The following is a 56,106-nucleotide window of genomic DNA, read 5'->3' on the forward strand; positions in this document are numbered from 1 at the left end:
CTGGTACCGTGGTCTGAAAACCACTTACTACCTCCGTGCCCTGGCCGCCACCAGCACCGAGAAGTCGACCATCAACACCGGCAAGCTGAACGCGGTTTCCAGCGGCGGCAACCACGGTGACGATTCGGTCCTGGCTGCTCCAGCCGGACCTGCGCCAGTGCCAAAGGCCTGCGCCATCGACGAGCCGGATTGCGAAGCTTGCCAATAAGCTGAGCGGGTAGGCGCTGCAAGGCGCCTGCTGAAGAAGCCTCCGATAGACCGCTGGTTTATCGGGGGTTTTCTTTTGCCTGGAGAAAGCCAGAGCCTGGACTTGATCGTTCCTACGCTCTGCGTGGGAATGCATCCCGTGACGCTCTGCGTCCCCCTTCAGAGACGGAACGCGGAGCGTCCGTGGCGGCATTCCCACGCAGAGCATGGGAACGATCGAATAGCCGCTCACAAAAAAGCCCCTCTTGCGAGGGGCTCTTCATGCAGCCTTCAAGCAACCAGCGTTATCAAGCCATCTGAATGATGGTCTGCATGATGGTGCTCTGGGTGGAGATGGTCTTGGCGTTCGCCTGGTAGTTGCTTTGTGCCTTGATCAGCTCGACCAGTTCGTTGGTCAGGTTGACGTTGGACTCTTCCAGGGAGTTGGAGACGATCGAGCCCAAGGTGCCGGTTTGCGGAGCATCGTAGCCCGGGATACCCGAAGCGAATGTTTCCTTCCAGCTGGTGCCGCCTACCGGCTGCAGGCCTTGCTCGTTGGTGAAGCTGGCGAGCGCGAGCTGGCCGATCGGCTTGGTCTGGTTGTTGCTGAAGTTGGCCAGCAATACACCGCTGCCGTCGATGGTCAGGTTGGTGATCTGGCCAGTGGCGTAGCCGTTCTGGGCCGGGATCGAACGAGCGGTGTCGGCGTTGAACTGGGTGGTGTTGGCCATTGAGATCGTAATGGTCGAGGAGCCCGCGCCGTTGGCGGTCCATGTACCATTGGTCACGGTGCCTGGGACCCAACCAACCAGGTTCAGATCATTGCTGATAACTGGCGGGGGGGCCGGAACAGTCGGCGGAACGGTCGGCGGGACCGGGGTACTGACCTGGGTCAATCGGCCATTCGTGTCGAACGTCATCGTCGAAGGAACAGGCGCGTTCGGAGCAACCGGCGCGGTGCCATTGAGGTTACGACCATCGATCAGCGTGTAGACGTCCCAGGTATTGGCGCCCGTCTTGACCATGTACTGGTCCATCGAGTGCTGGTTGCCTTGGGTATCGTAGACCGGGGTAGTGAATTGTTTGGTGAACGTCGCGGTGTCGGTCGGATTGAACGCTACAGCGATCGGGGTCGCCGTCGAGTTCAGGTTGATCGTCGACGAAACCAGGCTGGTGGCGCTCGGCGGCAGGTTCGAGGTGTCGATGCGCAGGTCGGTCAGGATACCGTTCTGGATCTTGCCGTTGGCATCCACGCCATAACCCTGCAAGCGTGCAGTGCCATCGCTGTTGGTGACGTAGCCTTCCTTGTCGGTCTTGAAGGTACCGGCACGGGTGTAGCTCAGCGAGCCGTCGTTGCTCAGGACAAAAAAGCCCTGGCCCTGGATACCCATGTCCAGCACGTTGCCGGTGTTGTTCACGTCACCCTGGCCGAACTGTTGTGAAACGTTGGCCAGGCGCACGCCGTTGCCGACGGTCTTGGAGCCCGAACCCAGCTTGGTGGCCGAGTAGACGTCTTCGAATTCCGCACGGGACGATTTGAAACCGGTGGTCGCCACGTTGGCGATGTTGTTGCCGGTCACGTCCAGCTGTTTGTTGGCAGCATAGAGACCGCTAAGGCCGATGTTAAAAGACATGTTGACTCCTTTTGCCGGTTAGTCGGCTCTACATACCAATAGTTTGTACTTTGGACAGGGCAATGCTGCCCAGCCCGGCCAGGTTGAGCATCAGCTCACCGCCCGTCTGGCTGATCGTTACGCTGCTGACCGTGGCCGGCAGGTTGGTGATCAGCGACGTGGCCTTGCCATCGATGGTGGTCGATGCCGCGAAGGTGTACGTGCCCGACTCGACGGTCGCGCCCGCATCGTTCTTCCCATCCCAGATGAACGCCGAGTTGCCGGCGTTCTGGCTGCCCAGGTCGATTGTGCGGACGGTCTTGCCGTCCTTGTCCACGATCTTGACGGCGACGGAGGACACCGATGCCGGTACCACCACCGTGCCGTTGAGGCTCTTGGAGGTATCGACCACGGCCTTGTCACCGGGCGCGATGACCGAGCGACCGACCAGCGACGAAGCCTGCAAGGCCTGGGACGAGTTGTAGTTGCCGGCGATGCCGCTCACGGTTTGGTTGAGGGTGGTGATGCCTTCCAGGCTGCTGAATTGAGCCAGCTGGGCAACGAACTCACCGTTGTCCTGAGGCTCCAGCGGGTTCTGGTTTTTCAGCTGGGTCACGAGCAGTTGCAGGAACGCATCCTTGCCCAGCTCTTTCTTGCCGGCGGCAGCGGTGGTCGCCGCACCCAGGCCATCGGTCGTGGTGTTGGTCTTGACCGAGGAGTTGGCCAGAATCTCGTTGAGGCTCAAACCGCTGGTGGTGTTGGTGACGCTCATGTGAATCGCCCCTTATCACTGACCGAGGGTCAGGACCTTCTGCATCATGGTTTTGGCGGTGTTCATCATTTCGACGTTGGTCTGGAACGAACGACTGGCGGAAATCATGTCGGCCATTTCTTCGACAACGTTGACGTTCGGGTAATAGACATAACCCTTGGCGTCCGCGGCCGGATGGTTTGGTTCATAACGAGCGTCGAGGTTGCTCTGGTCTTCGACCACGCCAAGCACCTGTACGCCCTGCCCGGCTGCGTCCTGGTCCTGGAACAGCGAGTCGCTGCCGCCAGACTGGCCGCCCTGGAACATGGTGGCGAAGACCGGGTGACGGGCGCGGTAGGTCTGGTCGATGCTCGACGAAACAGTCTCGGCGTTGGCGATGTTACTGGCGACGGTGTTCAGGCGAGTGGTCTGGGCACTCATGGCACTGCCGGCGATATGGAATACGCTCGCGATCGACATGACTTACTCTCCACGCAGGGCTGATACCAGCCCTTTGAATTTACTGTTGAGCAGGGTGAAGCTGGCCTGGAAGTTCACGGAGTTTTCCGCGTAGTTGGACTGTTCCAGTTGAGCGTCCACGGTGTTCTGGTCGATCGACGGCTGCATCGGCGTGCGGTACATCAGCGATTCGTCGCCACTGCCCAGGCCTTCGGCTTCGATATGACGGTTGTTGGTCATGTTCAAGGCGAAGTGGCCGTTCTTGGTCTTTTCGTTCTGCTCGGCGAGCACCTTGGAGAAGTCCAAGTCACGCGCCTTGTAGTTCGGGGTGTCGGCGTTGGCGATGTTGTTGGCCAGGACTTCGGCACGCTGGGCGCGGAAGCTCAGGGCCTGTTCGTGGATACCGAGCGCTTTATCGAAGCTGATGCTCATGTCGGAAACCTTTGGGTGACCAGAAATGTACTTACGATGGCTTTAGCAAGCGCCGTGCCACTTGCGAAAAGCCCCGTAAACCGGGGCTTTGCGGGATATCGGCACGACGGCAATGCCAGAAAAGCGGCAATCGGCTTCCGCTGGCTGCCGCTTTTCTGCCGCTTTTAGCCAGTAGTCTTCGAACAAACGGGCGAGCGGCAAAAGAGGGAGTGGTTCCTGGGTACGTATAAAAAGCCCACGTATAAAAAAAGCGGCGCTCAATGCGCCGCTTTATGCTGCCACTCTGTCAGCGATGGCCGCCCCGCCCATCATGACCGCCGCGTCCCCGGTGATCGCGTCCGCGATCACGACCGCCTCGACCACCGCGATCGTCGTTCCAGCCGCCCCGATCACGGCCATCCCAGCCGCCCCGGTGTGGATAAGGCCGGTACGCTGCTCGCGGGGGCGAGTAATAACGGGGCCCATGCTGGTAATAACGCGGTGCCGAGTAATAACGTGGTGCCGGCTGATAGTACCGTGGCGCGTAGTAGCCACGTGGGGCCGAATAATAACTCCCGCCACCGTAATAGACCGGCGCTGGCGAGGTGTAGACCTCGGAACGGTAATAGTTCGAACCTCCTCCCTCGTAAGGCACGCAGGCCGAAAGAGATAAACCGAGAAACGCAATGAACAGCAGTCGTCGATACATGGCGGCCTCCTGGACCGCGAATGGGCCACGTCAGCGACGCTGACGGGCGGCAGTCATCTATTGAGGTGACTGACGATTAATCTGACAGTGAAATCGGAATCTGGTGCGACGCGGCAATAACTCGAAACATGTAGCCTTTTGCTTTATTCCGGTGCGCGAATGGCACCACAACAACGCATGAACCAACCCTCTGGCCCGCACCAAAAATAGCCAAACCGCTCTAGCTCGGCCATTGCACGGACTTGGCACGGCTCTCGCTTTAACGAATCTCGTGCAGGAGTCATCACAGGTTCGCGGCACCACAATTTGCAATGGCTGACTAGGGTTCCGGCTCGCCTCTGGCGAGTGGCTGGTCCGAGAGTTGGCGACCTCCAGTTGAGGTTACACGGCGGGACAAAAGCCCGGGAGACAAGCCACCGTTCGCGGTGCCGCGTTGCTCCTGTCCGCCCTTGATCAACTGGAGAACCACCATGTTCAAGCTTCGTCTGTCCGCCCTGCTCCTCGCCGCGCTCTCGGCCCTCATGAGCTTCTCGTCCGTCGCAGCCCAGAAAGACCACTTCAGCGTCTGCTGGACCATTTACGCCGGCTGGATGCCCTGGGAATACGCCGGTAGCCAAGGCATCGTCGATAAATGGGCGAAAAAATACGGCATCAAGATCGATGTCGTGCAGCTCAACGACTACGTTGAATCCATCAACCAATACACCGCCGGTCAGTTCGACGGCTGCACCATGACCAACATGGACGCCCTGACCATTCCCGCCGCTGGCGGAGTGGACAGCACCGCGCTGATCATCAGTGATTTCTCCAATGGCAACGACGGCGTCGTCCTCAAGGGCGAAAGCAAGAAAGTCGCCGACCTCAAGGGCATGGACGTCAATCTGGTGGAACTGTCGGTGTCCCATTACCTGCTGGCCCGCGCCCTGGATTCGGTGGGCCTCACCGAGAAAGACCTGAAAGTCGTCAACACCTCCGATGCCGATATCTCCGCAGCCTTCAACACCGATGAGGTCAAGGCTGTCACCACCTGGAACCCCATGCTGTCGGACATCAAGGCCCAGCCCGGCGTCAGCGAGGTGTTCAACTCCAGTCAGATCCCCGGCGAGATCATGGACATGATGGTGGTCAACACCCAGACCCTTCAGGACAACCCGGCCTTGGGCAAGGCACTGACCGGTGCCTGGTTTGAAGTGGTCGCGCTGATGAACGCCAAGAACGCAGCCGCCAAGGCCGCACTGGAACACATGGCCAAGGCATCGGGCACTGACCTCAAAGGTTTCCAGGCGCAACTGGACACCACCAAGTTGTTCGCCACGCCCAAGGAAGCGCTCACCTTCGCCACCAGCGAACAACTGCCCGCCACCATGGGCAAGGTGGCCGAATTTTCGTTCCAGCACGGTTTGCTGGGTGAAGGCGCCAAGGATGCGGACGCGGTCGGCATGGCGTTCGCCAATGGCGTGACCCGTGGCGACAAGGCCAACCTGAAGCTGCGCTTCGATCCCACCTATGTACAGCTGGCCACCGACGGCAAGCTGTAGAACGGAGGACCTGGCATGCGCCTGATCAACCGCCACCCGGATCGTCCCAGCCGCTTGCTGTTGGTGATCCTGCCATTCGCGCTGGTGTTGTTCGCCTACTTCATGGGCTCGGCCGAACGGTTGATGGACAACCCCAACGACAAGCTGCTGCCCAGCGCCGTGCAAATGAGCGATGCGGTCAAACGACTGGCTTTCACCGCCGATGCCCGCAGCGGTGATTACCTGCTTTGGCAGGACACCGCTTCCAGCCTGCGCCGATTGGCGATTGGCCTGGGCATCAGTGCCGCCGCCGGGCTGTGCCTGGGCATCGCCGCCGGTACCCTGCCACTGTTCGGCGCACCGCTGTCGCCTTTGCTCACCGTGCTTTCGATGGTGCCGCCACTGGCCATCCTGCCGATTCTCTTCATCGTCTTCGGCTTGGGGGAGTTGTCGAAAGTGATGCTGATCGTGATCGGCATCACGCCGTGCCTGGCGCGCGACCTGGAACAGCGCGCCCGGGAGATTCCGCTGGAACTGCTGATCAAGGCGCAGACCCTCGGGGCTTCAACCTGGACCCTGATGCTGCGCGTGGTGCTGCCGCAATTGCTGCCGCGCCTGTTGATCTCCCTGCGGCTGATGCTGGGTTCGGCCTGGCTGTTTCTGATCGCCGCCGAAGCCATCGCCTCCACCGATGGGCTGGGCTATCGGATTTTCCTCGTGCGTCGGTACTTGGCGATGGATGTGATCTTGCCTTACGTGGCCTGGATCACTCTGCTCGCCTGGCTGATGGACTGGGGCCTCAAGCGTCTCACCCGCCAAGCGTTCCCCTGGTACGAGGGGGCGAAGGCATGAGTTTCATCCAAGTCAACAACGTCTGGCAGCAGTATGCCGACCAAGTGGTGCTCGAACGATTGAACCTGAGCGTCTCCGAGGGCGAGTTCTGCACGCTGGTGGGCGCGTCGGGTTGCGGCAAGTCGACTTTCCTGCGGCTACTGCTAGGCCAGGAACGCGCCAGTCGCGGACAGATCCTGCTGGATGGCAACCCCTTGGCCGGCGAACCGGATGCCAGCCGGGGCGTGGTGTTCCAGCGCTACTCGGTGTTCCCGCACCTGACGGTGCTGGACAACGTCGCCCTGGGCCTGGAGCTGCCGCGCTCGCCGCTGCTGGGGCGTCTGTTCGGCAGCGCCAAACGCCAGGCTCGCGAAGAGGCCGCACAACTGCTGGACAAAGTCGGCCTGGGCCATGCGTCGGAAAAATACCCCGCGCAGCTTTCCGGCGGCATGCAACAGCGCCTGGCGATTGCCCAGGCACTGATCATGAAGCCCCGCGTCCTGTTGCTCGATGAACCCTTCGGCGCCCTCGACCCCGGCATCCGCAAAGACATGCATGAGCTGCTGCTGGCGCTGTGGCGCGAAACCCGGCTGACGGTGTTCATGGTCACTCACGACCTGTCCGAAGGTTTCAGCCTTGGCACGCGCCTGCTGGTGTTCGACAAGGTTCGCGTCGATCCACACGCCCCTGGCGCCTATGGCGCACGCATCACCTACGACATCCCATTGAACAGCGACCGCCGCACCGCCCGTGCCGCCGTCGACGCCCTGCCCGCCGAACTGGCTGGCACGTTGCGTATCGCTTGAAAGGAGTTTTTCCATGACCGATTCGATCCAGCTGTTTGCGCCCTTCGCCGAAGAATTGCTGCCCGGTGGCGGTCACCGTTCGTTCGTGCTCAAGCGCGGCCAGTTGCTGCGCCTGACCGATCTGCGCGGCGGCGCCAATGTGAGCCTGACGATGCTCAATGCCAACGAGAAAACCGAACGCCTGAACCTGCCGGACAGCCTGAAATGCCAACACACCGCCAAGCTCACCGCCGGCCATTGCCTGTATTCGGACATGGGCCGGGTGCTGGCGGCGATCACCGCTGACACCTGCGGCTGGAGCGACAGCCTCGGCGGCGTGCTCTGCGCTGAGGAGGTCGCTGAAAAATACGGTCAGGGCCGCTATCAGGAACTGCGCAACGGCTTCTTTCGCAACGGCACCGACAACTTGCTGGTGGAACTGGGCAAATGGGGGCTGGGCCTGTCCGACCTGCTGATGACCCTCAACCTGTTCAGCCGGGTGAATGTCGACGAGGCTGGACATTTTCACTTCGTCGAAGGCAATTCCAAGGCCGGCGACTACATCGAGCTGTACGCACCGATGGACACGCTGGTGGTACTGACGGCGCTGCAACACCCGATGGACCCGAACCCGCAATACGCGCCGCAGCCGCTCAAGCTCAGCTGGATGAACGCCAACCCCAGCGTCGCCGAACACTGCCGTCATTCGCGCCCGGAAAACCAGCGCGGCTTCATCAATACCGATCGCCTGTTCGCCTGAGGATCGTCCCATGTCACTTGCCATCGCCACCGCCCACAAGCAACCCGACACCGCCGTCTACCGCGCCACGATCCCCGCCGGGGAACCTTGGCTGACGGAGGTCAAGGCGGGCCAGACCCTGCGCATCCTCGACCTGGAGGGCAACCAGGCAGTCGATACGCTGTTCTACAGCCTGGCCAATCCCAAGGAACGCTATGACGTGCAGCGCACCCTGCGTCGGCAGAACAGCGTTTACCTGAGCACCGGCAGCGTACTGTATTCCAACCTCGGTCGGCCGATGCTGACCATCGTCGAAGACACCTGCGGTCGCCACGACACCCTAGGCGGCGCCTGCGCCCAGGAAAGCAACACCGTGCGCTACGCCCTGGAAAAACGCCACATGCACAGCTGCCGCGACAACTACCTGCGGGCCTGCGCCCATGATGGCCGGCTGGGCAAAGGCGACATCGGGCCGAACATCAATTTCTTCATGAACGTGCCGGTCACCGTCGACGGTGGCCTGACGTTCGAAGACGGGATCTCGGCCCCGGGCAAATACGTCGACCTGCGGGCCGAAATGGACGTGATCGTGTTGATCTCCAATTGCCCGCAACTGAATAACCCGTGCAACGCCTACAACCCCACCCCTGCGGAGCTGCTGATATGGAACTGAAACTCATCCGCCTGCGACGCTGGCTGTACGCGCTGTGCCAGAGCCGATCGGGGCAGTGCATCAAGTAACACTTGATCCCTATCGGGCAGGTGTTTGAAAGCTTCGCCGCCGGGGACGACCTCGACGGCCATCGAAAACTGCGGGACGGCCCGCCTCCCAGTTCAGGCAGCACGCATGCCTGAGGGGTCATGCCATGTTCGAAAAAATCCTCATTGCCAACCGTGGCGCCATCGCCTGCCGCATCCTGCGGACTTTGCGCGAGCTGAAGGTCGAAGGTGTCGCGGTGTATTCCCAGGCCGATGCCGCCAGCCTGCACATTCTGCAAGCCGATCAAGCGCACTGCCTGGGCGAAGGCGCGGCGGCTGGCACCTACTTGGCGGTGGACAAGCTCTTGGCGATTGCCAAAAGCAGCGGCGCGACGGCGATTCATCCCGGCTATGGTTTTCTCTCGGAAAACGCCGCCTTCGCCGAGGCCTGCGAGGCCGCCGACATTGCCTTCATCGGCCCAACGCCAGAGCAGCTGCGGGTGTTCGGTCTCAAGCACACCGCACGTGACCTGGCCCGGCAACACGGCGTGCCGCTGCTCGAAGGCACCGAACTACTCGACAGCCTCGACGATGCGTTGCTGGCCGGCACTCGGGTCGGCTACCCGGTGATGCTCAAGAGCACGGCGGGCGGTGGCGGCATCGGCATGCGCGTGTGTCGCAGCGCCGCCGAATTGAGTGAGTCGTTTGAGGCGGTCAAGCGCCTCGGGCAGAACAACTTCAGCGATGCCGGCGTGTTCATCGAGAAATACATCGAACGCGCGCGGCACCTGGAGGTGCAGGTGTTCGGCGACGGCCAGGGCCAAGTGATCGCGCTCGGCGTGCGCGATTGCTCGGTGCAACGGCGCAACCAGAAAGTCATTGAAGAGACCCCGGCACCGAACCTGCCCGAGGGCATGGCCGATGCGCTCTGCGCGGCGGCGATCAAACTGGCCCAGGCTGTGAACTACCGCAGCGCCGGCACCGTGGAATTCGTGTTCGACAGCGACGCCGGGCGCTTTTATTTCCTGGAGGTGAACACTCGCCTGCAAGTGGAGCACGGCGTCACCGAACAAGTATGGGGCATCGACCTGGTGCGCTGGATGGTGCAACTGGCCGCCGGTGACCTGCCGCCGCTGAATGAGCTGAGCCAGGGTTTGAAAGCCGAGGGCCATGCGATTCAAGCGCGCGTATACGCCGAGGATCCGGGCCGGGATTTCCAGCCGAGCCCAGGCTTGCTGACCGCCGTGCAATTTCCCGAAGCCGACGGCAAGCATCTGCGCATCGACACTTGGGTCGAGGCCGGATGCCAGATCCCACCGTACTTTGATCCGATGATCGCCAAGGTCATCCGTTGGGCGCCGACCCGCGAGCAAGCCCGCCTGGGCTTGCACCAGGCGCTGGCTCAAAGCTTGTTGTATGGCGTGGAAACCAACCGCGTCTATTTGCAACAGATCCTGCTCGATGCGCCCTTCGCCAGCGGCCAGCCATGGACGCGGTGCCTGGAAGAGCTGGTCTATCGCGCCAACACCGTCGAGGTGCTCAGCCCCGGCACCCAGACCAGTGTGCAGGACTACCCCGGCCGCCTCGGTTATTGGGCGGTGGGCGTTCCCCCGTCGGGGCCGATGGACAGCCGCTCGCTGCGCCAAGGCAATCGCCTGCTGGGCAACGATGAAGGCGCCGCGGCGCTGGAAATCACCATGAGCGGGCCGCTGCTGCGCTTCAACTGCGACGCTCGAGTGGCCGTGACCGGCGCGCCGATTGCGCTGAGCCTCGATGGCGATACCGTTCCAATGAACACGCCGCTGTCGATCAAGGCCGGTGCCACCCTCTCCATCGGCACGATATCCGGCGCCGGCGCGCGCAGTTACCTGTGCCTGCAGGGCGGCGTGCAAGTGCCGGATTACCTGGGCAGCAAAAGCACCTTCACCCTCGGCCAGTTCGGCGGCCACGGCGGGCGGGCGCTGTGCACCGGTGACGTGTTGCACCTGGCAGCGCTGGATCCGCACGCGGTACTGCCGGACCAGCACCAACCGACCCTGGCGCTGCCTGACGTGCGGCAGATTCGGGTGATTTATGGCCCCCATGGCGCGCCGGAATATTTCACCGAGCGCTACATGCAGACCTTTTTCGACACGCACTGGGAAGTGCATTTCAACTCCAGCCGCACCGGCGTGCGACTGATCGGCCCCAAGCCTGAATGGGTGCGTGCCGACGGCGGCGAAGCGGGGTTGCATCCTTCCAACATCCATGACAATCCCTACGCCATCGGCGCGGTGGATTTTACCGGCGACATGCCCGTCATCCTTGGCCCCGACGGCCCGAGCCTGGGCGGATTCGTCTGCCCGGTGACGGTGATCGAAGCAGATCTCTGGCAACTGGGGCAACTCAAGGCCGGGGACAAGGTGCGCTTTGTGCCGGTGGATTTATCGACCGCACGATCACTGGCCACGCGACCCACAGGTTCTGTGGATACCCAAACACTGATCTCGCCTGTCGTGCTGAACATCGGCCAGGACGACACCCGACTGGTCGCTCGCCTCTCGGGCGACACCCACCTGCTGCTGGAAATCGGCGCCCCCGAGCTGGACCTGGTGCTGCGCTTTCGAGCCCACGCCCTGATGCAGGCGCTGGAGCAAAAACAGCTGCACGGCGTGATCGACCTGACGCCGGGCATTCGCTCGCTGCAAGTGCACTACCAACCCGAGCAATTGCCCCTGGCCGAGTTGCTGGCGATCGTCGCTGGCGAATGGGATGCGGTGTGTGCCGCGCAAGACCTGCAAGTGCCGTCACGCATCGTCCATCTGCCGCTGTCCTGGGACGATCCGGCCTGCCAGCTGGCCATCGAAAAATACATGACCACGGTGCGCAAGGACGCCCCCTGGTGCCCCAGCAACCTGGAGTTCATCCGTCGCATCAACGACCTGCCCAACCTCGACGAAGTGCAGCGCACGGTGTTCGACGCCAGTTACCTGGTGATGGGCCTGGGTGATGTCTACCTCGGCGCGCCAGTTGCCACGCCGCTGGACCCTCGGCATCGGCTGGTGACCACCAAATACAACCCGGCCCGCACCTGGACCGCCGAGAACTCGGTGGGCATCGGCGGTGCCTATATGTGCGTGTACGGCATGGAAGGCCCAGGCGGTTATCAGTTTGTCGGGCGCACCCTGCAGATGTGGAACCGTTATCGGGACGTCGCCGCGTTCGACGGCAAACCCTGGCTGTTGCGATTCTTCGACCAGATCCGTTTTTACCCGGTCAGTGCCGATGAATTGTTGCGCATCCGCCGTGATTTCCCCCTGGGCCGCTTCGACCTGAACATCGAACACAGCCAGCTCAACCTCGCTGATTATCAGCGCTTCCTGGCAGCGGAAGCGGACAGCATCGCCGCGTTCCGCCAGCAGCAACAAGGCGCCTTCAATGCCGAGCGCGAGCGCTGGATCGCCAGCGGCCAGGCGCACTTCGACAGTGAAGAACCGGCCATCGCGCCGAGCGAAGATTCGCCGCTGAGCGCGCGGCAATTGAGCGTCGACAGCCACATCGCCGGCAATCTCTGGCAGGTCCAGGTGGAGGTGGGGACGCACGTCGCCGCCGGGGACGTACTGGTGATTCTGGAGTCGATGAAAATGGAAATCCCGCTGCTCGCGCCTGTGGCCGGGGTGGTGCGCGAGGTACGCGTCCAGCCAGGTTCGGCGGTGCGCGCCGGGCAACGCGTGGTGGTGCTGGAACGTGACTGAACTCAATCAAGGAATCAACGCCATGAACCTCTCTCTTCGCCTGGACGACCTGCGCAACATTTACCGCAGCGGTGAACTGACGCCGCGCCGATTGCTGCAGGCGCTGCGGGAAAAAGCCGCTGCCCTCAACCCCGACTATCACGTGTTTATTCATTTGCTGTCGCTTGAAGAACTGGAGCCTTACCTGGCCGGTCTGGAAAGCCGCGACCTGGAAAGCCTGCCGCTGTATGGCGTGCCGTTCGCCATCAAGGACAACATCGACCTGGCCGGCATTCCGACGACCGCCGCGTGCCCGGCATTCGCCTACGTGCCGCAACGTTCGGCGACCATTGTCGAGCAGCTCCTGGCGCTGGGCGCGATCCCCCTGGGCAAGACCAACCTCGACCAGTTCGCCACCGGCCTCAACGGTACCCGCACGCCCTACGGCGCTTGCCGCAACAGCGTATTGCCCGATTATCCGTCGGGCGGTTCGAGTGCCGGCTCGCCGCTGGCGGTGGCCCTCGGCGTGGCGAGCTTTGCCTTGGGCACCGATACCGCGGGGTCAGGCCGGGTGCCGGCGGCGCTGAACAATCTGGTAGGTTTGAAAGCCACCAAAGGCCTGATCTCCACCGCTGGCGTGGTGCCGGCTTGCCGTACGTTGGACTGCGTGACGACATTCACCGCCACGGCACGCGAAGCCAGCCAACTGTTGGCGCTGACCGCCCGCCTCGACGCACGCGATGAATACAGTCGCAGCAACCCACAGTGGAACGACGGCTCGGCGTTCGGTGCGCCACGACGCTTTCGCTTTGGCGTGCCTCGTCGACAAGACCTCGAATTTTTCGGCTGCGACGAAGGCCCAAAGTTGTTCAGCGACGCCATCGAGCGACTCGAACGCATCGGCGGCGAGGCGGTCGAGCTGGACTTGTCGCCCTTTCTGGAGGCCGCTCGCCTGCTGTATGAAGGGCCGTGGGTAGCAGAGCGCTACAGCGTTGCCGGGGAATTGATGGAGCGCGAACCTGACGCGGTATTGCCGGTGATCCGCGCTGTATTGGCGAAAGCGCCTACGGTGAATGGCGTACAAACCTTCCGCGCCCAGTACCGTTTGCAGGCACTCAAAGCGCAATGCGACCGTGTGATGGACGCGCTTGATTGTGTGCTGACGCCGACCATCGGGCGTCCGGTGACCCTCGCCGAACTGGCCGCCGAGCCGGTCCTGCGCAATTCGGAACTGGGTTATTACACCAACTTCATGAACCTGCTGGACTACGCCGCCGTCGCCGTTCCCAGTGCGTTCATGGCCAACGGTCTGCCCTGGGGCGTGACGCTGTTCGGCCGCGCCTTCACCGATCAATACCTGCTGGGCGTCGCCGATGCCTTGCAACGCCAGCACGACCCGGACCTGCCAGCCCCTGCCAACCTGGCGCGCCACGACCGGGCCCGCCTGGTGGTGTGCGGCGCACATCTGGATGGGCTGGCATTGAACTGGCAGCTCAAGCAACGCGGCGCGCGTTTGGTCGAAGCCACCCACAGCTCATCGGACTATCGCCTCTATGCGTTGGCCGGTGGACCACCATTGCGCCCGGGCATGCTGCGGGTCAGCGATGGCGGCGTCGCGATTGAAGTGGAGGTCTGGGAACTGCCGAGCCATGAGTTGGGCTCGTTCTTGACCGGCATCCCCGCGCCACTGGGGCTAGGCAAGGTTCAACTGGCCGACGGTCGCTGGGAAAGCGGGTTCATCTGCGAACCCTATGGCCTGGACGGCGCACAGGACATCAGTCATTTGGGCGGATGGCGGAGTTACCTGCGTAGCCTGTAATCGCGCAGCCCCCCGGTGGCGAGGGGCTTGCTCCCTCGCCACAGCTTCACGAACTACAAATCCAGGCACCTTTTCCCACAAGGCCACTAAACTGATTCCATCGGGTCACTCCAAGGGAATCGCCATGTCGCTTCGTTCGCCGTTGTATTCCCCGCGCTCGCCAATGCTGGTACTGGCTATTTTGTTGAGTGCCGGCTTCCTGGCGACCTCGCTGCTGGGGTATTACGCCGCCAGCACCTTGCTGCGGGACACTATTCTCAAGGCTTTGTACCTCAATCTATTGATCGGCCTGCTGGTGACGGTGGCCGTACTGGCGCTGCTTTATCGGCTGGTGGTCAGCTATCAACGTCGGATCGATGCCCAAGCCATTCTTGACGGCCTCACCGAACTGCCCAACCGCCGGGGCTTCGACTTGCTGGCGGTACAGGCCCTGCACGAAGCCCAACGCGAACCCAAGCCGTTGAGCGCGCTGCTGCTGGAAGTGGACAATTTCAAGCAACTGGATTCCACCCATGGCCACATCGCCAGCGATCAGTTGTTGAGCGGATTCGCTCGCGACTTGACCGATAACGTGCGGCATTCAGACATTGTGTGCCGCTGGAGCGCCGACGCTTTCGCCTTGCTGCTCAAGGACACCGATGGACAGAACGGTCTGAAGATCGCCGAGAAAATTCGCCAGCGCATTGAGCAACAGCGCTACTTTTGCAGCGGGAAACAATTGCGCGTCACTATCAGCATCGGCCTGACCACCTTGCAGGACGAAGACACCTTGCACAGCCTGCTGTCCCGGGCCGATCATGCGCTGCAACGCGCCCGACAAACCGGCAGCAACAGAACCTGCGTGGAAATGCCTCATTCGAGTTATGAATAAACCTGACCTCTGCCCCGCCTGCGGCGCCGCCAACGACTGCACCCTGGCCAACCCGAAAACCGCCGACCGCGCCTGCTGGTGCTATGGCGTGAGTATCGACCCGGCTGTGCTCGAGGCCCTGCCGGCGCAATTGCGCGATAAATCCTGCCTTTGCCCGCAATGCGCGCGAGTGGACGACCAGTTGCGCGCCAAGCCCCAACCGATCACGTAAGATGCCCGCCCTCCGCCTCCTTGCCCGAACTGCCCATGCGCGTTGACCGTTTCCTCAGTAATCTGCCGCGTTTCAATCGCCAACAGGTCCGACTGCTATTGGTGGAACGTCGAGTGCGGATCGATGGCCAGACCGTCAACGATCCACGCGCGCAGGTGCGCGAATTCAGCCACGTCGAAGTAGACGGTGAGGTGTTGCAGGCAGGCCGAATGGCCCGGTACTTCATGCTGCACAAACCGCAAGGCTGCGTCAGTGCCACGCGCGACCCGCAGCATCGCACCGTGCTCGACTTGCTCGACGAACCGGACAAGGACGACCTGCACATTGCCGGCCGCCTGGATTTCAACAGCACCGGACTGATGTTGATCACCAACGACGGCAGCTGGTCGCGGCGCCTGACCCAGCCGCAGACCAAGCTGCCCAAGGTCTACTACGTCGAGACCGAACAGACCATTACCGCCGAATACGCCGCCACGTTCGCCCAAGGCCTGTACTTCGCTTTCGAAGACCTCACCACCCAACCGGCGGAGCTGACGTTGCTCGGGCCGACTTCGGCGCGATTGAGCATCGTTGAAGGACGCTATCACCAGGTCAAGCGCATGTTCGGGCACTTCAATAACAAGGTGTTGCGCCTGCACCGCGAGCGCATGGGGCCGCTGGTGCTGGACCTCGATCTGGAACCGGGCCGATACCGCGCCCTGAGCCCAGATGAAATCCGCCTGATCTGAGCCCGATGACCGCTGGGCAGAAGTGTCGAACATTTTTCAAAGAGCACTTGCGCAACGGTCGACCCCCTGCTTGAATCAAACCGTCGGCCGAAATGTGACCGACTGGTCACCTCATACCTCTAAGAAACTTTTTGCCGGCTGGAACCCTCAGGTTCCGCCATATCCACCGGCAAACTGCCCGCCATAACAATACCCGTCGACCGGCTTTCCTGGATCGACATGGGCCTTATCTTCCAGGCGTATGCCTACCTGTCACATTGCCCGTGCAATCTCATTGCGCGCATACCCGCTTGCCAGGAGTCTTATGACATGAGGCCAGAAATCGCTGTGCTGGATATACAGGGTCAGTATCGGGTTTACACGGAGTTCTATCGCGCAGACGCCGCACAAAAGACCATCATCCTGGTCAACGGCTCGATGGCTACCACCGCGTCGTTTGCACAGACCGCCAAAAACCTCTATCCGCAATTCAACGTCGTGCTGTACGACCAGCCCTACGCGGGCAAATCCAAGCCCCACAACCTCCACGAGCAAATGCTGACGAAGGAAATCGAAGGACAGATCCTGCTGGAGCTGATCGACCACTTCGCTGCCGAGCACGTATTGTCATTCTCGTGGGGCGGCGCCGCGGCGCTCACCGCACTGGCCCAACGCCCGCGCCGCATCGAAAAGGCCGTGATCAGCTCGTTCTCACCGGTGCTCAACGCGCCGATGCGCGACTACCTCGAACGCGGCGTGGACTACCTGGGCAGCCTGGACGGCCACCGTGTGGGGCACTTGGTCAACAGCACCATCGGCAAACACCTGCCGCCGCTGTTCAAGCGCTTCAACTATCGCCACGTCAGCAACCTGGCCGAGCATGAATACGGGCAGATGCACTTTCACATCAATGACGTGCTCCACAGCGACCAGCAGTGCTACGTCAACGCGGCGAAACAAATCGACGTGCCGGTACTGTTTCTGAACGGCGAATGGGACGAGTACACCTCGGCCACCGACGCCAGGCTCTTCGGCAACCATGTCCAGCACAGCACCTTCACCACGCTGCAAGCCACCGGGCATTTCCTGGACATGGAACACAAGGCCGCCTGCCGCGACAGTCGCGACGCCTTGCTGAGCTTCTTGAAACCGACCCACCATGAAAGCCGACCGCGCCACAGCTACGTGCAGGATTACCATGCGCTGGCCATCTGAAAAAAGTCCTCGCGAGCGAGCCTCAAGCATGGGGCTCGCTTGCGAAAGACCGCTCTGGTTTGAGGCTTGCGTAGACGGATGACCTCACCGTCCGGAAAGAAAAACTTCAAATCCCAGGCGACATCTGGTACAAAGTCAGCCGCTCTGAGCGGGTGTCGTATAATGGCATTACTCCAGCTTCCCAAGCTGATAACGAGGGTTCGATTCCCTTCACCCGCTCCAATCGAATTCTGGTCCTGCGTCGTGTGGTTTTGACGGGGGATTAAAAAAACCGGCTCTTGGTGGCCGGTTTTTTTTGGTCTGGGGTATGACCAAAGCAGGTTCGCACTACCTCTCAAAGTCCTGGTGCAGCTTCGCCAGGACATTGAAGATTGGCTCCCCTGCTTTATGTGGAATCTTCAAACGAGTGAACACATCCTTCCAGTCTGATAACGCGGCGAGGGTCTGCTCGATGTACGCCTCGGCCTTGAGATATTTGTAGTCTCTGCAGATCTCCATGATTCTCTTCCTCGTCGGTTTGCCGGGAGTGCGGCCACCAAAGTCAGTCGTGTGTTCACCCATAGCGTTTGCGAACGTAACGTCGTAAGCGGGGGAAAGCGTCCAGGTCTCCTTATCTCCCTGCTTTGCGGGATCGTGGCAAAGGAAAGCAAAGTTCTTTGCGTGGTCGTCATGGTTGTGTGACAGAGCGTTGAAGATCATTAACCTGGCCATCTTTTCTACTTCGACAGAGCTTTTGGTCAGCATCTGGGTGAGCTTCAGCAGATTGGGATAATCGATGGATGACAGAGCGCGGTAATTCGCATACATCAGTGCCGCTACGGTCATCATGTGTATCTTGCGTTCGCCCTCTCGGTCGAAACGCCTGGTCGCGAAAAAATGCTCAACCTGACCGTCAGGCATCTGCATATCCAAGAGAGTCGACTCAGCCATGGTGACTCCGGCTGCCCTGGCCATCTCTGCATAGGCGAACTCGATGCCCCCGGTCTCCACCGGCTCGTACAGCGCTCTGAACTTGACGATCCAGTGTGCATAGCCCTCTGGCAGAGCACCGAAGGCCGAGGTTGCGTTAGCGCAATCTGCGGAGAGAGCCACAATCGCCTTTGGACGAGCACCACCCGGTGAGCCACCGGCGAGCCGCAGTTTGGTGAGCACCGCTTGGGTCTCGCCCTCTTGAACCTCGATAGAGGCCTCGTACAGCTGGCAGAGATCAACAGGGCCAATCAGCACTGTTTTTTCAGCCGTGGGCTGATACTCAAAAGCTCCCATGCTTCGGTCGTCCATGTAGGCAAGGCGATCCAGGGCGGTGACGGTGAGGTGAGTGCCGTCACCGAAGGTGCCGTTGAAGTATCGGTCCATCAGCAGCATGCCCCAGCCATCTGGCAGGGAATCAGCGAACGGCCCATGGAGCCCTTCGAAGAGGCTAGCGTCTTTGGCCAGCTGTGGTTTTTCGTCCCAAGTCATCGTAAGCGGCGAAAGATTGTAGCCAGTGGCGAGCCACCCCTGATCGTAAGCGAAGTAAATCCCCTTCCCTTCGGCTTTCAAGAGTTCCCCGACCTTGACGCCACTTTTCAAGACGGTTAGCGCTTCGGTGCGTTTGAACGCCTTCGTCATCACCTCATCCCTCGCTTACGTTTGGCATTCTTGAGTTCATCCACTGAATTCGGATGCTCAGGCTTGAAGAGTCTGGTCACGCAAGCCAGCTCATCAAGCGCTGTGGCCATGAGGACCAGAGCCTCCAAGGTCACCACACCCGTCGTCTCAAATCGCTTGATGGTGGACTCCGACACCCCCGACTTCTCGGCGAGCGTCTTGCGGGAGAGGTTTTTTGAAAGGCGGAGTATCTTCGCGTTCTCTCCGACATTCCTGGCGATTTCTGCTGGCGAATGGAGCAAATGCATAAACGACATGATTACCCTCTAACTTTTCAAAATGGTTATATTCGACCAGTTACAAGGAAATAATACCCTATTTGGGTCGTTTATGATCTCTTGGTAAAACTACCGTTATACGAGGATTCCACCAGTAATCCGTGAACGGATCAAAAAAAGCCCCCAGCCATCGGCGTCGGGGCTTTTCATATCGTGCTTCACCCTCCAGCCAAATGCCCCAACGGCAACGGCACCGGCGCTTTCACAGTGTTAATCGCGAAATTGCTGCGGATATCCCTGATCCCCGGCAGTTTCAGCAGATGCCCAGTGACAAAACGGTCATAGGCCCGCAGGTCCGGCACCACCACTTGCAGCAAAAAATCCGACTCGCCTGATACCAGGAACGCCGAGATCACCTCAGGCAAAGCCGTTACCGCCTGGCGAAACGCCTCGGCTCGTTCGTCATTGTGCCGCTCGACCTTGACGCCGACGAAGATCGTCATCCCGAGGCCAACTTCATCACGATCGAGGATGGCCTGGTAGCCGCGAATCACTCCGGCTTCCTCAAGCATCCGCACGCGACGCAGGCACGGCGAGGGAGACAGGCCTATTTCTTCTGCCAGTTGCACGTTGCTCAGCCGGCCGTCCCGTTGCAGTGCGGCGAGGATTTTGCGGTCGAAGGCGTCTAGTTTCATATACTGGCATCTTCCGATTGAATTGTTCGAATGCTTGGCAGGTTATGCCAATTTGTTAAGCATTAGAAGCTGACTACGCAACCACCTGCCCTGCCCTTCGGCCATAGACTGGCACCACTAATTCATCGAATGAGGGGTTTGGGATGACAGGGCTCTGGTTGTTTGTCATGGCGTTGACGGTGGCGTATCTACTGCCCGGGCCGGACATGATCCTGGTGCTGCAAACCGGTGCCCGTCAGGGCAAGGCTGCGGCGCTGGCGACGGCGGTAGGCTTGGGGATTGCCCGGGCATGTCATGTCGCGCTGGCGGCGATGGGACTCTCGGTGCTGTTCAAGACGGCACCCTGGACGTTTGATGTGGTGCGCCTGGCCGGGGCTGCTTATCTGGCCTGGATCGGGTTTCAGTGTTTGCGGACCACGTTGTTGCCAAGCTTTGAAGGCTCTGACGCTGAGTTCGGAAGGCGACAGTGGCACCAAGCGATACAGCGCGGCCTGCTGACCAACCTGCTCAATCCCAAGGCGCTGCTGTTTTGCTCAGTGTTGCTGCCGCAGTTCATCGACCCACAGGACGGGCCGGTGTTGGCGCAGTTTGCAACGTTGGGGGTGATATTGGTCTGCGTCGGTTTGTTGTTCGACGTGCTCTATGCCCTCGCTGGAGTAGCGCTCGGGCGCTGGCTTCAACGATCGCCTACGGCGCAGCGGGTGCAGCAGTGGTTGTTTGGTGGCCTGCTGATTGGGTTTGCGGTGCGGCTGACGTTTGTGCAGCAGTCGTAGAAGACGGCTGCTTCGCCATCAAAACTGGCTATAGCCCCAACGGCCGTAATGGATCTGCCTAGCTTCCGGTTAGCGCACTAGCATGGGGTGCTAGGGGCCGAGCAGTTTTATTGCCTCTTCAGCTAAACCCAATTGCATCGTCAGCCCAGTCAGACTAGACTCCTCCCAAAACGGGAGGACGTAGGTGCGAATTATCGCGAGAGGAACCTTACGGGAGTTCTGGGAAAGCAATCCGGCTTACGCGGATTCCCAGACGCCACTGGTTGAATGGTATCGACACATGGAAAAAGCGACCTATCGGACGCCTCAAGAGATTAAGGCTGAACAGAGAACGGCCAGTATCCTCAAAGCAGCCAGGGTTGTATTCAACATTGGCGGCAATAAATACCGAGTAATTCTCGCAGTCGACTATCAGCGCCAGCTTGGTTTTGTAAGATTCGTCGGCACCCATGCCCAATACGACCAAATCAATGCGGAGACCGTATGATGAACATCAAACCCATTCGCAACCAAGATGATTTGAATGCAGCTTTTACGCGCATCGAACTGCTTTGGGGGGCAGAAGTCGGTTCGGCTAACGGCGATGAGCTAGAAATCCTTGCCTTGTTGATCGAAAAATACGAGGACGAGCACTACCCGATGCCCCCCTCTGATCCAATTGAAGCGATTAAATTCAGGATGGATCAACAAGGGCTGACTCCGCGCGACTTGGAACCGTACCTTGGTTCAAGCGGACGTGTGTCTGAAGTTCTGAACCGCAAACGCAAGCTAAGTCTGGCGATGATTAAACGCCTGCATGACGGACTGCGGATTCCTTACGAGAGTCTGTTGGCAGACGTTGCATAAGCTTATGCAGACTCCACGACGGCTCCGTAGCAGCACTGCAGATTAAAAGAACCGGTCCAACGTGACCGGTTTTTTATGTCCTTCTTTTTTATGTCCTTCTCTCATTCAGCCCACAGCAACCCCAGATCTCCCTCGCCACGCGTCACGCGACCTCACATCCGGAAATTAACCCGATCCGCCCCCCCGCCGCCTTGTCCGGCGCGCCTTCTAGACTTGGTTACGACATACCACTGGGCCCGATCCTCGCCCTGCGGTGGTTATAGTGTTGATCATTATTATGAGGTGGGTATAGTAACCACCAAGCGCACCACACGGAGGTGTTGTGAACAGCCGATTCTTGATAGGCCAAATTGTTGCGGATGGTTGGTATCTGGTGCGGATTCGAGGCAGTCACCATCATTTCAAGCACCCAACCAAACCGGGACTGGTCACGGTTCCTCATCCAAAGAAAGACCTGCTCAAGAAAACGGCCATCAGTATTTTGCAACAGGCCCTGCTTCAGGAAACCAGTTGCCAAGTTTTTCCGGAGGACGATTGAATGCTTTACCCGATTGCGATTTCCTTGGGCGATGAGCACCACGCCTGGGGTGTCGAAGTGCCGGATATTCCCGGTTGTTTTTCCGCTGGCGACGATCTCGATGAGGCCATAGCCATGGCGCGCGAGGCCATCGAGGGGCACTTCGAAATTCTCGCCGAGGATGGCTCGCCCATTCCGCCGGCCAATACGGTCACGCTGCACGCGGCCGACCCGAAATATGCCGGATGTACATGGGCGCTGGTGGATATCGATGTGACCAAATACCTGGGCAAGGCACAGAAGCTCAACATTACGTTGCCCGGCTACCTGCTCAATCGTATTGATGAATATGTGTTGCACCATCCTGAAGAGAAGAGCCGCTCCGGCTTCCTTGCTTCGGCAGCGCTGAAGGTGTTGCAGCAGGGCCGGTGAGAACAGCCACAACCTGGGGGCAAGCTTGCGCCCCCAGGTTTTCCATAGCCAAGCTTGGGCTATGCCATCTACTTGTTTTCCGACTTGGACTCCTGCATCTGCACCGACGACTTGGTACCGTCGGTGTTGTCCTTGGTCTCGTTGTTGGAGTTGTCGAAACAGCCTTGCAGGGCGAACAGGCAGCAGGCGAGGCAAAAGGTGCGAGTGATATTCATGGCGTACTCCGTAGACTAAGGCTTTAAAGAGTGACCCTTGGATGAAGCAGATGGTTGCGACAGTGTTGGTCCTGGATGATGAATACCGACAGACGTTTCAGATCGAAATGTAAGTAGAATTTTCGCCGCCTCGTTGCTGTCACACCAGACAGGTGCATCCAATAAGGAAACACGGCAATGACGTTCGCAAAAATCGCTCAAAAACTGTCCCTCTGGGCGGGGAGTCCCAAGACCTTTCTGGGAGCCATCGTGTTATTGGCGCTCTGGGCTGCCAGCGGACCGTTCTTCGGTTTCAACGACACTTGGCAATTGATCATCAATACCTCGACCACGATCATCACCTTCCTGATGGTGTTCCTCATCCAGAACACGCAAAACCGCGATACCGATATCCTGCATTTGAAAGTCGACGAATTGCTGCGCGCCAGCAAAAGCGCACAAAACGCCATGCTTGGGCTCGAATCGCTGGATCTCAAGCAGCTAGAGGCACTCAGAAAGCACTATCAGTCCATGGGAGAGGGTGAGGCCAAGCACCTCGAAGGGCTGGAAGAAAAAAACAAGGTTGATCTGAACCAGTGCTGACCGGCATTGCATGGGCGTAGCTCGCCCATGCAACGGTTGGTCAAACGATCAGGGCAACGGGTTACCACCCGTAACGCCGAACACTTCCCCGGTGATATAACTCGATTCCTGCGAGGCGAGCAGTACGTAGAGCGGCGCGCACTCCGCAGGCTGTCCCGGACGTTTCATCGGTACTTGGGAGCCAAACGTAGGAATCTTCTCGCGAGGTTGTCCGCCGCTGGGTTGCAACACGGTCCAGATCGGGCCCGGTGCGACGGCGTTGACCCGAATCCCCTTGCTGATGACTTGTCCGGCCAGCGCCTTGGTGAATGCAACGATAGCCGCCTTGGTGGTGGCGTAATCCAGCAGCGTCGCGGACGGATCGTAGGATTGGATCGACGCGGTATTGATAATAGTCGCCCCGGCTGGCATCAGCGGCACCGCAGCCTTGCAGATCCAGAACATCGCATAGATGTTGGTCTTCATGGTGTCGTCGAATTGCGCGGTGGTGATGTCGGCGATGTCTTTTTGCGCCTCCTGCTTGCCGGCGACGTTCACCAGGATATCCAGTCCATCAAGTTGCTGTTGCGCCATTTTTACCAGTTGCACGCAGAACGCTTCGTCCTTGAGATCGCCAGGAATCGCGATGGCCTTGCGGCCTTCAGCCTTGATGAGCTCGATGACTTGCTGCGCGTCGCGCTCTTCGCTAGGCAAATAATTGATCGCTACATCGGCGCCTTCACGGGCATAGGCGATAGCCGCTGCGCGACCAATACCCGAGTCGCCTCCCGTGATCAGCGCCTTGCGACCTTCCAGGCGACCGAAGCCTTGATAGGTTTTTTCGCCATGATCGGGTTTCGGCTCCATGTCCTGGTCGATGCCCGGCGGCGACTGCGGCTGGTCGGGAAACTCTGGACGAGGGTATTGGGTCAGTGGATTCTGCATCGCGTATTGGTTGGGTTCTCGGCGTGTAGACATCGAGGGTCTCCTTTTCTGCGGGCAAAACAAGTCGGGACGCGGGCGCCCCGGTCCGGTACGTAAAAGCAGGTGCAGCGGATCAGCGGCTGGCCTGCAGCGCCCTGGCCATTTCGAGATGGGTCTGTAACTTGGGCAGGGTTTCGTCAGCGAATGCCTTGATTTCCGGCACTTCGGTGGTCTGGGCCTGCTGCTGGATCTGCTCGATGGCTTCCTCAGTGGCCTTGACCTGACTGGCGGCATACGCCGCTTCGAACGACTCGCCCTCGGCGACCTTCGGCATGAGGGCCTTGGCCTTGTCAGCCACCTCTTCTCTTGGGGCAACAGGCAAATCGAGTTTCTTGGCGATTTTCGCCAGGTGTTGATTCGCGGTGGTGCGGTCGTTGATCACCATGATGGTGTAATCCTTGACCTCACGTGATTCGGCTTTCGAATGCGCCTCGCGGCTGGCTTCGATGTCAGCCATGCCTTTGGCGGATGCGTCGTTGATGAATTCGGCTGGCGATTGGGCCCAGGCGCTGCTGGCACCCAGGCCCATCAGCACGACAACGCTGGTGGTGCGTAAAAAGGTGGCCATCCGGCTCATGGTCGCGCGCTCCTCTGATAAGAAATTTCGACGGAATTTGCCCGCCGCTGAATCAGAACCACCGGTGGATATTCAGCGAGACGTCCGACCCGGATGGCGGCCAATTTCGCCTTTCGCCGGGTGCCTGTCGACGCTCATGATGGTGGTTCTCCCACTTTTGCGACCCGTTTCAGACACCTTCGTTCGATCGTGAGCGATGTTTCCCGGATAAATGTTGCTCGACCCTCGCATGGTCCAGCCCTCCGTATTCATGAGTAAAGGGGCATGCTTACCCCGTATTTCATTCGAAACGATCAAAGACTCAAGGTTTGGGAAAAACACTGGCGCCACGACGAACGGTGGCGTGAATCAGATGCCCGAGCTGCACCTGGTCGCATCACATCGGAAGCGACGCTGAAGATATTCAAGATTCATTAAGCAGTGGGTTGCCCGTGCACCGGAACAAGCAAGCCCAACAGATACGGGGGTCAAGACGCAGCTCCGACGCTGTAAATGGATTCCCCGTCCAAGCCCTTAGGCAAGGTCCTACATAGAAGTCTCCGGTAACATTCAAACACACCGGAAACGGCCGATTCAAAGCCCCACCCGCCAATCTGTAAAGTCTGGAAACACACAGATGATGAAACGCCCCTACGGACAGCATGCTTAACCAAGGAATGTAATAACCCATGAACCAGACTTCGCAACCGACTCATCACTTCAGCAACTATCGCAAAATCGTTTCCCTGGCAGATCAGGATTGGCAACGCGCCGAAACCGCAAAAGTCACAGGGCTGAATGTCGAGGTCAAGACGCCCAATGTTCTCGTCGACCAATACGGCCGCACCCTGCAACACTTTGGCACGACGTCCTACCTGGGCCTGGATTACCACCCTGCCCTGCTGGATGGCGCCATGACCATGCTGTGGGAAACCGGGACCCTGCGCATCGCCAATTCGAGAAATCGCTGCCGGCTGGCGATCCTGGACCAATACGAAAACCAACTGTCGGAATTGTTTGGCGCCAGTTGCCTCAGTGCGCTGTCCTGCAGCGCGGCGAGCGCGGGGATCCTGCCGCTGCTGGCCAGCGGCGCGCTGACGGGCAACCGTCCGCCGGCGATGGTGTTCGACAAGCAGGCCCATTACTCGATGAACCACATCAAGGCCGCGTGCGCCGACGAAACCCAAGTCCTCACCTGCCCGCACAACGACATGGATTTTCTCGAAGACGTGTGCAAACGCCAGGGCAACGTAGCCTACGTGGCCGACAGCGCCTACAGCATGGGCGGCATGGCGGACCTGGACAGCTTGCTATACCTCAAGCAACGCTATGACCTGTTTCTTTATGTGGACGATTCCCACGCGCTGTCCACTGTAGGGAAATCCGGCATCGGCCTGATGCGCTCGCGGGTGCACACGGTGGATGAGCGCACCTTGATCGTCGCCTCGCTGGCCAAGTCATTCGGCGCCAGCGGCGGGCTGGCCATGTTCGGCAATGAACGGCACAAGACGCTGGTGCAGCGTTACGGCGGCCCCAGCAACTGGTCGCAAAGCCTGAATTCGGCGGCGATCGGCGCCGGCATGGCCTCGATCCGTTTGCATCGCAGCCGCGAATTCCAGACCTTGCAGGAGCGTTTGCAGGCTAATATCCGCTTCTTCGACAGCCTCATCCGAACCGAACAGTACGCCAGCCCCATGGCAATCCGCCTGGTGAACTGCGGCGAGGCGGCCGTGGCCACCCGCCTGGCGGTCGAACTGGCCGACCTGGGGTATTTCACTTCAGCGGTTTTTTTCCCCGTGGTACCGCAAGACAAGGCCGCAATCCGCATCACCCTGCGTGCCGACATGGAGGCGGACGTGATTCGTTCGTTCTGCGAGCGGGTCATTGACCGGCTGCTGGCCCATGGGCGTGACATTCGCCCTTGAAACGAGCCCCTGATGAAGAACAGCACAACCCTGATCGTCACCTGCGCCACCGTCTTCCTGGCCCAACTGGGCATGAGCATCTACTTGCCGGCCCTGCCTGATATCGCCCAAGACCTGGGAGCCGACGCGGCGCGGGTGTCGTGGGGTTTGCCGGTGTACCTGATTGGCATGGCGTTACCAATGCTGTTATGGGGCAGCCTGAGCCAGCGGCTCGGGCGCAAGCCTGTCCTGCTGGCAGCCTTGGCGCTTTACGGCCTGGGCAACCTGGCCTTGCCGTTGGGCACGTCCATAGAGGCGTTCCTGACGCTCAGGTTGATCCAGGGGATCGGCGCCAGCGGCATTTCCGTCATGGCGCGAGTGCTGATACGCGACAGTTTCAGTGGCGATCTGCTGGCCAAGGCCCTGTCCTGGATATCGATCGCCTTCGTGGTGGCCCTCGGCATCGGCCAGTACCTGGGCTCGCTGATCCAGGCGGCGTTCGGATGGGAGGCGATCTTCCTGGGATTGGGCGCGGCCAGCCTCGCCATGGCAGCGGCAGTGTCCAGGGCCCGCTTCCCGGTCCTGACCGAGGCAAGCAACGGGCAATCGGCGTGGTGGGTGTACGGGCAGATACTGCGCCATCGCGGATTCCTGTTGCCAGCGCTGGCAGGAGGATTGGGCTATGGCGTGATCATCGCTTTCAACACGGCTGCGCCGCTGATCCTGCAGGACAGCTTTCACTGGTCAGCGATCGAATACGGTCTGTTGGGTTGGCCGATCAGTGCGGCGTATTTGTTGGGCGCGCTTGCGGTGAATGCGTTTGTATTGCGCACGGGCCAGCGGCGGCTGATGGGCTGGGGCATCGCCCTGGTTTTGGGTGGCAGCGTAACCATGCTGGCGGGCAGTGTTTCACTGAGCAGCGTCGCCCTGCTGTTCTGGCTGCCTTACTGCTTCGCGGTGTTCGGCCAGTCGTTGAACTACCCCATCAGCCTGTCTTTGGCGAACGAGGGATCGCCAATCGCCGGCGCTTATGCGATGGCGTTGAGCGGTTTCCTGCACCAACTGATGGCCTCCTTGATCGGCGCCATGACCAGCCTGTTATTGAGTCAACAGGCCTGGCCACTGGCGGTGCTATGCACGATATTGGCGGCAGCGGCAATGCTCTGTACCAGGCTCACGCCACCGCGGACCGCCTAGAATGCGCTGCGGAAAATTTCTTCGATCTGCCGCTGGTCCGCCGCCCGTGGATTGGTAAGCCCGCATGCGTCTTTCATGGCGTTGGCCGCCAGGACTGGCACGTCGTTGAGACGCACGCCCAACTCGCGCAGGCCTGCGGGGATCTCCACGTCCAAGGCCAGGCTGCGGATCGCGGCGATGGCGACCTGCGCGCCTTCTTCCGGGCTGGAACCGTGCGCATCGGCCCCCATGGCAACAGCCACGTCGGTCAGCCGGGTGGCGCATACCATGGCGTTGAAACTCTGCACATGAGGCAACAGCACCGCGTTGCATACACCGTGAGGCAAGTCGTAGAAACCGCCCAGTTGATGCGCCATGGCATGCACGAAACCCAGTGAGGCGTTGTTGAACGCCATGCCCGCCAGGAACTGCGCGTAGGCCATGTTCTCCCGCGCCGCCAGATCGTTACCGTCGCGCACGGCTAGGCGCAGGTTGTTGCTGATGAGGGTAATGGCTTTCAGGGCGCAGGCATCGGTAATCGGCGTGGCGGCGGTCGAGACATAGGCCTCGATCGCGTGGGTCAATGCATCCATGCCAGTGGCGGCGGTCAGGCCCTTGGGCATCGCCACCATCAGCGCCGGGTCGTTGACCGACATCAGCGGCGTGACGTTGCGGTCGACAATCGCCATTTTCACATGGCGGGTTTCGTCGGTGATGATGCAGAAACGGGTCATCTCGCTGGCGGTGCCTGCCGTGGTGTTGATGGCGATCAGCGGCAGTTGCGGCTTGCTCGAACGGTCGACCCCTTCATAGTCGCGGATCTGGCCGCCATTGGTTGCGCACAGCGCGATGCCCTTGGCGCAATCATGGGGAGAACCACCGCCCAGCGACACGACAAAGTCGCACTGGCTCTCTTTCAGCAAGCCCAACCCCAATTCGACATTAGCGATGCTCGGATTGGGCTTGGCACCGTCGAAAACCACCGAATCGACGTCTTGTAGCGCCAGCAGCTGGGCCACTTTGCTGGCGACCCCGGCCTTCGCCAGTCCCGCGTCGGTGACGATCAGGGCCTTGCGAAACCCGTAGTTGCGGATAGCGATCATCGCTTCGTCGAGGCAACCCAGGCCCATGATGTTCACGGCGGGAATGAAAAAAGTGCTGCTCATGGGACACGCTCCTGATAGAGGCCGGATCGGCAGGGGCGTACAGCATTGACCGACTGGTCACAACGTATCTTGATCTGGCTCAAGACTGGGTCGTGATAAAGTCACGTCCTGCCTTTGCCACGTGTTGAGATGACTTTAGTGATGACCGATTTCCAGGAATACGACGCCCGGCTCGAAGATTGGCAGACGTTGCGCACCAACACCGCCTTCAGTGGCTTGCTGGTGGGCAATGGCGCCAGCCGCGCCGTGTGGGACGATTTCGGCTATGACTCGTTGTTCGAGAACGCCCGCACCGTCGAGGAGAAACCCTTGAGCCCGTCGGAACTCAGCGTGTTCGACGCGATGCAGACGCGCAGTTTCGAACAGGTGCTCGGCGCCTTGAAAACCACCAGCCGGGTCAACAAGGCCCTGGCCGTCAGCTCCGCCGCACCGCGTAACCGCTACTACGCGATCAAGGAAGCGCTGATCAACACCGTCCACACCGTGCACATCCCGTGGCGGCTGGTGCAGCCCTCGACCCTGGCGAGCCTCAACCAGGAACTGGGCCGCTACCGCACCGTGTTCACCACCAACTACGACCTGCTGAGCTATTGGGCGATCCAGCATTCACCCGAAACTGTCACCGATCTGTTCCTCGGTGCGGACCATAGCTTCGACCTGAGCCAGGCCAACTCCGACAAACCTCGCCTGCTGTATCTGCACGGCGGCCTGCACCTGGTGCGTAACCAGGACGGCACGGCGCGCAAGCTCACCTCCACCGAGGGCACGCTGCTGGGCAGTTTCGCCATCAACAACACGCTCAAGACTCTCGACGACGTACCGCTGTTCGTCAACGAGGGGCCGAGCCAGGACAAACTCAAGACCATCCGCAGCAGTGACTATCTGTCGTTCTGCTACGAACAACTGCTCCACCACCGCGACAACCTGTGTCTGTTTGGCCATGCCTTGGGCGAACAGGACAGTCATATCGCCCATGCCTTGCGCCTTGCAGCGCCGAGGACCGTGGCGATCTCGATCTACCCGCGCAGCCAGGCGTTTATCCAACATCAGAAGCGCCATTACGCCAAAGTATTCGAGGGACTGGACACCGAGTTGCGCTTCTTCGACGCCAAGAGCCATCCGCTGGGCGATCCGAAGTTGACGGTGCCGGTGGAGGTCTAGATTCGCAATCCGGGCTCCCCGTCCGGCACGTGGCGCTGGCCCTACAGGGTAATCGCCGTGCCCAACAGAGTCAGGAAGCCTGCCAGCCAGTTCGGGTGCGCCGGCCACGCCGGTGCCGTGGCAAGGTTGCCCTGGACATGCGCTTCGGTCACCGGAATATCGACAAACGTCCCACCCGCCAAGCGTACTTCCGGAGCACATGCTGGATACGCACTGCATTCGCGCCCCTCCAGGATGCCCGCCGCCGCCAGCAATTGCGCACCGTGGCAGACCGCGGCAATCGGTTTGCCCGCGAAGTCGAAATCGCGGACCAGTTGCAGGACCGTTTCATTCAGTCGCAGGTATTCCGGCGCGCGTCCGCCAGGTACCAGCAGCGCGTCGTAGTCGGCCGCCTGGACGTTGGCAAAGTCTTGATTGAGGGCGAACAGATGGCCAGGTTTCTCGCTGTAGGTCTGGTCACCTTCAAAGTCATGAATCGCCGTGCGCACGGTCTGCCCTGACGTTTTGTCTGGACACACGGCGTGCACCGTGTGGCCGATCATCTGCAAGGCCTGGAATGGCACCATGACTTCATAATCTTCGACATAGTCGCCAACCAGCATGAGGATTTTCTTGGCCGCCATGGAATGGGCTCCTTTGAAATGCGTGAGAAGTGAACGCATTAAAGGTAGCCCGCGGTATCGGCGAGCGAGCGCTGCCCCGTCACTAACTGACGGGCTGCACTTCAAGGAACGGCGCAGTGCGGATTCAGACGAGGTAACCGTCAGCCCGCAGCAGCGTTTCGAGGCAATGCTCGGTGATGTGATAGAACGCCTTCAGTTCCTGGATCTTGGCCAAAAGCTCGGTAGCGTCTACCGGTTCGGCGCGTTTGACCGCGAGGATCATCTTGTTTTTGTTGGTGTGGTCCAGGGAAATGAACTCGAACACCTTGGTCTCGTAGCCACAGGCTTCCAGGAACAGCGCCCGCAGGCTGTCGGTAACCATTTCGGCCTGCTGCCCCAGATGCAGGCCATATTGCAGCATCGGCTTGAGCAGCGCCGGGCTCTGGATTTGTAGGCGGATCTGCTTGTGACAGCACGGCGAGCACATGATGATCGAGGCGCCCGAGCGGATGCCCATGTGGATCGCATAATCGGTGGCAATGTCGCAGGCATGCAGGGCGATCATCACGTCCACCGCACGCGGCGCCACGCTGCGCACGTCACCGTGTTGGAAGTCCAGACCTGGGTGCTCGAGCCGCGCGGCAGCTTCGTTGCACAGCTTGACCATGTCCTCGCGCAGCTCCACGCCAGTGACCAGCCCCTCGGCCTGCAAGGTGTTGCGCAGGTAATCGTGGATGGCGAAAGTCAGGTAACCCTTGCCCGAGCCGAAATCCGAGACCCGTACCGGTTTGTCGAGCGCCAGTGGCGAAGACGTCAGCGCATGGCTGAAGACTTCGATGAACTTGTTGATCTGTTTCCACTTGCGCGACATCGCCGGGATCAGCTCGTGCTTGTGGTTGGTCACGCCCAGGTCGGCGAGGAATGGCCGGCTCAGGTCGAGGAAACGGTTCTTCTCACGGTTGTGCCCGGCAGACGGCACTTCCCGCAGTTGCTGGGGCTTGCTCTTGAACAGCGAGCTCTTGCCCTTCTTGCTGTATTCCAGCTGCGCCTCATCGGTAACCGCCAGCAGATGCGCGTTTTTGAACGACGCCGGCAGCAGTGCGGCAACGGTTTGCACACCTTCGGCGAGGGCAAAGTTCTTGGTGATATCGCGGGTCTTGTAGCGATAGACGAAGGACAGGCACGGCTGATCCTTGACCATCAGCTGCTTGATGATCAGCCGCTGCAGATCGGGTTCGTCACCGCAGTACTTGGCCAGCACCAGCTTGATGAACGCGTTCTGTTCGAGGCTGGTTTGCAGCAGCTCGATGAACTGGGCGTGATGATCCGGTGCGGGGCGGACTGGCGTGGCGGTGACAGACATGGAAAAGCGGCCTCGGGGCAGGCGAATCGGGAATGGCGGGTATTTTAGGGGGGATGGGATGCCAGGGCACGGGGAATTTCCTGTGGCGAGGGGATTTATCCCCGTTGGGCTGCGCAGCAGACCCAAATCAGGTAATAGGTCTCGCTGCCGTAACCGGTTGTCGGCTAAAGGGGGCTGCGCCCCCATCGGGGATAAATCCCCTCGCCACAACGGTGTTCGACAGAGGTTTTGTTAGCCCAACACCACCAACCGATTCGGCAGTTCATTGCGCGCATGCGTTACCGGCACATGCGCCTTGAGCAGCTCGCCGCAGGCTTCGATACACGTCACGAAGCCCTCCAAGGTCTGTCCCTGGCGAACCTGCTGGGTAAACGCCGCGACTATGGCATCCCAATGCTGGTTGTCGAGTCGCTTGGAAATGCCTTCGTCCACCAGGATTTCCACATACCGCTCGGCCTCACAGACGAAGATCAGCATGCCGGTGCCGCCCACGGTGTGGTGCAGGTTCTGCTCGAGAAATTGCCGGCGCGCCAGGTTGGAGGCTCGCCAATGGCGCACGGAGCGCGGGATCAGGCGCGTGGTGATGAAGGGAATCCGAAACAGCAGGCACAACACGATGAAGCTGCTCCATTGCACCCACAACAAACTGTGCATGCTCAGCCATCCCGTCAGGTAATGCAGCACTCCGGGTACCACCAGCGCCAGCAAGCTGGCCCACAGCAGCGGGATGTAGGCGTAATCGTCAGCGCGGGCAGCAAGCACCGTGACCAGTTCGGCATCGGTGTCGCACTCGACCCGGGCGATGGCCTCGGCCACTTTGCGTTGTTCGTGTTCAGTCAGTAATGCCATGGTTAAAAATGCCTGCTCATTATGATTGTCACCAGCCGCCCGACGAACCGCCGCCTCCGAAACTGCCACCGCCACCGCTGAAGCCGCCGCCCCCTCCGCCACCGAAACCGCCACCGCTGCTTCGGGACCCGCCGCCGGAGCCGCCGCCGCTCGGCAGGATACCGAGTACCTGGCAAACGAATATGGTCAGGATGAACAGCATCGCCAGAAAGATGAACAGCCCCGGATGGCGCTCGATGAAGTCGCCCTCATCCTGCCCGTCCGCGCTGTATACCGGGGCCGGCTCGTCCAGCGGGCTGCCGCCCAAGACCACGAGCATCGCCGCGACGCCGTCACTGATGCCCTTGTTGAAGTTGCCGGTCTTGAACGCCGGGGTGATCACCTGGTTGATGATTACCGAGCTCTGGGCATCGGTCAGCCGATCCTCCAGGCCGTAGCCCACTTCGATCCGCAGTTTACGGTCATCGCGCGCCACGATCAGCAGCGCGCCGTTGTTCTTGTCTTTCTGCCCGATGCCCCAATGGCGGCCCAATTGATAGCCGAAATCTTCAATAGTCGCGCCTTGCAGATCCGGCAGGGTAACCACCACCAGCTGTTCGCCAGAGGCCTGTTCATGGGCCTTGAGCTGCGCATCGAGTTGCGTACGAACCGACGGTTCGAGCATCTGGGCGCTGTCCACCACCCGCCCGGTCAGCGCCGGGAATTTCAAATCGGCCTGGGCCGTGACTGCAAATACCCAGAGCAACAGCGCAAACAAGCATTGAGCTGCAAGCCTCAAGCTGCAAGCAGTACGCGTTGCCTGAGCTTGCAGCTTGCAGCTTGGAACTTGAAGCTGCTCCATCAAAACTTCACCTCAGGCGCTTTTTCAGCGTTCGGGCTGGTGGCCTCGAAGGTCTCGCGAACCGGCAAGTCGCTGTACATCACGCTGTGCCACAGGCGCCCCGGGAAGGTACGGATTTCGGTATTGTACTTCTGCACCGCCAGGATGAAGTCGCGGCGCGCCACGGCGATACGGTTCTCGGTGCCTTCGAGTTGCGATTGCAACGCCAGGAAATTCTGGTTGGCCTTCAGGTCCGGGTAGCGCTCGACCACCACCATCAAGCGGCTCAATGCCCCGCTCAACTGGTCCTGGGCCTGCTGGAACTGCTTGAGCTTTTCCGGGTTGTCCAAGGTGCTGGCATCGACCTGGATCGACGTGGCCTTGGCACGCGCTTCAACCACAGCGGTCAGGGTCTCCTGCTCATGCTGGGCGTAGCCCTTGACGGTCGCCACCAGATTGGGGATCAGGTCGGCGCGGCGCTGATACTGGTTCTGCACCTGGCCCCAAGCCGCCTTCGCCTGTTCATCCAGCGTCGGAATATTATTGATGCCGCAACCGGCCAGTAGCGTGGTGAACAGCATCAGGGCCAGCATCTGCAGCGCGCTGCGGTGATTCAGTCGTGGATTCATCAGGTGAAGCTCTCCCTTGCATTGCATTAAAAAAACACCGCCACCTATCTTACCGGCGTCTGGGGCATAATCGCCGCCGCACTGGATCGAATCAGGTGTATGGGCTAAAAGATGCGCGGTGCGAAACTAAGTTCATCGGCACAGGTTCGAAAGTGTGCTGCATTTAGCTGGATAACACCCGAACAACAATAGCCGCTCCTCACATTTAGGCTGACCGGCGCGTACTGATCACCGCCCTTTAGGCTTGCGAGAAAACTATTCATGAAGAAGCTGTGTTTGCTGGGCCTGTTTGTCACCCTGGCCAGTCAATCCGTATTAGCCGACAACGTGCCAGCCCCCATAGAGAACAAGGACGCTTTCGTCAGCAACCTGATGAAGCAAATGACCCTTGAGGAAAAGATCGGTCAACTGCGCCTGATCAGCATCGGCCCGGAAATGCCCCGGGAGATGATCCGCAAGGAAATCGCCGCCGGCAACATTGGCGGCACGTTCAATTCCATCACCCGTGATGAGAATCGTCCGATGCAGGACGCGGCCATGCGCAGCCGGCTGAAGATCCCGATGTTCTTCGCCTATGACGTGATCCACGGCCATCGCACCATTTTCCCGATTCCCCTGGCCCTGGCCTCGAGCTGGGACATGGACGCCATCTACCGCTCCGGTCGTGTCGCGGCCAAGGAAGCGGCGGCTGACAGCCTGGACATTACCTTCGCGCCCATGGTCGATATTTCCCGCGACCCGCGTTGGGGCCGGACCTCCGAAGGCTTTGGCGAGGACACTTACCTGGTATCGCGCATTGCCGCGGTGATGGTCAAGGCGTTCCAGGGCAGCGGCGCCAACGCCGCCGACAGCATCATGGCCAGCGTCAAGCACTTCGCCCTGTATGGCGCGGTGGAAGGCGGCCGGGACTACAACACCGTGGACATGAGCCCGGTGAAAATGTACCAGGACTACCTGCCGCCCTATCGCGCCGCCATCGACGCCGGCGCGGGCGGGGTAATGGTCGCACTGAACTCGATCAATGGCGTGCCGGCCACCGCCAATACCTGGCTGATGAATGACTTGTTGCGCAAGGAATGGGGCTTCAAGGGCCTGGCGGTCAGCGATCACGGCGCGATTTTCGAGTTGATCAAGCACGGCGTCGCCCGGGACGGTCGCGAAGCGGCAAAACTGGCGATCAAGGCCGGCATCGACATGAGCATGAACGATTCGCTCTACGGCAAGGAGCTGCCAGGGCTGCTCAAGGCCGGCGAAATCGAGCAGAGCGACATCGACAACGCCGTGCGCGAAGTGCTCGCCGCCAAGTACGACATGGGCCTGTTCAAGGACCCGTACCTGCGCATCGGCAAGGCCGAAGATGACCCGGCCGACGTCTACGCCGACAGCCGCATGCACCGCGCCGATGCCCGTGACGTGGCGCGCCGCAGCCTGGTCCTGCTGGAAAACCGCAACCAGACCCTGCCGCTGAAGAAAACCGCGAAAATCGCCCTGGTCGGTCCGCTGGCCAAGGCGCCGATCGACATGATGGGCAGTTGGGCAGCCGCTGGCCGGCCTGCGCAATCGGTCACCGTGTACGACGGCATGACCCGCGCGTTGGGCGGCGAGTCGAAGCTGATCTATGCCCGTGGCGCCAATATCACCGGCGACAAGAAGGTGCTCGATTACCTCAACTTCCTGAATTTCGACGCGCCAGAAGTGGTGGACGACCCGCGCCCGGCCCAAGTGTTGATCGATGAAGCGGTGAAAGCCGCCAAGGAAGCGGACGTGGTCGTGGCCGCCGTGGGCGAGTCCCGTGGCATGTCCCATGAATCGTCGAGCCGCACCGAACTGAACATCCCGGCCAGCCAGCGCGAGCTGATCAAGGCGCTGAAAGCCACCGGCAAACCGCTGGTATTGGTGCTGATGAATGGCCGTCCGCTGTCGTTGCTCGAAGAAAAGCAACAGGCCGATGCGATCCTGGAAACCTGGTTCAGCGGCACCGAGGGCGGTAACGCCATCGCTGACGTGCTGTTCGGCGACTACAACCCGTCGGGCAAGCTGCCGATCACCTTCCCGCGCTCGGTCGGGCAGATTCCGACCTACTACAACCACCTCAGCATCGGCCGGCCGTTCACGCCGGGCAAGCCGGGCAACTACACGTCGCAGTACTTCGATGACACCACTGGCCCGCTCTATCCGTTTGGCTACGGCTTGAGCTACACCACGTTCAGCCTGTCGGACATGGCGTTGTCGTCCACCACGCTGAACGAGACCGGCAAGCTCGATGCCAGCATCACCGTGGAAAATACCGGCGAACGTGACGGTGAAACCGTGGTGCAGTTATACCTGCAGGACGTGACCGGCTCGATCATTCGTCCGGTGAAAGAGCTGAAGAACTTCCGCAAGGTCATGCTCAAGGCCGGCGAAAAGAAGGTCATCCACTTCACCATCACCGAAGACGACCTGAAGTTCTTCAATGCCCAGCTCAAGTACGCCGCCGAGCCGGGCAAGTTCAACGTGCAGATCGGCCTGGACTCCCAGGACGTGAAGCAGCAGAGCTTTGAGTTGCTCTGACTCATCCATGCCGCTGACCCTGGGGAGCGAGCCCGCTCGCGCCCCAGGTTTATCGACGGACGCTTAACCCCGCCGATCCAGCAGGTTCACCACCACCCGATCCACCAGCCCCCACAGTCGCTGCTTGAAGCGCTTCCACAATGGCCGACGCTGCCAGGCGTCGAGGCTCACTTGCAGGCTCTGTTCGAAGTCCCGTTCGAAACTCGCCGCCACGGCCTTGCTGAGTCCGCAATCCAGCGCCTCCAGATTGGCTTCCAGATTGAAGCGCAGGTTCCAGTGGTCAAAGTTGCACGAGCCGATGCTGACCCAATCGTCCACCAGCACCATCTTCAGATGCAGGAAGCATGGCTGGTATTCGTAGATCTTCACGCCAGCCCTGAGCAGGCGCGGGTAATAACGATGTCCGGCGTAGCGCACGGAGGGGTGATCGGTGCGCGGGCCAGTCAGCAGCAGGCGCACATCGATGCCCCGGGCGGCGGCCTTGCGCAACGAACGGCGCACGTTCCACGTCGGCAGGAAATACGGCGTGGCCATCCAGATGCGTTTCTGGCCGCTGTTCAGCGCCCGGGAAAGTGATTGCAAGATGTCACGGTGCTGGCGGGCGTCGGCATAGGCTACCCGGCCCATGCCCTCACCCATCGGCGGAACGCGGGGCAGACGCGGCAAGCCGAAATTGGAAGCGGGTTTCCAGGCTTGGCGATGGCGGTTGGCGAGCCACTGACGGTCGAACAGCAACTGCCAGTCGAGCACCAGCGGGCCGACGATTTCCACCATCACCTCGTGCCAGTCGCTGCGATCATCCAGGGGATTCCAGAATTCATCGGTCACCCCGGTGCCGCCTACCACCGCCAGGCGCTGATCGACCAAGAGCAACTTGCGATGGTCCCGGTAAAGGTTGCGCACCCAGCGACGCCAGCTGAGGCGATTGTAGAAACGCAGCTCGACCCCCGCCTCGACCAGGCGATTGCGCAAGCTCAGGGTAAACGCCAGGCTGCCGTAGTCATCGAACAGGCAACGCACGCGAACGCCACGTTGGGCGGCCTGGACAAGGGCTTGGACCATCGCCTCGGCACAGGCACCCGCCTCCACCAGATACAATTCCAGCTCGACTTGCTCTTGGGCACGGGCGATTTCCACCAGCATGCGTGGGAAGAACTGTGGACCGTCGATCAACAGCTCGAAACGGTTGCCTTCGCGCCAGGGAAATACCGGGCCGCTCACGTCAGCGCGCCGTAAAAATCAGCACCGCGTTTACCGGCACCGAGAGGCTGATGGCCGACAACCCGGCCAGTCCGCGAAGCTTTTCCAGACCAGGCGCCAGGCCGAAATCCGCCGCATTGAGCACGAGCGGCTCCAGGGTCACGACTTGGAAACGGCGTTCGTCCAGGCGCGTCGCCAGCAATTCGACGGTGTATTCATGCTGCTTGCCATGCAAGTCCACCGTCACCGGCAAGCGCAGTTCCAGTTGCGCACCGTTGGCCAGGTCTTGGATCGGCATCAGGTCGAGCTGCGCGGTGACCGTGGCTTCGGCAAATTGCTTGACCTCGAAAAGATCGGCGCGCATGCGCTCGTCCCGCAGCGCAATGCCGCTGTTGATCGATTCCAGCTCCACTTCCAACCGCGCCAGCCCCTTGGGCTGGACTTGGCCGTGAAGCACGAGAAACCGCTGGACCTCGGAGACGTTGCCGTTCTTGCTGCTGATAAACGATAGCCGTGACGACTCGCCGTCCAGGTACCAGTCGGCCTGGGCCGGCAGCGCGATGCAGGCCAGCAGCAAGCTCGCGACAGCGTGAGGGAGAAACCACTTGAACATACACACTCGGGGGGCAGATAAACCTGTGGCGAACCTTAACCGGGCCGAGGGCGCTTGCAAACTGTCTGTTTCGACAACAGCAGGAGTCGTTTCTGGATTTACTCCAACCGACACCCCTGCCGCTCGCCTATCCACCGTGCACTGTGGCTACGCCCCAAGCCGCTGACGGTGATGCGTTTCGCTTGCGCCGTTTCGAGGAATTCGCTGGTGGGCACCGATTGCTTCACATAGCCCCGGCAATATTCGGCCGGTTGCTGCATCACATAGCGGCACGAGCAATATTCCTTGGCGGTGTAGGCGCTGATGATGTCGGGAAAGGCCCGCAACGCCACCCGCTCCAGCCACATCCAGCCGAACAGCGCGATGAGCAGCACCGACAGCAAGGTCAGCAATACGCTGCGCCTCATGGTTGCACCGTCCCGGCGAACGCCGCCATGGCGCGCTTGAGCAGTTCGTTATGGCGATAGCTGCCGTCGCGGTCATCGCCGTAGCGCACGATCACCAATCGGGCGCTGGGGATGACGTACAGCGCCTGGCCCCAATGGCCCAGCGCGGCGAAGGTATCCGGCGGCGCATCGGGCCAGGGGTGGATCGCCGGATCGACGGCGCGGTTGAGCCACCAGTGCCCGCCCGGCACGGCTTCGTCCTGGCCGGCCTGAAAGTGCGCGAAAGGCTCGCGGTTGAACGCGATCCAATCCTTGGGAATCAGTTGCCGCCCGCCCCAGCGGCCTTCGCGCTGCATCAACAATCCGACCCGCGCCAGGTCGCGCGCGGTGAGATAGGCATAGGACGAACCAACGAACGTGCCGCTGGGGTCGGTTTCCCACGTCGCGTGACGAATGCCCAGCGGCTCGAACAAGGCCGTCCACGGATAATCGGCATATCGCGCCGGACCGACGATGTTTTTCAGCGCCGCCGCCAGCAGGTTGCTGTCGCCACTGGAGTAACGGAACGCCAGCCCGGGCGGGCTGAAGCTGTCGTGCCCGGCGGCAAATGCCGCCATGTCGTGGCGTCCACGGGTGTAGAGCATCGCCACCACCGAGGAATTGAGCGGCGCGTATTCGTAGTCTTCTTGCCAGTCCAGGCCGGACGCCCAGTGGAACAGGTCGGCCAGGGTCATGCGCGCCAGCCGGTTCAATGGCGGATAGTAGTTGGCTGCCGGATCCTCCAAGGCAAACAGCTTTTCGCCATAGGCGACGCCGTAGACCGTCGCCAGCAGGCTTTTGCTGATCGACCAGGTCAGGTGCGCAGTGTCCGCGCGAGTGCCCCCCGCATAGCGTTCGTAGACCAGCCGACCATCGTGGATCACCAGCAGCGCATCGGTGCGGATGCCTTGGCGGGTCGCATCGTCCCGAGGCGCGAAGGCGTAGCGCTCCAAGGCTTCGATGGCCGGCCCGGTGGGCATCGGAGCGGTCGGCCACTGCTCGCCGGGCCAGTCTTCGGCGTGGGCATTCAGGTTGAGCAGGAGCAACAGGATCAGCAACCAGCCTTTGGACATGCTTGGGCGCTCGCGGGGTTGAACCTGCAAAGCCTAATCAGGCTCGATGACAGTTTGGATATTCCCCAGCAGCAGATGTTTCGCTCGGCTGCCTATCCCAGCGCCTTGGCCAGCCGCTTGGTCCGTGCCCCCGCTGCAATCGCCATCACCCCTTTGTCTCGCGCCCACATCTCGCGCCACGTCGCAGGCCCGGCGGCCAGGGCATCGTTGAGTTCGCTGTCGAGCCCTTCGAACTGGGCGAACAACCCGCCGAGCAGCACGTGCCCGGCGGCGCTGGACGGGTTATGGCGGCTCACCTCGGCGCAACCGGCCAATAACGCCAACAGAGGCAGTTGCAAGACCTGGGGCCAGGCGCATTCCTGGCCCACGCCATACAGCCACGCGGTCATTGCGCTGAGAACATAAAGGTCTTCCAGGGTCCGGAAGGGTTTGACGTAGGCGTCCCAGCCGTCTCCCGCCAGCAACTCGCATAACGCGTCATCGAGCAAAACCCGGCCGTGGCTGATGTCCGGCATCAGGGCAATGGCGGGGAGCGTTTCCAGCGTCACGCCGGGCTCGCCGGGATAAACCACCGCCAGGCTCAACCGAGGCGCTTCGCCGGGCGCCTCGCTTCGCGCCGCGATCAATAGCCATTCGGCGGCGTCGCCAGCGGTGACGAAATCCTTGCGCCCATTCAAGCGCAAGTCGACGAGACGGGTCTGCATGTCCGCCGGGCGCAGGCTGCGCCGTTCGGTGGCGCACAAAGCACCGAGGCTGTGCGGAGCGCTCGGCCAGAGCACCCGCAGCGCCGCTTGATAGCCCACCAGGAAAGCCAACCCCGGCGTGGCCATCAATCGTGCGCCGGTCACGGCCAACTCGAACGGCGTGACAGGCCCCAGGCGCTGCAGCAAGGTCGAATAACCGTCCGCCAGGTCGGGAAAAGCAGCCAGCCGCTCGCCGCGTTCGATCAGGGTTTGCCAGGGCATAAGGGCCTCCTTGGAGGGCTGTCATATAAGCATCACCAAAGCTTCATGGCGATGACACCGGGGCTACATAGCCTGACTTTGCACAACATGGCTGCATAAAGAAAGTCGATTGGCTGCCACCCAAGACGGGTCCACAGCCCGCACGGAGATTCGCTATGACTCAGATCGCCCGCATCAGCGACACCGGCAATGAACGCCGCCTGCAAGCCGAACGCCTGATTGGCGCCCACGCCTTGCAAGAAGCCCAGGCCCTGCGCTTCAACGTCTTCAGCGGCGAATTCAACGCCAAGCTCAAGGGCGCGGAGATGGGTCTGGACATGGATGACTATGATGTTCACTGCGCCCACATCGGCGTACGCGATTTGAACACCGGCCGCCTCGTGGCGACTACCCGCTTGCTCGATCACCAGGCGGCCAGCAGCCTGGGCCGATTCTACAGCGAAGAAGAGTTCAGCCTCCACGGGCTGGTCCAGCTCAAGGGCCCGATCCTGGAAATCGGCCGCACCTGCGTCGACCCGGCGTACCGCAACGGCGGCACCATCGCGGTGCTCTGGGGCGAATTGGCCGAAGTCCTCAACGAAGGCGGCTACAGCTATTTGATGGGCTGCGCGAGCATTCCGATGCAGGACGGCGGCATCCAGGCCCAGGCGATCATGCAGCGCCTGCGCGAACGCTACCTGTGCACCGAACACCTGCAAGCGGTGCCGAAAAAACCCTTGCCGGCCCTGGACGTGCCGTCCAACGTCATCGCCGAGATGCCGCCATTGCTCAAGGCCTATATGCGCCTGGGCGCGAAAATCTGCGGCGAGCCGTGCTGGGACGAGGACTTCCAAGTGGCGGACGTGTTCATCCTGCTCAAGCGCGACGAACTCTGCCCGCGCTATGCCCGTCACTTCAAGGCGGCGGTCTGATGAGCCGGCTGCGGATCTACGCGCGAATCGCGCGAGTGTTATTGGTGGTCGCCCTGGGCCTGGCCATGGCCAGCGTGTTCGGCTTGCTGGAACGCCTGGGGCTCGCTCATTCGATGGTGCGCCGCCAGCGCTGGTCGCGGTTTTTCATGGCGCGGCTGAGCAATGCCCTGCCCTTTCGCGTGACCGTTCACGGGCAACTGCCGAAACAGCCGATGCTGTGGGTCAGCAACCATGTGTCATGGACCGACATCCCGTTGCTGGGCATGCTCGCTCCGTTATCGTTTTTGTCCAAGGCTGAAGTGCGCACCTGGCCGGTGGCCGGATGGCTGGCCGCCAAGGCTGGCAGCCTGTTCATCCGTCGTGGTTCCGGCGACAGCCAGTTGATCCGCAAGCAGATGAGCCGACACCTGGAACAAGCCCATCCGCTGTTGATGTTCCCGGAAGGTACCACCACTGACGGCCGGACCCTGCGCACCTTTCATGGGCGCCTGTTGTCGGCGGCCATCGATGCCGACGTCGCCTTGCAACCGGTGGCGATCCGTTACCTGCGCGATGGCGAAATCGACTTGCTGGCACCGTTCGTGGGCGATGACGATCTGCTATCGCACCTGATGCGTCTGTTTGCCAACGATCGTGGCGACGTGGAAATCCATTTGCTCGAACCTATCGCCTGCCACGGCCAGGAACGCGCAGCGCTGGCATTCCAGGCGCAGCAGGCGGTACACAAGGCATTGTTTGGCGCGATACCCGAGAAGCAACACGTGCCGATGCGGCCTGCGATTGCGGCCTGATCCCTTCAGTCTTGCGCTGCCGAGTAGTTCTGCACAAAATCCTGAAGCTGCGGGTAGAACAACCGGAAGTCCTCGCTTAACGGCTCATAAAGCCTGACCAACTCCTCCATCGCCCCGGCCAGTTCTTCGGGCCGGGACAAGCGTCGCGAGATGCCGCGCAACACCTGTCCCAGCACCTGAAATTGCTGATAGGACCCCAACCAGTCATCCGCTGCCATGAAAGGCGCGATTTGCGCCAAGCGTCCTGGCAGTTGGGGTTCGGCGGCGAGGACCTGGTAGACCCGGGAAGTGAAGTCAACCAACTGCCCTTCGCCGTACAGCGTCCAATCCCGCGCCAGGCAATGATCGAAAAACACGTCCAGCACGATCCCGGCATAACGCCGCCGCACCGTGGAGAAGCGCGATAAGGCGATGTCCACCAGCGGATGGCGATCGGTGTACATATCGATGCGTCGATGCAGGGCAATCGCCGCTTCGATCTGCGCAGGGTATTGCCCTTGCAGGGGCCCTTTGACGAAATCGCCATAGAGGCTGCCGAGCAGTTGTTCCCGGCCGGGGCCGCCGAGGTGCAGGTGTGCGAGATAGTTCATGGCGGGCAGCTTAGCATCGCTGCGCCTGTATCGTTATAACCCGATATAGCGATTTGTTCGGTATTCAGATCAAATATATATTGGTATATCGCGAAGTAACGATTTAAGGTTCGCCTCATCGCGATATAGCGTTATTCAAATGAGCAGCCCATGACCCTCGACCTCGACGAAATAATAAAAGCCCTGGCGCACCCAGTACGGCGAGACATCCTCAACTGGCTCAAGGACCCCAAGGTCCAGTTCCCCGAACAGTTGCACAACCACGAGTTCGGCATTTGCGCCGGGCAGATCGACCAGCGTTGCGGCCTGTCGCAATCCACGGTGTCTGCGCACTTGGCGGTATTGCAACGGGCGGGGCTGATTACCAGCCAGAAGGTCGGTCAATGGCACTTCTTCAAACGCAACGAGGACGTTATCCAGCAGTTCCTCAAGCAAATGAGCCAAGAGCTCTGACCTGACAAGGATCCGACATGCCCCTTTCACTCATCATCCTGGCGCTGAGCGCCTTCGCCATCGGCACGACGGAATTCGTCATCATGGGCCTGTTGCCCGATGTCGCGGCGGACCTGGGCGTCTCGATTCCCGGCGCCGGCTGGCTGGTGACCGGCTACGCCCTCGGCGTGGCCATCGGAGCGCCGTTCATGGCCCTGGCCACTGCGCGACTGCCGCGCAAGGCCGCGCTGGTTGTGTTGATGGGGATATTCATCGTTGGCAACCTGCTTTGCGCCATCGCCAGTGACTACAACGTGTTGATGTTCGCCCGGGTCGTTACCGCGCTGTGCCACGGTGCGTTCTTCGGCATCGGTTCGGTGGTGGCGGCCGGGCTGGTAGCGCCTAACAAGCGTGCTTCGGCGGTGGCCCTGATGTTCACCGGCCTGACCCTGGCCAACGTGCTCGGCGTACCGTTGGGCACCGCCCTGGGCCAGGAAGCCGGTTGGCGCTCGACCTTCTGGGCGGTGACCGTCATTGGCGTCGTGGCATTGATCGGCCTGATCCGCTTCCTGCCGGCCAAGCGCGACGAGGAAAAACTCGACATGCGTTCGGAGCTGGTGGCGCTCAAGGGTGCAGGCCTGTGGCTGTCCCTGAGCATGACCGCGCTGTTCTCAGCCTCGGTGTTCACCCTGTTCACCTATGTCGCGCCGCTGCTGGGTGAAGTGACCGGCGTATCGCCCCGTGGCGTGACCTGGACCTTGGTGCTGATCGGCCTGGGCCTGACCCTGGGCAACATCATCGGCGGCAAGCTGGCGGACAAGAGCCTGGCGAACACCTTGATGGGTGTCTTCATCACCATGGCCGTGGTGTCCACCGTACTGAGCTGGACCAGCGTGGCGCTGATCCCGACTGAAATCACCCTGTTCCTTTGGGCCACGGCATGCTTCGCCGCGGTGCCGGCGCTGCAAGTCAACGTGGTGACCTTCGGCAAAGATGCACCGAACCTGGTTTCCACCTTGAACATCGGCGCCTTCAACATCGGCAACGCCTTGGGCGCCTGGGTCGGCGGCAGCGTCATCGCCCATGGCCTGGGCCTGACCGCCGTGCCCCTGGCTGCTGGCGCGCTCGCCGTGCTGGCGCTGCTGGTGACCTTGATTACTTTCCGCCAGGGCGGCAATGCCGACCTGGCGCCTGCTACCCACTGACTGTTTACCCATTTATTCATGAGGTTTTGATTCATGGCGACAATTTTCGACCCTATCAAACTCGGCGACATCGAGTTGAAGAACCGCATCATCATGGCTCCGCTGACTCGCTGCCGCGCTGACGCGGGCCGTGTGCCCAACGCGCTGATGGCCGAATACTACGTGCAGCGTGCCTCCGCCGGATTGATCCTCAGCGAAGCCACTTCGGTGACGCCGATGGGCGTGGGTTACCCGGACACCCCCGGCATCTGGTCCAATGACCAGGTGCGTGGCTGGAGCAACATCACCAAAGCGGTCCACGGCGCGGGCGGCAAGATCTTCCTGCAACTGTGGCACGTGGGTCGGATCTCCCACCCTTCGTACCTGAACGGCGAACTGCCGGTAGCGCCTAGCGCGATCCAACCCAAGGGCCATGTGAGCCTGGTCCGTCCCCTGGCCGACTACCCAACGCCGCGCGCACTGGAAACCGCTGAAATCGCCGACATCGTCGACGCCTACCGAGTAGGTGCCGAGAACGCCAAGGCCGCCGGTTTCGACGGTGTGGAAATCCACGGCGCCAACGGCTATCTGCTCGACCAGTTCCTGCAAAGCAGCACCAACCAGCGCACCGACAACTACGGCGGTTCCCTGGAAAACCGTGCGCGCCTGCTGCTGGAAGTGACCGACGCCGCCATCGAAGTCTGGGGCGCGGGCCGGGTTGGCGTGCACTTGGCACCGCGTGCCGACTCCCATGACATGGGCGACGAGAACCGCCTGGAAACCTTCAGCTACGTGGCTCGTGAATTGGGCAAGCGTGGCATTGCCTTCATCTGCTCCCGGGAAAAAGAAGGCGAAGACAGCATCGGCCCACAACTCAAGCAAGCATTCGGCGGCCCGTACATCGCCAACGAACGCTTTACCAAAGAGAGCGCCAATGCCTGGCTGGCCGAAGGCAAGGCCGACGCCGTGGCCTTCGGTGTGCCGTTCATTGCCAACCCGGACCTGCCGGCGCGCTTGAAAGCTGATGCCCCGTTGAACGAGCCGCACCCGGAAACGTTCTATGGGAAAGGCCCGGTGGGTTATATCGACTACCCAGTGCTTTAATAAGCGGCCGCAACGACAAAAAGCCCTGACGCCAAGCGTCAGGGCTTTTTTATTTGATTTAACATCCGGTCAAGTTTCCAGGCTATTCAAAAGCCTTTGGATTAACCATATTTATTCCGCAGGCAAGATCAAACGATTTTTATCAGCGCACAATTTCATTCCATATTGAGACGGAACTCGACATGAATCTCTCCACTAAAAGCGCGCATCAGGCCGACGTCGCCCCTCTTGATGAGCTACTCAAAAATTTCAACTACGCGCCTCTGGAAATCTTGCGCAAATACGCCGCCTCCCTTGGCACGGATGATCACATGGAGGTGCTCCGGGCATTGGCAAAACAGGCACGAGAAAAAGATGAAGCAGACAATCAGGTCGAGATATGGGAAAGAGAAAGTCTTCGCCAAAAACAAACCCGCCTGGTTATAAGGATCAACAACTATACCCAGCATGCCTTTGCAGCGAACAAAGACAATCTCAACTTAAATGCCGACATGCGAGATTATATTGGGATACGCCCATGGAGTTTTCTGACGTTCAAACTCGACTTTAACTACATCAGGGAACTGGGAAGCCGCACTAAAGATATCTACCGACACTTTATTGGATTCGGTGACAGCACACATGGTTTCCGTTTAGACGTTGGCTTGCGCGTCGCTACGTCTTTTGGCGTCTTTTCACCGACACTGACGCCCCTCCGGACAACGACAGTCGTGTCCACTGGCGCGACCCCAATCACCTGCGCGAAGCGCATCACATACGCGCAGAGTGACGAACCTTATCGTTTCACCGTGGAACTTGCGTTGACCTGAAGAAAAAACCGCCTCGCCGGACAGGCTGGCGCGGCGCCCGCCTACTCGTTCGGGATGCCTGGTCGAATGGTCTTTCGTGGATGAAACAAATTTCCTACAAAATTGGCGGTCGATTGTCTGTTAACTGCGCCAGCGTCGGTTTATAAAAGCACCTTCGCGCGCAGCGTTGACACAAACCGACTCATTTACCCATTTTGTTTCATTTGCGCAGGCTGGGGCTCAGGTGCAGCATATCCAGCCCGATTTCCACCCAGCGCTCGGCCTCGCCCGCCAATGCGAAGCTGTCGGGGGCCAACAGCCATTGGTAGAGGATGCCGTCGATGTAGGCGTGTATCGCCACGGCGGCCCTTTCCGGGTCCAGGTCATGGGGCAGCTGGCCGCGTTTCATTGCATTGCGCAACGACAGCGCAATTCGCACATTGCAATCGAGGCTGACCTCTCGTCGCTGCTGTCGCAAGTCACACATTTCATCGGTGAACTCGCACTTATGGAACAGGATCTCATTAATGCGTCGGGTTTTCGGGTCCAGGGCCACCTGTTGGAACAACCGCACCAGCAGCTTGCGCACACACCCCAGAGGGTCAAGCTCCTCTTCGTTTTCACTGGCGCGGGCCAATTCATCGAGCGGCTCATGCAAGGTATCGAGCATGGCCTGGAGCAAGTCCGCCTTGTTGCTGAAATGCCAGTAGATCGCGCCGCGCGTCACACCGGCGAGCGTGGCAATATCGGCCAGCGTCGTACGCGCCACGCCTCGTTCGAAAAACGCTTTTTCAGCCGCCTCGAGTATCTGGCTGCGAGTCTCCAGGGCCTCCTCTTTGGTACGACGAACCATGGCAGTAAACACCTCAATCAGGATGCGTAAGCAATGCGTAAGGATCAGCAGGACACTCTATGAGGCAGCGTCTGTCGGAACGCGTCCCCGGTCTGCATCAGCCTTTGTCAGGCTTTTGTAAATTCGGATGGTACGCAATTTGGCTGTTTACAAACAACCGTGTACGTAAGTATATTTCTTAGCATCCTACTAATTGCGTATCTCGCTCTTTTTTCATCTTTCACTTTCGAGCGCGCCCGTTACGCGCCTGGACCCGAGGATTTCCATGCAATTCAAGCCAGCTGTTACCGCTCTGGTTACTGCCATCGCCCTGGCATCGCTGCTCAGCGGATGTAAAAAGGAAGAGGCGGCACCTGCCGCACCGCCCCCTCAGGTCGGCGTTGTAACCCTCAAGACCCAACCCTTTACCTTGACCTCGGAACTGCCGGGCCGCACCAGCGCGTTCCGCGTCGCGGAAGTACGGCCACAGGTCAACGGGATCATTCTCAAGCGCCTGTTCAAGGAAGGCGCCGACGTCAAGGCCGGCCAACAGCTGTACCAGATCGACCCAGCCGTCTATGAAGCTACCCTCAAGAGCGCCGAGGCGAACCTGCGTTCCACCAAGTCGATTTCCGACCGCTACAAGCAGTTGGTGGACGAACAGGCCGTCAGCCGCCAGGAATACGACACCGCCGTGGCCAATCGCCTGGAGTCGGAAGCCAATCTGCAGACGGCCCAGATCAACGTGCGCTACACCAAGGTCTATGCACCGATCTCCGGTCGTATCGGTCGCTCCTCGGTCACCGAGGGTGCGCTGGTCAGTAACGGCCAAGCCGATGCGCTGGCGACTATCCAGCAGTTGGACCCAATCTACGTCGACGTAACGCAGAGCTCCGTCGAGCTGTTGCAACTGCGCCGTGAACTCGAAAGCGGCCGCCTGCAAAAGGCTGGCGACAACGCCGCCATGGTCAAGCTGACCCTGGAAGACGGCAGCCAGTACCCGCACGAGGGCAAGCTGGAATTTTCCGAGGTGTCGGTTGACCAGACCACCGGTTCGGTGACCTTGCGCGCCGTGTTCCCAAACCCTGACCACACGCTGCTGCCAGGCATGTTCGTTCATGCGCAACTGCAGGCCGGCGTGAACAGCGCGGCGATCCTCGCGCCGCAGCAAGGCGTGACCCGCGACCTCAAGGGCATGCCGACCGCATTGGTCGTGGGTGCGGACAACAAGGTCGAGCTGCGCCAGCTCAAGGCCAGCCGTACCGTGGGCAGTCAGTGGCTGATCGAAGACGGCCTCAAGGCCGGCGATCGCTTGATTACCGAAGGATTGCAGTACGTGCGGCCAGGGGTGGAAGTCAAAGCCACCGAAGCCACCAACGTTGGCGCAAAGAACCCGGCCCCCGCTCAGGCAGCTGACAAAGCCGCCGGCGGCAAAGGGGAGTAAACCATGTCGAAATTCTTTATCGACCGTCCGATTTTCGCCTGGGTGATCGCCTTGGTGATCATGCTGGTCGGTGCTCTATCGATCCTCAAGTTGCCGATCAACCAATACCCGAGCATCGCGCCGCCAGCCATTGCGATCCAGGTGACTTACCCAGGCGCGTCCGCACAAACCGTGCAGGACACCGTGGTCCAGGTCATTGAGCAACAGCTCAACGGCATCGACAACCTGCGTTATGTATCGTCGGAAAGTAACTCCGACGGCAGCATGACCATTACCGCGACCTTCGAGCAGGGCACCAACTCCGATACTGCGCAGGTCCAGGTGCAGAACAAGCTGAACCTGGCCACCCCGCTGCTGCCGCAAGAAGTGCAACAACAGGGCATCCGCGTGACCAAGGCGGTGAAGAACTTCCTGATGGTGATCGGCGTGGTGTCGCGCGACGGCAGCATGTCCAAGGACGACCTGTCCAACTACATCGTGTCCAACATGCAGGACCCGATCTCGCGCACCGCGGGTGTCGGTGACTTCCAAGTCTTCGGCGCCCAGTACGCGATGCGGATCTGGCTCGACCCGGCCAAGTTGAACAATTTCAGCCTGACCCCGGTGGACGTGAGAACCGCCATCGCCGCGCAGAACGTGCAGGTTTCATCCGGCCAACTCGGCGGCTTGCCCGCCCTGCCCGGCCAACAACTGAACGCCACCATCATCGGCAAGACCCGTCTGCAGACCGCCGAACAGTTCAAGGCGATCCTGCTCAAGGTCAACCCGGACGGTTCGCAAGTGCGCGTCGGCGACGTGGCCGATGTGGGCCTGGGCGGTGAAAACTACAGCATCAGCGCCCAGTTCAACGGTTCCCCGGCATCCGGCCTGGCGGTGAAACTGGCCAACGGCGCCAACGCCCTCGACACGGCAAAGGCCCTGCGCAAAACCATCGACGATCTCAAGCCGTTCTTCCCGCAAGGCATGGAAGTGGTGTTCCCGTATGACACCACGCCGGTGGTGAGCGAATCGATCAAGGGTGTGGTTGAAACCCTGGTCGAAGCGGTCGTGCTGGTATTCCTGGTGATGTTCCTTTTCCTGCAGAACTTCCGCGCCACCATCATCACTACGATGACGGTGCCGGTGGTATTGCTGGGTACCTTTGGGATCCTCGCGGCGTTTGGCTTCAGCATCAACACCCTGACCATGTTCGGCATGGTGCTGGCCATCGGCTTGCTGGTGGACGATGCCATTGTCGTGGTGGAGAACGTCGAACGGGTGATGAGTGAAGAAGGCCTGTCGCCCAAGGAAGCCACCAAGAAATCCATGGGCCAGATCCAGGGCGCCTTGGTGGGCATTGCCCTGGTGCTCTCGGCGGTACTGCTGCCGATGGCATTCTTCAGCGGTTCCACCGGCGTGATCTACAAGCAGTTCTCCATCACCATCGTCTCGGCCATGGCCCTGTCGGTGCTGGTTGCCCTGATCTTCACCCCGGCCCTGTGCGCTACCATGCTCAAGGCCATTCCGAAGGGTGAGCACGGCACTCCGAAACGCGGCTTCTTCGGCTGGTTCAATCGCAATTTCGACCGCAGCGTCCGCAGCTACGAGCGCGGCGTGGGCAATATGCTCAAGCACAAGGCGCCGTACCTGCTGGCCTACCTGATCATCGTGGTCGGCATGGTCTGGCTGTTCACCCGCATCCCGACGGCGTTCCTGCCGGAAGAAGACCAGGGCGTACTGTTCGCCCAGGTGCAGACACCGGCCGGCTCCAGCGCCGAACGCACCCAGGTGGTGGTGGACAAGATGCGTGAGTTCCTGCTGCGTCCGAGCAAGGATGGCGGTGAAGGCGACGGCGTGGCTTCGGTGTTCACCGTGACCGGCTTCAACTTTGCCGGTCGTGGCCAGAGCTCCGGCATGGCCTTCATCATGCTGCGTCCGTGGGACGAGCGGAACGCCGACAACAGCGTGTCGAAAATCGCCGCGCGCGCCCAGCAGCACTTCTTCTCCTTCCGCGACGCCATGGTGTTCGCCTTCGCCCCGCCGGCGGTATTGGAGCTGGGTAACGCTACCGGTTTCGACGTGTTCCTGCAGGACCGCGCCGGTATCGGCCACGACAAGTTGATGGAAGCCCGCAACCAGTTCCTGGGCATGGCTTCGCAAAGCAAGATCCTGTCCCAGGTGCGTCCGAACGGCTTGAACGATGAACCGCAATATCAACTGGAAATCGACGACGAGAAAGCCAGCGCACTGGGCATTACCCTCTCGGACATCAACAACACGCTATCGATTGCCCTGGGCAGTAGCTATGTGAACGACTTCATCGACCGTGGCCGGGTGAAGAAGGTGTACATACAAGGCCAGCCGGGCGCCCGCATGAGCCCGGAAGACCTGAAGAAGTGGTACGTGCGCAACAGCGCCGGGACCATGGTGCCGTTCACCGCGTTTGCCAAGGGTGAATGGATCTACGGCTCGCCAAAACTGGCCCGTTACAACGGCGTGGAAGCGATGGAAATCCTCGGTGCCCCGGCTCCGGGTTACTCCACGGGTGAAGCCATGGCCGAAGTGGAAGCCATCGCCAAGAAACTGCCGGCCGGTGTCGGTATTTCCTGGACTGGCCTGTCGTACGAGGAACGCCTGTCGGGGTCCCAGGCGCCGGCGTTGTATGCGTTGTCGCTGCTTATGGTGTTCCTGTGCCTGGCGGCGCTGTATGAAAGCTGGTCGATTCCGATCGCGGTCATGCTCGTGGTACCACTGGGGATCATCGGTGCCCTGCTGGCCACAAGCCTGCGCGGTTTGTCCAATGACGTGTACTTCCAGGTGGGCTTGTTGACGACCATCGGGCTGGCGGCGAAAAACGCCATCCTGATCGTGGAGTTCGCCAAGGAGCTCCATGAACAGGGCAAGACGTTGACGGAAGCCGCCATCGAAGCCTGTAGGATGCGTCTGCGACCGATCATCATGACGTCCCTGGCGTTCGTCCTTGGTGTGGTCCCACTGGCGATCTCCACCGGTGCCGGCTCGGGCAGCCAGCACGCCATCGGTACCGGCGTGATTGGCGGTATGCTCACCGCGACCATCCTGGCAATCTTCTGGGTGCCCTTGTTCTTCGTGACGGTGTCGTCGATGGGTCGTCGCAAAAATATCGACCAGGACAACACTCCTGAAACTTCTAAAGAGGCTGGCCAATGAGCAAGTCGCTACTTTCCCTGACCATCGCCGCCGTCGTGCTCAGCGGTTGCTCGCTGATTCCCGACTACCAGCGGCCCGAAGCACCGGTCGCGGCCCAGTACCCGCAAGGTCCGGCCTACGAGCCGGCCAAGGCACCCGGCCAAGCCGCTGCCGAGCAAGGCTGGAAACAGTTCTTCCATGACCCGGCGTTGCAGCAGCTGATCCAGGTCGCCCTGGAAAACAATCGCGACCTGCGTGTCGCGGCGCTGAACATCGATGCCTACGCCGCGCAATACCGCATCCAGCGTGCGGACCTGTTCCCGGCGGTCTCGGCCACGGGTTCCGGCAACCGTCAGCGGGTGCCGGCACGGGCCTCGCAAACAGGTGAAGCAGCAATCACCAGTTCCTACTCGGCGACATTGGGCATCAGCGCCTATGAGCTGGATTTGTTCGGCCGCGTCCGCAGCCTGAGCGAGCAAGCGCTGCAAAACTACTTCGCCACCGAAGAAGCCCGCCACAGCACGCAGATCAGCCTGGTGGCCAACGTCGCCAACGCCTACCTGACCTGGCAGGCCGACAAGGAACTGCTCAAGCTGACCCAGGACACCCTGGGCACTTACGAGCAAAGCCTGAAGCTGACCTCGCGCAGCGCCGAAGTCGGCGTGGCCTCGGCCCTGGACTTGAGCCAGGCACGTACGGCGGTGGAAAACGCCCGGGTGCAATTGGCCCGCTACACCCGCCAGGTGGCCCAGGATGAAAACAGCCTGACCCTGCTGCTGGGCACCGGCCTGCCGGCCAACCTGCGCACCCAACCGCTGAGCGATGACCTGCTCAGCGAAGTGCCGGCCGGGTTGCCGTCGGACCTGCTGCAACGTCGCCCGGACATCCTCCAGGCCGAACGCAACCTGCTGGCCGCCAACGCCAACATCGGCGCCGCGCGGGCCGCGTTCTTCCCGAGCATCAGCCTGACGGCCAACGCCGGCACCCTGAGTCCGGACCTGTCCGGCCTGTTCAAGGGCGGCTCGGGCACCTGGACCTTCGCTCCGCAAATCAACCTGCCGATCTTCAACGCCGGCAGCCTGCGGGCAAGCCTGGATTACGCCAAGATCCAGAAAGACATCAACGTGGCCAACTACGAGAAGTCGATTCAGACGGCATTCCAGGAAGTCTCCGACGGCCTGGCCGCGCGCCAAACCTACAACGAGCAGTTGCAGGCGCAGACCGACTTCGTCGCCGCCAACCAGGACTACTACCGCCTGGCCGAGCGGCGCTACCGCATCGGTGTCGATAGCAACCTGACCTTCCTCGACGCCCAGCGCCAGTTGTTCAGCGCGCAACAATCGCTGATCACTGACCGCCTTTCGCAGCTGACCAGCGAGGTCAATTTGTACAAGGCACTGGGCGGCGGTTGGAATGCCGAGACCGGCAAGCACGAGCCGATCGCGGAGAAAGCGCCAGAGACGAAGCTGTTTTGATGGATGCTTGAACGCTGAACACGAAGCCCACCGGAAGGTGGGCTTTTTGTTTTTAAGGATTAATAAGTCTCCGAGTTCAACACACAGCTCTGTGGCGAGGGGATTTACCCCCGCTGGGTTGCGCAGCAACCCCAAAAAGGCTCGATGCGAAAATCTGATGAACCGAGGCGGCGGGCGTATGAGGGGCTGCTACGCAGCCCAACGGGGATAAATCCCCTCGCCACAATACGGTCCGATTAAGCTAACGGGGATCGACGAGATCCAGCGCTCGATTGGCCAACAACTCACTCAAGTCGATCATCTGCACCACGCCTAGCGCGACATGTCGCCGAGAGCCTTCCAGATCGAACGCCAGGTCGTTGACCATGGCACTGGCTGAGGCCAGGGTTTCGCTGAGATTTGCGAGTAGGCATTCGGTGTCGAGGGTATCGATGACGGTGAACACTTGGGTTGAGGTTTTGGGCTTGGGATCAGGGTGGGTGCCCAGATGGTAATCGAGTGCTCGGTCTGCGGCCTCTTGGAGCTTTTCTGGATCGGGGTCGTCTATCGCTGCTGGAAGACCAGCACCGTGTACGACGAAAACGTGTATCTACAGGCCTTGCTCCGGCACGGTTCGCCTTTGACCGGCGAGCCGGACACAGCAAAACCGTGTTGACGGAAAGGCTCAGGGCGTGATGGCGGCCTGACAGCTCGCGGGACCTTGTTGACGGAGTACATATCCATTGCTGCGGCCACGGCTGCTGGCGGTTTCGCTCTTACAGCGACTCACTTTTATGAAGCGTAAAAGTAAGCAAAACGCTTTTGCCCCACCACTTGGCACCTCGCTTAGGCTCGGTGTGCCCGCACTCCGGCATTGCTCCGTGGGCCCGCCGCGAAGGGCCATCCATGGCCCAGCGCGGCTATCCCGGCATCCATGCCGGGATGCCCACTGCGCAATACCTGCGTTCGGCCAGCGTGGTTAATGGGGCGCCGAGATCAACGTCCACCGCGAGGCGGCCTGATAGCCGACCTGTTTCTTGATGGAATCGCGTTTCTCCTGTGAGAGCTTGCCCGGGATAACGATGGGTCAACTGGCATGGATGACGAAAGTACCTTGGTACTTCATTCCCACGGGAAATGCCGCTTTCTAGAGCACACCAAAACTCGTGGCGAGGGAGCTTGCTCCCGCTCGGCTGCGCAGCAGTCGTAAAAAACCACCCTGCGGTTTTCCAGATACACCTTGCTGAATGGTTTTGGGTCTGCTGCGCAGCCCAGCGGGAGCAAGCTCCCTCGCCACGGGGGTATCGTTTTCCTTAAGTGCAGCAGCAACGCTGCGGACTCGTCGCAAGCAGACTCACTCACAGGGGAAACGCGGACTCACCACGAACCAGGTCGGCTCTAAGGCCGCCTCGTGGCGGACGTTGATCTCGGCGCCCCATTAACCACGCTGGCCGAACGCGAAACCGCCAGCAGTCATCACCGCAGCAATGGATATATACCCAGAACAAGCGCCCCCACCATTCGCTCATTTTTTGCCGTTCGATAATCGCCCAAAACCCGCAAACGGCAATTGAACCGATCCCGACCCGCGCTTCACCATCGCTCGCACAAAACCAATAACAACAGGTTCGACGCCATGCCCAGACGCCCCGCCTCGCCCGGCTGATCCCCGATCGCCCAAACGACCCTCGCTACACCCGACCGCTTGCACCTCAAAAGTGCGGCAACGACTCGCTTCGTCCACAAAAAAACAAGAGACAACGCCCATGAAGCCCACACAATATTTGCTCCCCAGCCTCATCGCCGTCGCCCTGTCAGGCGTTGCCCTACCGGTATTGTCGGCGGAATCAGGGTTCGTCGAAGATGCGAAAGCCACCCTGAACCTGCGCAACTTCTACCTCAACCGCAACTTCACCAACCCGAACAATGCCCAGGGCAAAGCCGAAGAGTGGACCCAGAGTTTCATCCTCGACGCCAAGTCCGGTTTCACCCAAGGCACGGTCGGTTTCGGCGTGGACGTGCTCGGCCTGTACTCGGTCAAACTCGACGGCGGTCGTGGCACGGCCGGCACACAATTGCTGCCGGTGCACGACGACGGTCGCCCAGCCGATGACTTCGGCCGCTTGGGCGTCGCGCTCAAGGCCAAGGTCTCGAAAACCGAGTTGAAAGTCGGCGAATGGATGCCGGTGCTGCCGATCCTGCGTTCCGACGACGGTCGTTCCCTGCCCCAGACCTTCCGTGGCGGCC

General features: G+C 60.7%; 56 protein-coding genes, 1 tRNA gene, 1 pseudogene and 1 riboswitch (2 of these 59 cut by a window edge). Of the genes and pseudogenes, 33 read left to right on the forward strand and 25 right to left on the reverse strand.

Going from position 1 to position 56,106, the window contains the following annotated elements:
* Positions 1-208: the 3' end of a ribonucleoside-diphosphate reductase subunit alpha gene (locus HU742_RS19495; protein WP_186644690.1), read on the forward strand. The gene continues 2,684 nt to the left of window position 1, outside the view; 208 of the gene's 2,892 nt are visible here — the last part of the coding sequence; its start codon lies beyond the left edge, outside the window; it ends in the stop codon at positions 206-208.
* Positions 209-494: 286 nt separating this feature from the next.
* Here the strand turns inward: HU742_RS19495 and flgE are convergent, their stop codons facing one another.
* The 5 genes from flgE to HU742_RS19520 form a co-directional block, all read right to left on the reverse strand.
* The gene (gene flgE / locus HU742_RS19500; RefSeq protein WP_186644689.1) at positions 495-1,820 is read right to left on the reverse strand and encodes a flagellar hook protein FlgE; all 1,326 of its coding nucleotides are present in this window, start codon (positions 1,818-1,820) and stop codon (positions 495-497) included.
* Between the two features lie 28 nt (positions 1,821-1,848).
* Complete coding sequence (gene flgD / locus HU742_RS19505) at positions 1,849-2,571, reverse strand: flagellar hook assembly protein FlgD (protein WP_186640550.1); 723 nt, start codon at positions 2,569-2,571, stop codon at positions 1,849-1,851.
* A gap of 15 nt (positions 2,572-2,586) precedes the next feature.
* The gene (gene flgC / locus HU742_RS19510; protein WP_186644688.1) at positions 2,587-3,030 is read right to left on the reverse strand and encodes a flagellar basal body rod protein FlgC; all 444 of its coding nucleotides are present in this window, start codon (positions 3,028-3,030) and stop codon (positions 2,587-2,589) included.
* 3 nt (positions 3,031-3,033) lie between these two features.
* Positions 3,034-3,441: a flagellar basal body rod protein FlgB gene (gene flgB / locus HU742_RS19515; protein WP_186615027.1), complete on the reverse strand. Its 408-nt coding sequence runs from the start codon at positions 3,439-3,441 to the stop codon at positions 3,034-3,036.
* Positions 3,442-3,727: 286 nt separating this feature from the next.
* On the reverse strand, positions 3,728-4,129 hold the full coding sequence (locus HU742_RS19520; RefSeq protein WP_186640548.1) for a hypothetical protein: 402 nt from the start codon (positions 4,127-4,129) through the stop codon (positions 3,728-3,730).
* A 308-nt stretch (positions 4,130-4,437) separates the two neighbouring features.
* Positions 4,438-4,539, forward strand: a riboswitch (guanidine-I (ykkC/yxkD leader).
* A 60-nt stretch (positions 4,540-4,599) separates the two neighbouring features.
* On the opposite strand from HU742_RS19520, the gene HU742_RS19525 reads away from it, so the two are divergent.
* The 12 genes and pseudogenes from HU742_RS19525 (at position 4,600) to HU742_RS19580 (ending at position 17,458) form a co-directional block, all read left to right on the forward strand.
* Complete coding sequence (locus tag HU742_RS19525) at positions 4,600-5,667, forward strand: putative urea ABC transporter substrate-binding protein (protein WP_186644687.1); 1,068 nt, start codon at positions 4,600-4,602, stop codon at positions 5,665-5,667.
* Between the two features lie 15 nt (positions 5,668-5,682).
* Positions 5,683-6,498 (forward strand): ABC transporter permease, encoded by an 816-nt coding sequence (locus HU742_RS19530; protein WP_186644686.1) that lies wholly within the window; start codon positions 5,683-5,685, stop codon positions 6,496-6,498.
* On the forward strand, positions 6,495-7,283 hold the full coding sequence (locus HU742_RS19535) for an ABC transporter ATP-binding protein (protein WP_186644685.1): 789 nt from the start codon (positions 6,495-6,497) through the stop codon (positions 7,281-7,283). Before HU742_RS19530 ends, HU742_RS19535 begins: the two co-directional genes overlap by 4 nt.
* Positions 7,284-7,296: 13 nt before the next feature.
* On the forward strand, positions 7,297-8,022 hold the full coding sequence (locus tag HU742_RS19540; RefSeq protein WP_186644684.1) for an urea amidolyase associated protein UAAP1: 726 nt from the start codon (positions 7,297-7,299) through the stop codon (positions 8,020-8,022).
* A 10-nt stretch (positions 8,023-8,032) separates the two neighbouring features.
* Positions 8,033-8,674 carry an urea amidolyase associated protein UAAP2 gene (locus HU742_RS19545; RefSeq protein WP_186644683.1) on the forward strand — a complete coding sequence of 214 codons (642 nt, stop codon included), beginning with the start codon at positions 8,033-8,035 and terminating at the stop codon, positions 8,672-8,674.
* Between the two features lie 193 nt (positions 8,675-8,867).
* A complete protein-coding gene (uca, locus tag HU742_RS19550) occupies positions 8,868-12,434 on the forward strand; it encodes an urea carboxylase (RefSeq protein ID WP_186644681.1) in 3,567 nt (1,188 codons plus the stop codon).
* 22 nt (positions 12,435-12,456) lie between these two features.
* Positions 12,457-14,232: an allophanate hydrolase gene (atzF, locus tag HU742_RS19555; protein ID WP_186644680.1), complete on the forward strand. Its 1,776-nt coding sequence runs from the start codon at positions 12,457-12,459 to the stop codon at positions 14,230-14,232.
* Positions 14,233-14,485: 253 nt separating this feature from the next.
* A pseudogene (locus HU742_RS19560) lies at positions 14,486-15,103 on the forward strand (GGDEF domain-containing protein); the annotation flags it as partial.
* Positions 15,096-15,314, forward strand: a complete 219-nt coding sequence (locus HU742_RS19565; RefSeq protein ID WP_186640531.1) for a cysteine-rich CWC family protein — start codon at positions 15,096-15,098, stop codon at positions 15,312-15,314. The pseudogene HU742_RS19560 and the gene HU742_RS19565, both read left to right, overlap by 8 nt.
* A gap of 35 nt (positions 15,315-15,349) precedes the next feature.
* Positions 15,350-16,042 (forward strand): pseudouridine synthase, encoded by a 693-nt coding sequence (locus HU742_RS19570; RefSeq protein ID WP_186644678.1) that lies wholly within the window; start codon positions 15,350-15,352, stop codon positions 16,040-16,042.
* Between the two features lie 309 nt (positions 16,043-16,351).
* Positions 16,352-17,236 carry an alpha/beta fold hydrolase gene (locus tag HU742_RS19575; RefSeq protein WP_186644677.1) on the forward strand — a complete coding sequence of 295 codons (885 nt, stop codon included), beginning with the start codon at positions 16,352-16,354 and terminating at the stop codon, positions 17,234-17,236.
* A 148-nt stretch (positions 17,237-17,384) separates the two neighbouring features.
* Positions 17,385-17,458, forward strand: a tRNA-Gly gene (locus HU742_RS19580).
* 105 nt (positions 17,459-17,563) lie between these two features.
* On the opposite strand, the gene HU742_RS19585 is transcribed toward HU742_RS19580, so the two are convergent.
* The 3 genes from HU742_RS19585 to HU742_RS19595 form a co-directional block, all read right to left on the reverse strand.
* Positions 17,564-18,847: a type II toxin-antitoxin system HipA family toxin gene (locus HU742_RS19585; RefSeq protein WP_186644676.1), complete on the reverse strand. Its 1,284-nt coding sequence runs from the start codon at positions 18,845-18,847 to the stop codon at positions 17,564-17,566.
* Positions 18,847-19,143, reverse strand: a complete 297-nt coding sequence (locus HU742_RS19590) for a helix-turn-helix domain-containing protein (RefSeq protein WP_186640523.1) — start codon at positions 19,141-19,143, stop codon at positions 18,847-18,849. Before HU742_RS19590 ends, HU742_RS19585 begins: the two co-directional genes overlap by 1 nt.
* A 179-nt stretch (positions 19,144-19,322) precedes the next feature.
* Positions 19,323-19,799 carry an Lrp/AsnC family transcriptional regulator gene (locus HU742_RS19595; protein ID WP_186640521.1) on the reverse strand — a complete coding sequence of 159 codons (477 nt, stop codon included), beginning with the start codon at positions 19,797-19,799 and terminating at the stop codon, positions 19,323-19,325.
* Between the two features lie 143 nt (positions 19,800-19,942).
* On the opposite strand from HU742_RS19595, the gene HU742_RS19600 reads away from it, so the two are divergent.
* The 5 genes from HU742_RS19600 to HU742_RS19620 all read left to right on the forward strand — a co-directional run bounded on the left by HU742_RS19600 (position 19,943) and on the right by HU742_RS19620 (position 22,367).
* A complete protein-coding gene (locus HU742_RS19600; protein WP_186640520.1) occupies positions 19,943-20,572 on the forward strand; it encodes a LysE family translocator in 630 nt (209 codons plus the stop codon).
* 184 nt (positions 20,573-20,756) lie between these two features.
* Positions 20,757-21,059, forward strand: a complete 303-nt coding sequence (locus HU742_RS19605; protein WP_186644675.1) for a type II toxin-antitoxin system HigB family toxin — start codon at positions 20,757-20,759, stop codon at positions 21,057-21,059.
* Complete coding sequence (locus HU742_RS19610) at positions 21,059-21,418, forward strand: helix-turn-helix domain-containing protein (RefSeq protein ID WP_186644756.1); 360 nt, start codon at positions 21,059-21,061, stop codon at positions 21,416-21,418. The genes HU742_RS19605 and HU742_RS19610 overlap by 1 nt, the downstream gene beginning before the upstream one ends.
* A 322-nt stretch (positions 21,419-21,740) precedes the next feature.
* Complete coding sequence (locus HU742_RS19615) at positions 21,741-21,956, forward strand: type II toxin-antitoxin system HicA family toxin (protein ID WP_186644673.1); 216 nt, start codon at positions 21,741-21,743, stop codon at positions 21,954-21,956.
* Complete coding sequence (locus HU742_RS19620; RefSeq protein WP_186644671.1) at positions 21,957-22,367, forward strand: type II toxin-antitoxin system HicB family antitoxin; 411 nt, start codon at positions 21,957-21,959, stop codon at positions 22,365-22,367.
* Positions 22,368-22,435: 68 nt separating this feature from the next.
* On the opposite strand, the gene HU742_RS19625 is transcribed toward HU742_RS19620, so the two are convergent.
* The gene (locus HU742_RS19625) at positions 22,436-22,582 is read right to left on the reverse strand and encodes a hypothetical protein (protein WP_186640512.1); all 147 of its coding nucleotides are present in this window, start codon (positions 22,580-22,582) and stop codon (positions 22,436-22,438) included.
* A 177-nt stretch (positions 22,583-22,759) separates the two neighbouring features.
* On the opposite strand from HU742_RS19625, the gene HU742_RS19630 reads away from it, so the two are divergent.
* A complete protein-coding gene (locus HU742_RS19630; RefSeq protein ID WP_186640510.1) occupies positions 22,760-23,164 on the forward strand; it encodes a low affinity iron permease family protein in 405 nt (134 codons plus the stop codon).
* Between the two features lie 48 nt (positions 23,165-23,212).
* Here the strand turns inward: HU742_RS19630 and HU742_RS19635 are convergent, their stop codons facing one another.
* A complete protein-coding gene (locus HU742_RS19635) occupies positions 23,213-24,121 on the reverse strand; it encodes an SDR family oxidoreductase (RefSeq protein WP_186640508.1) in 909 nt (302 codons plus the stop codon).
* Positions 24,122-24,200: 79 nt separating this feature from the next.
* Positions 24,201-24,704, reverse strand: a complete 504-nt coding sequence (locus HU742_RS19640) for a DUF4142 domain-containing protein (RefSeq protein WP_186615065.1) — start codon at positions 24,702-24,704, stop codon at positions 24,201-24,203.
* 668 nt (positions 24,705-25,372) lie between these two features.
* Between HU742_RS19640 and HU742_RS19645 the strand changes: the two genes are divergently transcribed.
* Together HU742_RS19645 and HU742_RS19650 are read left to right on the forward strand one after the other, a co-directional pair.
* Entirely contained in the window at positions 25,373-26,608 is a 1,236-nt protein-coding gene (locus HU742_RS19645; protein WP_186644669.1) for an aminotransferase class I/II-fold pyridoxal phosphate-dependent enzyme, read from the forward strand.
* 12 nt (positions 26,609-26,620) lie between these two features.
* Complete coding sequence (locus tag HU742_RS19650; protein WP_186644667.1) at positions 26,621-27,784, forward strand: MFS transporter; 1,164 nt, start codon at positions 26,621-26,623, stop codon at positions 27,782-27,784.
* On the opposite strand, the gene yiaY is transcribed toward HU742_RS19650, so the two are convergent.
* A complete protein-coding gene (gene yiaY / locus HU742_RS19655) occupies positions 27,781-28,929 on the reverse strand; it encodes an L-threonine dehydrogenase (protein WP_186644665.1) in 1,149 nt (382 codons plus the stop codon). The genes HU742_RS19650 and yiaY overlap by 4 nt on opposite strands.
* A 141-nt stretch (positions 28,930-29,070) precedes the next feature.
* Here yiaY and HU742_RS19660 point away from each other — a divergent pair, with 141 nt between their 5' ends.
* Positions 29,071-30,090, forward strand: coding sequence for a DUF4917 family protein (locus tag HU742_RS19660; protein ID WP_186644755.1), 1,020 nt, complete (start codon positions 29,071-29,073; stop codon positions 30,088-30,090).
* Between the two features lie 41 nt (positions 30,091-30,131).
* Here the strand turns inward: HU742_RS19660 and HU742_RS19665 are convergent, their stop codons facing one another.
* The 5 genes from HU742_RS19665 to HU742_RS19685 form a co-directional block, all read right to left on the reverse strand.
* Complete coding sequence (locus HU742_RS19665; RefSeq protein ID WP_186644662.1) at positions 30,132-30,713, reverse strand: DJ-1/PfpI family protein; 582 nt, start codon at positions 30,711-30,713, stop codon at positions 30,132-30,134.
* Positions 30,714-30,837: 124 nt separating this feature from the next.
* A complete protein-coding gene (locus HU742_RS19670) occupies positions 30,838-32,055 on the reverse strand; it encodes a class I SAM-dependent methyltransferase (RefSeq protein WP_186644660.1) in 1,218 nt (405 codons plus the stop codon).
* Between the two features lie 231 nt (positions 32,056-32,286).
* Positions 32,287-32,904 carry a TPM domain-containing protein gene (locus tag HU742_RS19675; protein ID WP_186640496.1) on the reverse strand — a complete coding sequence of 206 codons (618 nt, stop codon included), beginning with the start codon at positions 32,902-32,904 and terminating at the stop codon, positions 32,287-32,289.
* A gap of 28 nt (positions 32,905-32,932) precedes the next feature.
* On the reverse strand, positions 32,933-33,661 hold the full coding sequence (locus HU742_RS19680; RefSeq protein WP_225923591.1) for a TPM domain-containing protein: 729 nt from the start codon (positions 33,659-33,661) through the stop codon (positions 32,933-32,935).
* 83 nt (positions 33,662-33,744) lie between these two features.
* Positions 33,745-34,353, reverse strand: coding sequence for a LemA family protein (locus tag HU742_RS19685; protein WP_186615082.1), 609 nt, complete (start codon positions 34,351-34,353; stop codon positions 33,745-33,747).
* Positions 34,354-34,614: 261 nt separating this feature from the next.
* Here HU742_RS19685 and bglX point away from each other — a divergent pair, with 261 nt between their 5' ends.
* On the forward strand, positions 34,615-36,906 hold the full coding sequence (bglX, locus tag HU742_RS19690; RefSeq protein WP_186644656.1) for a beta-glucosidase BglX: 2,292 nt from the start codon (positions 34,615-34,617) through the stop codon (positions 36,904-36,906).
* A 63-nt stretch (positions 36,907-36,969) separates the two neighbouring features.
* Here bglX and HU742_RS19695 read toward each other — a convergent pair whose 3' ends face one another.
* From HU742_RS19695 to HU742_RS19715, 5 genes are all read right to left on the reverse strand, one after another.
* Complete coding sequence (locus HU742_RS19695) at positions 36,970-38,127, reverse strand: phospholipase D-like domain-containing protein (RefSeq protein ID WP_186640490.1); 1,158 nt, start codon at positions 38,125-38,127, stop codon at positions 36,970-36,972.
* 1 nt (position 38,128) lies between these two features.
* Positions 38,129-38,719 carry a YceI family protein gene (locus HU742_RS19700; RefSeq protein WP_186640488.1) on the reverse strand — a complete coding sequence of 197 codons (591 nt, stop codon included), beginning with the start codon at positions 38,717-38,719 and terminating at the stop codon, positions 38,129-38,131.
* Positions 38,720-38,817: 98 nt separating this feature from the next.
* Entirely contained in the window at positions 38,818-39,126 is a 309-nt protein-coding gene (locus tag HU742_RS19705; protein WP_186640486.1) for an amidase, read from the reverse strand.
* Positions 39,123-40,217, reverse strand: coding sequence for a serine hydrolase domain-containing protein (locus tag HU742_RS19710; protein WP_186644655.1), 1,095 nt, complete (start codon positions 40,215-40,217; stop codon positions 39,123-39,125). Before HU742_RS19710 ends, HU742_RS19705 begins: the two co-directional genes overlap by 4 nt.
* Before the next feature lie 92 nt (positions 40,218-40,309).
* Complete coding sequence (locus HU742_RS19715) at positions 40,310-41,182, reverse strand: acyl-CoA dehydrogenase middle domain-containing protein (RefSeq protein WP_186644654.1); 873 nt, start codon at positions 41,180-41,182, stop codon at positions 40,310-40,312.
* Positions 41,183-41,337: 155 nt separating this feature from the next.
* Here HU742_RS19715 and olsB point away from each other — a divergent pair, with 155 nt between their 5' ends.
* Both olsB and HU742_RS19725 read left to right on the forward strand, forming a co-directional pair.
* A complete protein-coding gene (gene olsB / locus HU742_RS19720) occupies positions 41,338-42,093 on the forward strand; it encodes an L-ornithine N(alpha)-acyltransferase (protein ID WP_186640480.1) in 756 nt (251 codons plus the stop codon).
* The gene (locus tag HU742_RS19725) at positions 42,093-42,884 is read left to right on the forward strand and encodes a lysophospholipid acyltransferase family protein (protein ID WP_186615098.1); all 792 of its coding nucleotides are present in this window, start codon (positions 42,093-42,095) and stop codon (positions 42,882-42,884) included. Before olsB ends, HU742_RS19725 begins: the two co-directional genes overlap by 1 nt.
* 5 nt (positions 42,885-42,889) lie before the next feature.
* Here the strand turns inward: HU742_RS19725 and HU742_RS19730 are convergent, their stop codons facing one another.
* Positions 42,890-43,474 carry an acyl carrier protein phosphodiesterase gene (locus HU742_RS19730; RefSeq protein ID WP_186644653.1) on the reverse strand — a complete coding sequence of 195 codons (585 nt, stop codon included), beginning with the start codon at positions 43,472-43,474 and terminating at the stop codon, positions 42,890-42,892.
* Between the two features lie 150 nt (positions 43,475-43,624).
* On the opposite strand from HU742_RS19730, the gene HU742_RS19735 reads away from it, so the two are divergent.
* From HU742_RS19735 to HU742_RS19750, 4 genes are all read left to right on the forward strand, one after another.
* Entirely contained in the window at positions 43,625-43,927 is a 303-nt protein-coding gene (locus HU742_RS19735) for an ArsR/SmtB family transcription factor (RefSeq protein WP_014336977.1), read from the forward strand.
* Between the two features lie 17 nt (positions 43,928-43,944).
* Entirely contained in the window at positions 43,945-45,111 is a 1,167-nt protein-coding gene (locus tag HU742_RS19740) for an MFS transporter (RefSeq protein WP_186640474.1), read from the forward strand.
* A 33-nt stretch (positions 45,112-45,144) separates the two neighbouring features.
* Positions 45,145-46,194, forward strand: coding sequence for an alkene reductase (locus tag HU742_RS19745; RefSeq protein ID WP_186640472.1), 1,050 nt, complete (start codon positions 45,145-45,147; stop codon positions 46,192-46,194).
* A 182-nt stretch (positions 46,195-46,376) separates the two neighbouring features.
* Positions 46,377-47,003, forward strand: coding sequence for a hypothetical protein (locus HU742_RS19750; protein WP_186644652.1), 627 nt, complete (start codon positions 46,377-46,379; stop codon positions 47,001-47,003).
* A gap of 199 nt (positions 47,004-47,202) precedes the next feature.
* Here HU742_RS19750 and HU742_RS19755 read toward each other — a convergent pair whose 3' ends face one another.
* Positions 47,203-47,835 carry a TetR family transcriptional regulator gene (locus tag HU742_RS19755; RefSeq protein ID WP_186640468.1) on the reverse strand — a complete coding sequence of 211 codons (633 nt, stop codon included), beginning with the start codon at positions 47,833-47,835 and terminating at the stop codon, positions 47,203-47,205.
* A 265-nt stretch (positions 47,836-48,100) separates the two neighbouring features.
* On the opposite strand from HU742_RS19755, the gene HU742_RS19760 reads away from it, so the two are divergent.
* The 3 genes from HU742_RS19760 to adeC are packed head-to-tail and all read left to right on the forward strand — an operon-like array spanning position 48,101 to position 53,880.
* Positions 48,101-49,258: an efflux RND transporter periplasmic adaptor subunit gene (locus HU742_RS19760; protein ID WP_186640466.1), complete on the forward strand. Its 1,158-nt coding sequence runs from the start codon at positions 48,101-48,103 to the stop codon at positions 49,256-49,258.
* A gap of 3 nt (positions 49,259-49,261) precedes the next feature.
* A complete protein-coding gene (emhB, locus tag HU742_RS19765) occupies positions 49,262-52,426 on the forward strand; it encodes an efflux RND transporter permease subunit EmhB (RefSeq protein WP_186640464.1) in 3,165 nt (1,054 codons plus the stop codon).
* Positions 52,423-53,880 carry an AdeC/AdeK/OprM family multidrug efflux complex outer membrane factor gene (gene adeC, locus HU742_RS19770; protein ID WP_186644651.1) on the forward strand — a complete coding sequence of 486 codons (1,458 nt, stop codon included), beginning with the start codon at positions 52,423-52,425 and terminating at the stop codon, positions 53,878-53,880. Before emhB ends, adeC begins: the two co-directional genes overlap by 4 nt.
* A gap of 241 nt (positions 53,881-54,121) precedes the next feature.
* On the opposite strand, the gene HU742_RS19775 is transcribed toward adeC, so the two are convergent.
* On the reverse strand, positions 54,122-54,469 hold the full coding sequence (locus tag HU742_RS19775) for a DUF6124 family protein (protein ID WP_186644754.1): 348 nt from the start codon (positions 54,467-54,469) through the stop codon (positions 54,122-54,124).
* A 1,156-nt stretch (positions 54,470-55,625) separates the two neighbouring features.
* Here HU742_RS19775 and HU742_RS19780 point away from each other — a divergent pair.
* Positions 55,626-56,106: part of an OprD family porin coding region (locus tag HU742_RS19780; protein WP_217828370.1), annotated on the forward strand (this coding region is incomplete at its 3' end). 479 nt of the annotated region lie beyond the right edge of the window; the window shows 481 of its 960 annotated nt.

Origin of the sequence: Pseudomonas marvdashtae, from assembly GCF_014268655.2 — a bacterium.
In the GTDB taxonomy this organism is placed as follows: Bacteria; Pseudomonadota; Gammaproteobacteria; order Pseudomonadales; family Pseudomonadaceae; genus Aquipseudomonas; species Aquipseudomonas marvdashtae.

What these genes read in the sequence shown, in the direction of transcription:
- HU742_RS19625 (WP_186640512.1), bottom strand. Translation starts at nt 22,582, where the DNA reads ATGAATATCACTCGCACCTTTTGCCTCGCCTGCTGCCTGTTCGCCCTG.
- HU742_RS19610 (WP_186644756.1), top strand. Translation starts at nt 21,059, where the DNA reads ATGAACATCAAACCCATTCGCAACCAAGATGATTTGAATGCAGCTTTT.
- HU742_RS19760 (WP_186640466.1), top strand. Translation starts at nt 48,101, where the DNA reads ATGCAATTCAAGCCAGCTGTTACCGCTCTGGTTACTGCCATCGCCCTG.
- HU742_RS19705 (WP_186640486.1), bottom strand. Translation starts at nt 39,126, where the DNA reads ATGAGGCGCAGCGTATTGCTGACCTTGCTGTCGGTGCTGCTCATCGCG.
- bglX (WP_186644656.1), top strand. Translation starts at nt 34,615, where the DNA reads ATGAAGAAGCTGTGTTTGCTGGGCCTGTTTGTCACCCTGGCCAGTCAA.
- flgD (WP_186640550.1), bottom strand. Translation starts at nt 2,571, where the DNA reads ATGAGCGTCACCAACACCACCAGCGGTTTGAGCCTCAACGAGATTCTG.
- HU742_RS19525 (WP_186644687.1), top strand. Translation starts at nt 4,600, where the DNA reads ATGTTCAAGCTTCGTCTGTCCGCCCTGCTCCTCGCCGCGCTCTCGGCC.
- flgC (WP_186644688.1), bottom strand. Translation starts at nt 3,030, where the DNA reads ATGTCGATCGCGAGCGTATTCCATATCGCCGGCAGTGCCATGAGTGCC.
- HU742_RS19530 (WP_186644686.1), top strand. Translation starts at nt 5,683, where the DNA reads ATGCGCCTGATCAACCGCCACCCGGATCGTCCCAGCCGCTTGCTGTTG.
- HU742_RS19715 (WP_186644654.1), bottom strand. Translation starts at nt 41,182, where the DNA reads ATGCCCTGGCAAACCCTGATCGAACGCGGCGAGCGGCTGGCTGCTTTT.
- HU742_RS19660 (WP_186644755.1), top strand. Translation starts at nt 29,071, where the DNA reads ATGACCGATTTCCAGGAATACGACGCCCGGCTCGAAGATTGGCAGACG.
- HU742_RS19670 (WP_186644660.1), bottom strand. Translation starts at nt 32,055, where the DNA reads ATGTCTGTCACCGCCACGCCAGTCCGCCCCGCACCGGATCATCACGCC.
- HU742_RS19520 (WP_186640548.1), bottom strand. Translation starts at nt 4,129, where the DNA reads ATGTATCGACGACTGCTGTTCATTGCGTTTCTCGGTTTATCTCTTTCG.
- HU742_RS19590 (WP_186640523.1), bottom strand. Translation starts at nt 19,143, where the DNA reads ATGTCGTTTATGCATTTGCTCCATTCGCCAGCAGAAATCGCCAGGAAT.
- HU742_RS19685 (WP_186615082.1), bottom strand. Translation starts at nt 34,353, where the DNA reads ATGAATCCACGACTGAATCACCGCAGCGCGCTGCAGATGCTGGCCCTG.
- HU742_RS19540 (WP_186644684.1), top strand. Translation starts at nt 7,297, where the DNA reads ATGACCGATTCGATCCAGCTGTTTGCGCCCTTCGCCGAAGAATTGCTG.
- HU742_RS19740 (WP_186640474.1), top strand. Translation starts at nt 43,945, where the DNA reads ATGCCCCTTTCACTCATCATCCTGGCGCTGAGCGCCTTCGCCATCGGC.
- HU742_RS19585 (WP_186644676.1), bottom strand. Translation starts at nt 18,847, where the DNA reads ATGACGAAGGCGTTCAAACGCACCGAAGCGCTAACCGTCTTGAAAAGT.
- adeC (WP_186644651.1), top strand. Translation starts at nt 52,423, where the DNA reads ATGAGCAAGTCGCTACTTTCCCTGACCATCGCCGCCGTCGTGCTCAGC.
- HU742_RS19595 (WP_186640521.1), bottom strand. Translation starts at nt 19,799, where the DNA reads ATGAAACTAGACGCCTTCGACCGCAAAATCCTCGCCGCACTGCAACGG.
- HU742_RS19570 (WP_186644678.1), top strand. Translation starts at nt 15,350, where the DNA reads ATGCGCGTTGACCGTTTCCTCAGTAATCTGCCGCGTTTCAATCGCCAA.
- atzF (WP_186644680.1), top strand. Translation starts at nt 12,457, where the DNA reads ATGAACCTCTCTCTTCGCCTGGACGACCTGCGCAACATTTACCGCAGC.
- HU742_RS19600 (WP_186640520.1), top strand. Translation starts at nt 19,943, where the DNA reads ATGACAGGGCTCTGGTTGTTTGTCATGGCGTTGACGGTGGCGTATCTA.
- HU742_RS19675 (WP_186640496.1), bottom strand. Translation starts at nt 32,904, where the DNA reads ATGGCATTACTGACTGAACACGAACAACGCAAAGTGGCCGAGGCCATC.
- HU742_RS19745 (WP_186640472.1), top strand. Translation starts at nt 45,145, where the DNA reads ATGGCGACAATTTTCGACCCTATCAAACTCGGCGACATCGAGTTGAAG.
- HU742_RS19575 (WP_186644677.1), top strand. Translation starts at nt 16,352, where the DNA reads ATGAGGCCAGAAATCGCTGTGCTGGATATACAGGGTCAGTATCGGGTT.
- HU742_RS19630 (WP_186640510.1), top strand. Translation starts at nt 22,760, where the DNA reads ATGACGTTCGCAAAAATCGCTCAAAAACTGTCCCTCTGGGCGGGGAGT.
- HU742_RS19565 (WP_186640531.1), top strand. Translation starts at nt 15,096, where the DNA reads ATGAATAAACCTGACCTCTGCCCCGCCTGCGGCGCCGCCAACGACTGC.
- HU742_RS19750 (WP_186644652.1), top strand. Translation starts at nt 46,377, where the DNA reads ATGAATCTCTCCACTAAAAGCGCGCATCAGGCCGACGTCGCCCCTCTT.
- HU742_RS19645 (WP_186644669.1), top strand. Translation starts at nt 25,373, where the DNA reads ATGAACCAGACTTCGCAACCGACTCATCACTTCAGCAACTATCGCAAA.
- HU742_RS19730 (WP_186644653.1), bottom strand. Translation starts at nt 43,474, where the DNA reads ATGAACTATCTCGCACACCTGCACCTCGGCGGCCCCGGCCGGGAACAA.
- olsB (WP_186640480.1), top strand. Translation starts at nt 41,338, where the DNA reads ATGACTCAGATCGCCCGCATCAGCGACACCGGCAATGAACGCCGCCTG.
- uca (WP_186644681.1), top strand. Translation starts at nt 8,868, where the DNA reads ATGTTCGAAAAAATCCTCATTGCCAACCGTGGCGCCATCGCCTGCCGC.
- HU742_RS19635 (WP_186640508.1), bottom strand. Translation starts at nt 24,121, where the DNA reads ATGTCTACACGCCGAGAACCCAACCAATACGCGATGCAGAATCCACTG.
- HU742_RS19725 (WP_186615098.1), top strand. Translation starts at nt 42,093, where the DNA reads ATGAGCCGGCTGCGGATCTACGCGCGAATCGCGCGAGTGTTATTGGTG.
- emhB (WP_186640464.1), top strand. Translation starts at nt 49,262, where the DNA reads ATGTCGAAATTCTTTATCGACCGTCCGATTTTCGCCTGGGTGATCGCC.
- HU742_RS19535 (WP_186644685.1), top strand. Translation starts at nt 6,495, where the DNA reads ATGAGTTTCATCCAAGTCAACAACGTCTGGCAGCAGTATGCCGACCAA.
- HU742_RS19665 (WP_186644662.1), bottom strand. Translation starts at nt 30,713, where the DNA reads ATGGCGGCCAAGAAAATCCTCATGCTGGTTGGCGACTATGTCGAAGAT.
- HU742_RS19700 (WP_186640488.1), bottom strand. Translation starts at nt 38,719, where the DNA reads ATGTTCAAGTGGTTTCTCCCTCACGCTGTCGCGAGCTTGCTGCTGGCC.
- HU742_RS19755 (WP_186640468.1), bottom strand. Translation starts at nt 47,835, where the DNA reads ATGGTTCGTCGTACCAAAGAGGAGGCCCTGGAGACTCGCAGCCAGATA.
- flgE (WP_186644689.1), bottom strand. Translation starts at nt 1,820, where the DNA reads ATGTCTTTTAACATCGGCCTTAGCGGTCTCTATGCTGCCAACAAACAG.
- flgB (WP_186615027.1), bottom strand. Translation starts at nt 3,441, where the DNA reads ATGAGCATCAGCTTCGATAAAGCGCTCGGTATCCACGAACAGGCCCTG.
- HU742_RS19640 (WP_186615065.1), bottom strand. Translation starts at nt 24,704, where the DNA reads ATGAGCCGGATGGCCACCTTTTTACGCACCACCAGCGTTGTCGTGCTG.
- HU742_RS19620 (WP_186644671.1), top strand. Translation starts at nt 21,957, where the DNA reads ATGCTTTACCCGATTGCGATTTCCTTGGGCGATGAGCACCACGCCTGG.
- HU742_RS19710 (WP_186644655.1), bottom strand. Translation starts at nt 40,217, where the DNA reads ATGTCCAAAGGCTGGTTGCTGATCCTGTTGCTCCTGCTCAACCTGAAT.
- HU742_RS19545 (WP_186644683.1), top strand. Translation starts at nt 8,033, where the DNA reads ATGTCACTTGCCATCGCCACCGCCCACAAGCAACCCGACACCGCCGTC.
- yiaY (WP_186644665.1), bottom strand. Translation starts at nt 28,929, where the DNA reads ATGAGCAGCACTTTTTTCATTCCCGCCGTGAACATCATGGGCCTGGGT.
- HU742_RS19650 (WP_186644667.1), top strand. Translation starts at nt 26,621, where the DNA reads ATGAAGAACAGCACAACCCTGATCGTCACCTGCGCCACCGTCTTCCTG.
- HU742_RS19735 (WP_014336977.1), top strand. Translation starts at nt 43,625, where the DNA reads ATGACCCTCGACCTCGACGAAATAATAAAAGCCCTGGCGCACCCAGTA.